This is a genomic window from Pseudomonas sp. FG47 (assembly GCF_057809115.1).
The window spans coordinates 1-50,007 of record NZ_JBMDJI010000031.1 but is presented as its reverse complement, the minus strand read 5'-3'; the positions used below and the strand labels follow the sequence as shown (position 1 = coordinate 50,007).

Below are 50,007 nucleotides of genomic sequence, written 5' to 3'. Positions count from 1 at the left end.
ACGCCGATTACGGCCTGCAACACCCGTAGGAGCCAGCTTGCTGGCGAACCAGGCGACGCAGTAGATGCCACCGGCCCGTAGGCGCCAGCCACTTACCACGCCGCTCTAGAACGCCGCCTTGAAGATCGCCTCGATCTCCACCTGGCTGGCCACCCGTGGGTTGGTCAACCCGCAGGCATCCTTCAACGCATTGGCCGCCAGCACCGGCACATCCTCGACCTTGGCCCCCAGCTCTGCCAGCCCGGCCGGGATGCCGATGGCCGCCGCCAGGTGCTCGATGGCCGAAATCGCCGCCCCGGCGCCCTGCTCGGCATCCAGCCCACACACCTTGACCCCCATGGCCTTGGCCACGTCACGCAGGCGCGCCGCGCTGACCTTGGCATTGAAACGCTGCACATGGGGCAGCAACACCGCGTTGCACACCCCATGGGGCAAGTCGTAGTAGCCGCCAAGCTGATGCGCCATGGCGTGCACATAACCCAGCGAGGCATTGTTGAACGCCATCCCCGCGAGGAACTGGGCATAGGCCATGTTCTCCCGCGCCTGCAGGTCGGCGCCGTCGGCAACCGCCTGGCGCAGGTTGTCGTTGATCAGGCTGATGGCCTTGAGCGCGCAGGCATCGGTGATTGGCGTGGCGGCGGTCGAGACATAGGCCTCGATGGCATGGGTCAGCGCATCCATGCCAGTGGCCGCGGTCAGGCCCTTGGGCATGCCGGCCATCAGCGCCGGGTCGTTGACCGAGAGAATTGGCGTGACGTTGCGGTCGACGATGGCCATTTTCACATGGCGCGCCTCGTCGGTGATGATGCAGAAGCGGGTCATCTCGCTGGCAGTGCCGGCGGTGGTGTTGATCGCGATCAGCGGCAACTGCGGTTTGCTCGAACGGTCGACGCCCTCGTAGTCGCTGATATGCCCACCGTTGGTGGCGCACAGGGCAATGCCCTTGGCGCAGTCGTGGGGCGAGCCGCCGCCCAGCGACACCACGCAATCGCAGCCCTCGCGGCGCAGCATGGCCAGCCCTGCCTCGACGTTGGCGATGCTCGGGTTGGGCTTGGCGCCGTCGAACACCCGCGCGTCGATGTCGCGCATCGCCAGCATGCCGGCGATCCGCTCGGCCACGCCGGCCTTGACCAGGCCCACGTCGGTGACGATCAACGCCTTGCGCAAGCCATAACCGGCGATGGCGGTCATCGCCTCCTCCAGGCAGTCGATGCCCATGATATTGACGGCGGGGATGAAGAACGTGCTGCTCATGGCCAGGTCCTCTCAAGCGAATGGTAGGGCTTGAGCATCTGCCTGAACGCGCCGTGCGGCGTTGATCCAGCGCAAGTCTTGCCGCGCAAGCACAGGGGCCTGGGTGAAATAGCCCGGGAGCGGGCGTGATGCCCTGCCGGCCCTTGCAATCAGCGAATTTTCCCACGCAGTACAAGGAAAATACTGGCAAGACGTTCGCTTTCCAGCCCTTTACGGTGCCCATGTCTTGCAACCGAACGCCTCTGTACGCACCGCGCGCCAGGTGCAACGCGACCACACCTTCATGGCTACCGTGGTCGGCCCGAAGGAGGAAGAAATCTATTGCGATGAATGGGGCCGGGTGAAGGTCAGCTTCCCCTGGGATCGCGAGAGCCAGGACAACGCGTTCAGTTCCTGCTGGGTACGCGTCTCCCAAAGCTGGGCCGGGGGCAGTTGGGGCTCCATGGCCATTCCGCGGATCGGCCAGGACGTGATCATCCAGTACGTCAATGGTGACCCTGACCAACCGATGATTACCGGGCGTACCTACTGTGGCGATCAGCTACCGCCGTACGACCTGCCCGAGCACAAGACCCGCATGACCACCAAGAGCCAGACCCACAAGGGCGATGGCTACAACGAGCTGCGCTTCGAGGATGAGCTGGGGCGCCAGGAAGTGTTCACCCGTTCTCTATCCGGTCACGGCAGAACTAAAAAGTTGTGTGACCGGCCATGCCCGGAGCTGAACTGGCGGGCCTCCTTCAGCCCATGAACAACCGATAGGCCGGATTGTCCGTCTCGTCCCAGTACGGGTAGCCCATGGCCTCCAGCGCCTGCGGCAACCCTGCCAGTTCCTCGTCCGGCACCTCCAGCCCGGCGAACACCCGTGCCTGGGCGGCGCCGTGGTTGCGGTAGTGGAACAGGCTGATGTTCCAGCGCTTGCCCAAGCGTTCGAGAAAGCCCAGCAAGGCCCCTGGGCGCTCGGCAAACTCGAAGCGCAGCACCCGTTCCTTGGCCCCTGGCGCCGCGTGTCCGCCCACGGTATGGCGCACGTGCAGCTTGGCCAGCTCGTTGTCGGTCATATCTAGCACCTGGTAACCCTGCTCGGCCAGGCTGGCCAGCAAGGCTTCGCGCGGGTCGTGCTGGGGATGGGTCTGCACGCCAACGAACAGGCGCGCCTCCTTGCCTGGGTGATAGCGATAGTTGAACTCGGTGATCTGGCGCTTGCCCAGCGCCAGGCAGAAAGCGCGGAAGCTCCCCGGGCGCTCGGGGATGGTCACGGCGACGACGGCCTCGCGCTGCTCGCCCAGCTCGGCGCGCTCGGCCACATGGCGCAGGCGGTCGAAATTGACGTTGGCGCCGGAATCGATGGCCACCAATGTCTGCCCCTGGGCGCCTGTGCGGGCCACGTACTTCTTGATCCCGGCCACGGCCAACGCGCCGGAGGGTTCGGTGATGGAGCGGGTGTCGTCGTAGATGTCCTTGATCGCCGCGCACAATTCATCGCTGTTGACCGTCACCACGTCATCGACGAAGTGCCGGCACAGCTCAAAACAGTGCGCGCCGATCTGCGCCACCGCCACGCCATCGGCGAAGGTGCCGACCTGCGCCAGCACCACCCGCTCGCCGGCGGCCATGGCCGCCTGCAGGCAGTTGGAGTCCTCGGGCTCCACGCCAATCACCTTGACCTCGGGGCGCAGGTACTTGACGTAGGCGGCGATGCCGGCGATCAGCCCGCCGCCGCCCACCGGCACGAAGATCGCGTCCAGCCGGCCCGGGTGCTGGCGCAGGATCTCCATGGCCACCGTGCCCTGGCCGGCGATCACATCAGGGTCGTCGAACGGCGGCACGAAGGTCGCGCCCTGGCGGTCGGCCAAGGCCAGGGCATGGGCCAGGGCATGGGGGAAGCTCTCGCCATGCAACAGCACATTCCCGCCTCGCGAACGCACGCCCTCGACCTTGAGCGAGGGCGTGGTGGTGGGCATGACGATGGTCGCCTTCAGCCCCAGGTGCGCGGCGGCCAGGGCCACGCCCTGGGCGTGGTTGCCGGCCGAGGCGGTGATCACCCCGCGGGCGCGCTGGGCGGGGTTCAGCCGCGACAGGCGGGTGTAGGCGCCACGGATCTTGAAGGAGAAGGTCGGTTGCAGGTCCTCGCGCTTGAGCAGCACCTGGTTGCCCAGGCTGGCCGACAGCGCCGGGGCGGCTTGCAACGGGGTTTCGATGGCCAGGTCGTACACTGGCGCCGAGAGAATCCGCCGCACCTGCTCGGACAACAGTTGCTGGGGCGTTGCGGGGGTACGCGAAGGAAGGCTGAGGCTGGTCATCGATGACTCCTGGTTTTTAATGGGCCCGGGAGTCAGAGAGAAAAAACCCGCCTCCAGGGCGGGTTCGGTGCGTGTACGCGCTAGCCCGCCAATCCGATAATGGCGGTAATAATGCTCAGGGCGCGGCACTGCAGGCGTGTGTTCATGGGTTGGGAAAGTAGCCTGAGGCCACTTGGCAAGTCAACACATGCAGGCCATTGCGTAAGACCTGAGCGCAAAATTCCCCATTGATGCCTAGCAAGCCAATCACCCGGTCCCCCTTTTCCCCAATCACCTCGGTATCGTGCGCGGCATCGAATCCTCCTTGAAAAGGTGCACCCATGAAGCTGTTCGAACCGTTGCAACTTGGCCCGCTGACCCTGCCCAACCGGGTGTTCATGGCGCCGCTGACCCGCCTGCGCAGCCTGGAGCCAGGCGACATCCCCACGCCGCTGATGGCTGAGTACTACCGCCAGCGCGCCAGTGCCGGGCTGATCATCAGCGAAGCCACGCAGATATCGTTCCAGGCCAAGGGCTATTCCGGCTCGCCGGGCATCCATACCGCCGAGCAGATCGCCGGCTGGCGCCGGGTCAACGCTGGCATCCACGCCGACGGCGGCCACAGTGCCGTGCAGGTGTGGCATACCGGCCGGGTTTCGCACACCTCGCTGCAGCCCGACGGCCAGGCACCGGTGGCGCCATCGGCGCTGCCGGCCAATGCCCGCACCACCCTGCGTGACGAAAACCACAAGGTGATCCGGGTCGAGACCTCGACCCCGCGCGCCTTGAGCGAGGCAGAGATCGCCGGCATCGTCGCCGACTTCGGCCAGGCCGCGAGCAATGCTCGTGAAGCCGGTTTCGATTTCATCGAGCTGCACGCTGCCCACGGCTACCTGCTGCACCAATTCCTCACCCCCAGTGCCAACACCCGTGCAGACCGCTACGGCGGCAGTATCGAGAACCGCGCGCGCATCGTGCTGGAGGCGGTGGATGCCGCCATCGCCCAGTGGAACGCGGACCGCGTGGGTATCCGCATCTTCCCGCTGGGTGGTTTCAACGGCATCGACAATGGCGAGGACCAGGAGGCTGCCGGGCTGTACCTGATCGGCGAACTGGCCAAGCGCAACCTGGCCTACCTGCACTTGTCCGAGCCGGACTGGGCCGGTGGCAAGCCGCTGCGCGACGAGTTCCGCGAGGCCATTCGCGCTGCCTATCCGGGGGTGATCGTCGCGGCCGGGGCCTATACCGTCGACAAGGCCGAAGACCTGCTGGCCCGTGGCCTGATCGATGCGGTGGCGTTCGGCCGCGCGTTCATCGCCAACCCGGACCTGGTCGAGCGCTTGCAGCAACAGGCACCGCTGAACCCGCATCGGGCGCAGTTCGACTACGCCAATGGGGCCGAGGGATACACAGACTATCCTTTCCTGCGCCAGGCTTGAGTGGTTGGCGGATTTGCTCATGTGGACGCCCGCCTTGCTGACCAAGCGAGCGACGCGGTGACTGGCACGGGCCTTGCCGGTGTTCGCAGGCTTTGCCGGCTCCTACGGGGTTACTCGACAGGGCCTGGGCCGCAGTTCAGATCTCCCATGGCACACCGCCCTCCCAACGCGCCACCAGCAGGTCGATGAAGCCACGCACCCGTGGCGACAGATGGCGCTTGCTGGGGTAAACGATGCGGATCGGGTCTGCCGGTGGCCGGTAAGCGTGCAGCACCTCGACCAAATCCCCCGCGCGCAAGTCGTCGCTGGTGATGTAGGTCGGCAGGTGAATCAGCCCGAATCCCGCCCGCGCGCCGGCGAGCATGGCCTCGGAGCTGTCGATGTTGAGCCGCCCCGGCTCCTCGCACAGGTGTAGTCCGGTGTCGGTGCGAAAGCGCCACGGCGCGGACTTCTCGCCGACCAGGAAGGCAATCTTGTCATGCCCATACAAGTCCGCCGGCGCCTGCGGCGTGCCGTGGCGCTCGAGGTAGCCGGGCGAGGCGCAGGTGACGAACTGCTGCCAGGCCACGGTGCGGGTCAACAGCTGCGAGTCTTCCTTCGGCGCGCCGATGCGCAGCGCCACGTCGACGCCCTCCTCGACCAGGTCGACACAACGGTCGGTGAAACGGATATCCGCGCGCAGCTCAGGCCACTGCTTGAGATAGGCGTCGAGGATCGGCAGCACATGACGCTGGCCGAACGACAGCGGCGCGGTCAGGCGCAGGGTACCGGTGGGCTTGCCGCGACGCTGGGCCATGGTGGTCTCGACCTCGTCGAGGTCGTCGAGGATCTGCCGCCAGCGCTCGAAGGCCACCAGCCCCTCGTCGGTCAGGCTCAGCTTGCGCGTGGTGCGATTGAGCAGGCGCACGCCCATGCGCGCCTCCAGGCGGGCGATACCCTTGCCCACCGCCGAGCGGGTCAGGCCCAGACTCAGCGCCGCGGCCGTGAAACTACCGGCCTTCACGGCACTGACGAAGGCGGCGATATCGCCGAAGCGGTTGGGTTCCATGGTGTCGTTCCGATTGAGCCAAGACCTGCTAGATGGGTGCGTGTTGGCCGATTGCAAGCCTCAGAACTGCACGCCACGGGTCAGGCCACCATCGACCAGCAGATTGGTGCCGGTGATGAAGCTTGCCGCAGGGCTGGCCAGGAACACCGCCGCCCGCGCCACTTCATCGGGCCGTGCCATGCGCCCCAGTGGGTTGGCGGCCAGGCTGCGGGCGAAGGCCTCGGGCTGTTCGCGCTCGATCTTGCCCCATACACCGTCGGCGAAATAGACATTGCCCGGCGACACGCAGTTGACCCGGATACCGTCACGGGCATGTCGTGCCGACAAGGTCTTGCCATAGTGGTTGAGGGCGGCCTTGAGCACCCCGTAAGGCTCGTCGAAGCTACTCAGCTCACGCCCCGAGACACTGGAAATCAGCACCACCGCCGCCCGCGTCGAAGCCTGCAACCACGGCAAGGCCGCCGTGACCAGGCCCACCGTGCCAAGCAGGTCGGTCTCGAACGCCTGGCGCCAGATCGCCGCCTCACGGCCATGGGCCAAAGCGCTGACATTGGGCACGACGACATCGATACCGCCCAGCCACTCGCCGGCCTGTTCAACCCAGCTGATAACCTGCCCGGCCTTGGTGATATCCACCGCCCACCCTCGGGCGTGCTCGCCCAGCTCGGCCTCGACGGCCCGCACCCCGGCTTGCTCGCGGGCGCAAAACGCCACCTGTGCTCCTTCGGCGAGGAAGGTTTCGACAATCGCCCGGCCAATCCCGCGTGTGCCGCCACTGACCAATACCCGTGCGCCTTGCAGTTGCAGATCCATGAAACCTGTCCTCTGGCTGGTTGAAGTGGCGCGAGTCTAAGCGCCAAAGCCCGTCGAACCGCCTCGCGGGGCGAGAAAAGCCAAGCAGTTCGACATTGCCGAACAAACACGCCAGCAACCCTCGTCGATTGCGGGCACAATGGCCAGCCATAGCACAACCGGGACCGCGCCATGTCCACCAACAGCCGCCAGATCCAGTCCCTCGAGCGGGCCATGCACCTGCTCGAACTCATCCGCGCCGAGGGCGGGCGCGCGCGTCTGAACGATCTGGCCGAACGCAGCGGCCTGGGCAAGAGCACCGTGCATGGGCTGCTCGATACCCTGATGTCGCTGGGCTACGTCAGCCGCGATCAGCGCCATTACGCCCTGGGCCTGCGCCTGCGCCAGCTGGCACAACCGGTGAACGAGGCCGAACAGCGCCTGCGCCAGGCCTTCACCCCGGCCCTGCGCGCCTTCGCCGAGCTGAGCGGCGAAAGCTGTTTTCTCGCCGTGCCCGGCGGCACCCGCGCCTACCTCACCCTGGCGGCGCTCGACGGCCGTGGCCAGGCCCTGCAGCTGGCGGCGGACACCCGCCGCGATGGCCTGTGCACCTCGGCGATCGGCAAGGTGCTGCTGGCCCACGACCGCCAGCTGGCGCGGCAGCTGGCTCGCACCCAAGCGCTGCCCGACACCCTGGAACAGGAACTGCGCCAGGTCGCCAACCTGGGCTATGCCCTGGACCTGGCCGCCTCACGCCCTGGCCTGCATTGCTTCGCCTTGCCCTTGCGCCTGCGCGGCCAGGTGGTCGCCGCGCTGGGTGCCGGCGGCCCGGCCGAGCGCTTGCAAGCGCCGGTGATGCGGCGCATGGCGAGCCGAGCGATGCGCGCGATGTTCGACCTGATGAAATGCTAGTGTCCTGTCTCGGAAGTACGTTCTATTCTGGCCACTGGCAACGTGCTCGGGCGCCCAAGACATCGGCGACAGTGAACAACTTGTTTGCGAAACGGGATACTAGCAGCAGCGTCCTGCCTGGCACTGGTCAAACACCGGGAACCGTCTTTAATTGCAGGTACAGCCCCAGCCCTCCGGTGCACGCCCATGAAGATCGTGGTCACCAGCATCCTCGTCGACGATCAGGCCAAGGCCCTGGCGTTCTACCACCATGTCCTGGGCTTCGAGCCCAAGCATGACATCCCTCTGGGCAAGCATCGCTGGCTGACCCTGACCTCACCCAACGACCCCAACGGTGTCGAGCTGCTGCTCGAACCCGACGCCCATCCAGCGGCCAGGACCTACAAGGCCGCCCTGAAGCAGGACGGTATCCCCGCCACCTCGTTCGGGGTGCGCGATATCCACGCCGAATACCAGCGCCTGTGCAAGGCCGGCGTGCAGTTCACCCAAGCGCCCATCGACCTGGGGCCGGTCACCGTGGCGGTGTTCGACGATACTTGCGGCAACCTGATCCAGATTGCCCAACGGCATTAGGCTCTGTACAAAACGCCTTGATACTCGTTCATGCTGCGTTGAAAACAGCCTCGCCTGACCTTTGTCTCAAGACTTTTCATACAGAGCCTAGGAGTCATCAACCTCCAGGCGCAACCTCGCGCACAACCCGTGGGGTGCCAGATTGCGCAACTGCACCTGCCCCCCCAGACGGCTGACGACCGTACTGACGATCGACAAGCCAAGCCCTGCGCCGTTGGGCGCGTCCTTGCTGTAGAACCGCTCGAACACCCGCTCCAGCTCCGCCGAGGCAATCCCCGGCCCTTCATCCGCGACGTCCAGCACCAGCACCCGCGCTTCGCGGCGCAAGCTGACACGGATATGCCCGCCCGGTGGTGAATGGTCCACCGCGTTGGTCACCAGGTTCTGCAAGGCGATGCCTAGCGCGCCGGCGTCACTGACCATGTGGTAGTCGGCGCCCTCGGTGATGTCCAACGATGGCTCCTGGCCGCGCTCGAGAATCCACGGGGTCAGTTCTGCCAAGGTCTCGGTCACCAGTTGCGCCAGGTCCACCTCGGCCCAGTTGCGCTGCGCCAGCCTAGGCTCCAGGCGCGCCAGGGTCAGTAGCTGGTTGACCACCCGTGCCAGGCGATCCACGGCGCCCATCAGGTAGCCTAGCGCCTTGTCGCGCTCGGCCTCGCTGCTCGCGGCCTGGGCGTTCTGCGCATGCAGGCGCAGAATGGCCAGCGGCGTGCGCATCTCGTGGGCGGCGTCGGCAATGAAGCGGTGCTCGCGCCGCAGGAGTGCGTCGATCTGCGCCAGCAGGCGGTTGATCGCCGCCTGCATCGGCTCCAGTTCCTTGGGCAAGGGCACCAGTTGCAAAGGTTCCAGCGATTCGGCATGGCGCCCGCGAATGATTCGGGCCATGTTCTGCAATGGTCGCAGCCCCCAGCCGACACCCACCCAGACCAGCAGGGCCAGGGCCAGGCTGCCAAGCAGGAAAGGCGTCAAGGTATGCCGGACGATCCGCTCGATCAGGTCGAAACGCACTTCGTTGCGCTCACCCACCCAGATCAGCCAATGCTTTTCTGGCACCGGCAGCACGAAACTTCGCCAGCGTTGCCCCTGCAGCGTCAAGTCGGAAAAACCCGGGGCGCTCGGTGGCGTGGCGAACGTCGGCGCGCTAGGGGTATGCACCAACAGCTTGGCCTGGTCGTCCCACACCTGGAACGCCAACTTGCGCTCGTAGGGATGGCCGACCCGATGCCGACCAGCCTTGCCCAGTGCCTCGTCGAACGCCTGGTACAGCGCCTGGCGATGCGGCTCTTGCACCGGCAGGCTCATCACCCCTTGCAGGAGGCGGGCATTCTGCGCCAGGTGCGCATCGTAGACTTCGGTGATTTCATGGCGGCTGTCGTGGTAGTTGTAGAGCGCCAGCAGGCCACTGCCAGCCAGCAGCAAGAGCATGACCCGCCACAGGGTGCGTTGGCGCAACGAGCTCATACCTTGCCTTCCACCAGGTAGCCAATGCCACGCACCGTGCGGATCAGGCCGCTGCACAGTTTCTTGCGCAGTTGGTAGATGTTGACCTCGAGGGTGTTGCTCTCCGGCTCATCGTCCCAGCCGTACAGCAGTTGGGTCAGCCGCTCGCGGGTAAAGACCTTGCCCGGTTGTGCCAACAGTTCATGCAACAACAGGTACTCCTTGGGCGTGAGCACCACCGGCTGGCCATTGAAACGCACCTGACGGGTAGCCGGGTCGAGGCTGACGCCGGCATGTTCGATCAGTACCCGCGCGCGCCCGGCGCTGCGGCGCAACAAGGCGCGCAGGCGGGCCTTGAGTTCATTGAGGTCGAACGGCTTGACCAGGTAATCGTCGGCGCCGGCATCCAGCCCCGCGATGCGGTCATCGAGGGCGTCGCGGGCGGTGAGGATCAGCACCGGCACGGCGTCGCCACCCGCGCGCAGACGACGCAGCAGCTCCAGGCCATCCAGGCGCGGCAGGCCCAGGTCGAGTACCACCAGGTCGAACGTTTCGCCCTGCAGGGCATGCAAGGCTTGCTGCCCGTCCAGCAGCCAGTCGAGGGTGTAGCCCTCCAGGCGCAGGCCATCGCAGATACCCTCCCCCAGCGCGGCGTCATCTTCAACCAGCAGCAAGCGCATGCTCAGCCCTGTTTGTCCTTGATTGCCTTGAGTAAAGCATCGATTTCACCCCGTCGGCCCTGGTCGGCCAACGCCCGCCCCGGTCGCGGTGCGGCGTGGCGGGCCTTGTCCAGCGCGGCCAGGGCCTCGGTGTAACGACTCTGTCGGTACAGGTGGTCGGCCCAGAAATAGTTGCTGTCGAGACCGTCGGGGTTGATCGCCAGGGCCTGGCGTAACATCGCTTCGGCCTTGTCCGGGTCGCCGAAGCCCAGCGGCCAGCCCGGTACCCGGTCATACAAGGCGCCCAGGCTGGTATAGGCCGAGCCTTGCAAGGCGGTGGGGTCCAGCGCCAGGGCTTGCTCCAGGCTGTCGCGGGCGGCCTTGACCTTGCCCAACGCGCCCAGCCCGCCAGTGGCACCGGCCCAACTGCTGTTGACGATACCCTCCCAGATCAGCGGCTCGGCCGCGCCTGGGTACTGGCGCACGAACGCTGCCGTGTCCACTGCCAACGCCTCGAAGGCCTTGGCCCGCTGTGCTTCGGGCATCTGGTACTGGATTTGCGCCCAGCGCTGCTGCACATCGTTCAGGCGTTGGCTGCCGACTGGGTCCAAGGCCCACGCCAGGGAGGAGCACAGCAGCAAGCCGACCAGCATCGCACGCTTCATTTATTCGACTCCTTACCCGGATGGACGCTGTAGCGGCGGATCAGCGGCAGTTGCTTACGCAAGGCGCGGTCTATCACCCCCGGCAACATGCCGTTGACACGCACGAAAAGTTTTTCCGGCCAGCCCAGGTACAGCTCGCTGCGCTCGGCCTGCACGGCGGCGAGCACGGCGCGGGCGACGTCCTCGGGCTGATCCACGCCAACTTTCAGGGCCTGGTTGAGCGCCGTGGCGGCGCTGCTGTTCATGCCCGTGCGGGTCGCCCGGGGGGCGGCATAAAGCACATTCACCGGGGTATCGGCAAGCTCCCGGCGCAGGGCCTCGGAGAACCCGCGCAGGGCGAACTTGCTGGCGCAATAGGCGGCGTAGCCAGGGTAGCCGATCGAGCCATAGATGGAACCCACGTTGACCACCAGTGCCTGAGGCTGCTCGCGCAGCAGCGGCAAGCAGGCGCGGGTCAAGTGCATGGCAGCCTTGAGGTTTATATCCAGCAACTCGTCCAGGGCGACTTCATCGAGCTGCTCGAGCAAGGCGAAGCGATTGATCCCGGCGGCATTGACCAGCACGTTGACCCCACCCATCGCCCGCGCCGCCGCCAGCACGTCCGCACGGCCCTCCCGGGTACGCAGGTCGGCGGCCTGCCAGCGCAGCTGCCGTGGATAGCGGTTCATCAATTGCGCCAGCTTGCCCAGGTGCCGACTGACCGCCAATACCCGCGCCCCGGCACCGCACAACTGCTCGCTCAGCGCCAGGCCGATGCCACCGCTGGCACCGGTGAGCACCACCACACAGTCAGGCAAGCGCATGGCGCACCCCGTTCTGGCCGGCGCGCGGCAGGCCTCGGAACATCTCGGTGTACAGGTGATATACCACCTGCGCTGCATGGATCACCGCCCGTTGGTCGTCGGCATCGTCCAGGCGATCCATCAGGCCTCGGTAAGTGGCCATATGGTCCTGGTCCAGGGCGCCATGGGAGCTCAGGTAGCTGAACGCCGTGTGCGGCAGCCCCAGGCTGTCGCGGATAGTGCCCGCGGCCTGGGTCGCCAGGGCGATGCTGGTGCCTTCGAGCACGTTGACCATGCCGAACAACCCCACCGGGTTGCCCCGGGCGATCAGGTCGTAGAGATACGCCACCATCAACTCGGTGGGCAACGCCGGGCTACCATCGCGCACTGCCTGCCAGTCGCCACCGCAGGCCTTTATGTCGTCGAGGATCCAGCGCTCATGGCCGTACTCCTCCTCGATGTACTCGCACACTGCGCCGCGCAGCCATTCCAGACGCGCAGGCAGGCGCGCGCCACAGGCCATCATCAACGGCACGGTGTGCCGTACATGGTGGTAGGCCTGGCCGAGGAAAGCCTGATAGCCCTCCAGGCTGACCACGCCGGCCAGCGCCTCGCGGATCACCGGGACCGCGAACAGCGCTTCGCGCTCGGCGCTGGTCTGGGTTTGCAGGGTTTCGAAAAAGGACATGTCGAGCCTCACGAATGCTGGAGAGAGGAAAGAACCGCGTGGTACTGGCGCAGGATCGCCTCGCGGCGTAGCCGCCCATTGGCGGTCAGGGTGCCGGCGGCGGCACTGAACGGCTCGGGCAGGCGCTGCCAGGCATGTACCCGGGCATAGTCCGGCAGGCCACGGTTGCTGTATTGCACCGCCTGATCGATCTGCGCGTCGCTGAGCGACGGATCCACCGGCCAGAGCAGCGCCAGGTTGCCCGGCAGGCCTTCGCCGTGCACGAACGCCTGGCCGATCATTGCGCCTTGGGTCAGCTCGGCCTCGACCCACTCAGGGTTGACGTTGCGCCCGAAGCTGGTGATGAACTGGTGTTTCTTGCGCCCGGCCAAGTGCAGATATCCCTCGCCATCGAGGTAGCCAAGGTCGCCGGTGGGCCACCACCGCCCGCTAAATGGCGCTTCACCCAAGTAGCCCAGCAAGGCCGCGCCGGCCACCAGTACCTCGCCATCCTCGGCGATCCGTACCTGCACATGGGGCAAGGGTCGGCCGACACTGCCCAGGCGCGTGGCCCCTGGCCGGTTCAGGCAGACCACCGAGGCGCATTCCGACAGGCCATAACCCTGGTAAACCGGCAAACCCAATGCCTCTGCCCGTGCCAGCAGGCTGTCGGCCACCCGCGCGCCGCCCACCGCGACAAAACACAACGGGCCCCTGCGCATCAGCCCGCGCTCGATGGCCGTCACCAGCCCTAGCAGCAGTTGCGGCACCAGGATCAGGCTTTCGGCGCCGCTCAGGGCGATAGCGCCGAGCAGGCGCTTGAAGTCCACCTGGCTGGCCCCGCCGATACCCAGTTGCGCCTGCGGATAAAGGATGACGCTGGCCCCCGCCAGCAAGGCGGCGTAGACCCCGAGGTTTTCCAGCAACACCGCCAGTGGTAGCACCGCCAGGTATTTGCCCGGTGCCGCGCTGCGGCTGGCGATCTCCAGCTCGCGGGCCACCCGCATCAGGGCCGCGGCGCCCAGGCACACCCCCTTGGGTGCCCCGGTACTGCCGGAGGTGTAGGTGATTTTCACGGTGCCCACGGGTAACGCTGCGTGGCCAGAGGGCGGCATGCTCCAGAAACGCGGGCCCTGAACGAAGCCGCAATCACGCAGCTCGGCGGCCAGGCTGTCCTCGGCCAACACCAGGGTCACCCCACTGTGCAGCAGGCAATGGCGGCGTTGATCTGCGCTGAAGAATGCCGGCAGCAGCACGCACGGGCGTCCGGCCAGCAAGGCCGCCAAGTCCCAGAACAATGCCTCGGGGCCGTTATCGAGGAACAGGGCGAAGGTGCCAGGCGGCTGTTGGTTCAGCCAGTCGGCGCGCTGACTCACTTCATCCAGCAGCCGCGCGTAGCTGAAGCGACCCGCGACACCCTGCACCGCTGGCCACTCGCCACGCTGGTGGGCGTGCTCGTGCAAGGTCTGGAAGAAACTCAGATGCTCATGCGGCATGGCCAGTCTCCTGGGCGGATGCCGGCAAGCCAAGCCGCTGGTACAGGCCGCTGCCCGCCAAGGCAGCATGACCATGGTCAATATTGCCGATGAACACCTGTGGATGGTGCGCGTAATAGCTGCCCCAACTGCCCGGCTCGCCGACGAGTCGCGCAGGCTCGGCCAGGGCCACCGGGGTCGGCGCCAGGCCCAACCGATGGAAGCTGTTGACCAGCGTCGACGCGCCGGTGAATGCCACCCACTGCAAGCCACGCGCGGCCAGCAACCACGTCACGGCAATGATCATGATCCGCGCGCTGCCGGCGCTGAGGGACGCCAGATTACCCACCTCCACCAGCCGCTCCCGGGCCACCGGCCCACCCGCTTCGCGCGCCACGGCACATTCCAGCGGCACGTCCAGATAGCGTTCGAGGAACAATGGCCCGCTGTTGGCCAGGCGCACGCCAACGGCGGCGATCAAGCGCCCATGGCTGTCGTGCAAGGCCAGCAGCTGCGGCAAGTAGTGACGCACGTCGGCATGATGGACACTGGCGAAGCGGTCATGGATGAACAACTGAGCCTCGTCACGGCCAGGATCGTCCTGGCGCAGCAGGCTAAGTTGCGCACGGTGTTCGGCATGGGTGCCGAGGGGCAACGGGAACAAGGCGTTCCAGGTCGGCTGGGTCATGGCAGTCCCCCGCAGGTGTCTGTGGGGGGCAGTATCACGGCTGAAGCTGAAGGCAGCCTGAAGTCTGTCGGGCGTGCTTGCCTTGCGCTACATTGCTGGCATCCCCCGGCGCAGCCACAACAAGGAAAACCCATGCGCTACGAGTTCAGCGAAGTCCTCAATGACCTGGTCGACTATTTCCTGCTCGGCGATATCCAGTTGCTCGAGCGGTTCAAGGAGGCCAACGACCTGCCCGACGACCTGGCCCGCGCCTTCACCACCGGCGACAGTGGCGACCAGGCGGTGCGCGAAGGGGTGATCCTGCCGCTGGCGGGCATCGACAACCTGCCCTATCGCATCCTGTTCACCCTCGACGCTGGCACCCCGGCGCTGCTCGAGCCCGGCAGCCGCCTGAAGCACCGCCGTGGCGGGCACCGGCTACGGGTCGAGCACCGCGGGCTGATGCTGTTTACCTGGCGCATTCTGCAGCACTTCACCAACAAGACACTCGGCGACCTGCTGGCGCGCTACCAGGAGCCGGGGCGGCCAATCATCGCCCTGGACAATGGCGAATATGACGTGGAGGTATTGGCGGGGGCGCTGGTGCGCGACGGCTTGTACGAGCCAGCCTTCGAGTTCGTGTTGCGCAAGGCCCAGCGCCGCGATCCGGTTGCCGAGGTGGATATCAGCTATCGCTATACCCTGCGCGGCTACTTCGACTGATGTCGCCATCGCGGAGCAAGCGCGCAGGCTCGAAGCAGGGCCCCGCAATGGCCTGGCTCAGGCATGGTTGATATCGCGGTCCTTGGTCTCGGGCAGGAAGAAAATCCCCAGTAGCGCGGTCATCACCGCGATCACGATCGGGTACCACAGCCCGTAGTAGATATCCCCCGTGGCCGCGACCATGGCGAAGGCCACCGTCGGCAGGAAGCCGCCGAACCAGCCATTGCCGATATGGTATGGCAACGACATCGAGGTGTAGCGAATCCGCGCCGGGAACAGTTCCACCAACCAGGCGGCGATCGGCCCGTAGACCATGGTCACGTATATCACCAAAATCGTCAGCAACAGCAGCACCATGGGGTAATGGATCTTCGCCGGGTCAGCCTTTTCCGGGTAGCCCGCCTCTTTCAGCGCAGTGCCCAGGGTGGCGGTGAAGGCGTCGTTCTGCGTCTTGAAGTCCGCCGCCGCCAGGCTGCGGCCGTCAAAGCTCGGCAATACCCGTTCGCCGATGCGCACCTGGGCCACGCTGCCGGGCTCACCGGCCTGGTTCTCGTAGGGGATGGCGCGCTTGGCCAACAGGCTCTTGGCGATGTCGCACGAGCTGGTGAAGCGCGCCTTGCCCACCGGATCGAACTGGAACGCGCACTGGGCCGGATCGGCGACCACCACCACCGGATTCTGCTCCTGGGCGACGAACACGTCCGGGTTGCCATACTCGGTGAGCCCCTTGAAGATCGGGAAGTAGGTCAGCGCGGCGATGATGCAGCCCGCCATGATGATCGGCTTGCGCCCGATACGGTCGGACAGGCTGCCGAACAGGATGAAGAACGGCGTGCCGATCAACAGGGAACCGGCGATCAGCAGGTTGGCGGTCTGCGGGTCGATCTTGAGCATCTGCAACAGGAAGAACAGCGCGTAGAACTGCCCGGTGTACCACACCACCGCCTGGCCGGCGGTGCCGCCGAGCAGCGCCATGATCACCACCTTGAGGTTGTCCCAGCGGGCGAACGACTCGGTCAGCGGCGCCTTGGACGCCTTGCCCTCGGCTTTCATCTTCATGAACACCGGCGACTCGTTCAGTTGCAGGCGGATGTACACCGAAATCGCCAGCAGCAGGATCGACAGCAGGAACGGCAACCGCCAGCCCCAGGCCTCGAACGCCTCGGTGCCCATGGCCGTGCGGCAGGCCAGGATCACCAGCAGCGACAGGAACAGGCCAAGGGTGGCGGTGGTCTGGATCCAGGCGGTGAAAAAGCCCCGCCGCCCCTTGGGCGCGTGTTCGGCCACGTAGGTCGCCGCGCCGCCGTACTCACCGCCCAGTGCCAGGCCTTGCAGCAGGCGCAGGGTGATGAGAATCACCGGCGCGGCCACGCCGATTGCCGCGTAGCCGGGCAGCAAGCCGACAATGGCGGTGGACAGGCCCATGATCACGATGGTGATGAGAAAGGTGTACTTGCGCCCGATCATGTCGCCCAGGCGGCCGAACACGATGGCGCCGAAGGGGCGCACGGCGAAGCCTGCGGCGAAGGCCAGCAAGGCGAAGATGAACGCGGTGGTTTCATTGACCCCGGCAAAGAAGTGCTTGGCGATGATCGCCGCCAGTGAACCGTAGAGGTAGAAGTCGTACCATTCGAACACCGTGCCCAGGGACGAGGCGAAGATGACCTTGCGCTCCTCCCGGGTGATGCCGCGTTGGGGCGCGCTACTGCCCGTGGATGCGCTGTCGAGGACCGCCATGGGTCGCCTCCGGGATGAACGGTGCGGGCCGGCGTATTGCCAACGCTCTCGAACGTGCATACCCAGGCCGCAGGGCTTTAAGGTTGCGCGAAGCACGACGAGGCGCGGCCTCGGATCGCGGCAAGGTAATCTGAAGCATAATCACCTTTGCGTGGATATCCACTCAGGTGCCATACAGGTAGACCAATGACGCGAATGAATCCCCCATGAAGGCAAGCCCCGACACCGCCTGGCACGGCGAGCTGTGGCTGGCCGACGACCATTGCCTGGTACTGGGCACTCCCGGGCGCACCTCGGCCCATGCTCACTACGCCCACCAGGTGCTGATCGCCGAACACGGTGAACTGTGCCTGGAGATCGCCGGCCAGCGTCAGTGCGGCGCCTTGCTGGCGGTGCCGTCGCTGCAAGCCCATGCCGTGGTCGCGCCTCAAGGGCGCTGCATCACTGTATTCGCCGAGCCGCTGGCGTTCGACTTCGATACCCTGGTTGCACTGTGCCGCCAGGCCCAAGGCGATGCCCAGGCCTTGGCCGAACGCCTGCGCGATTGTCCGCGTCGCCCGCTCGACCCACGCCTGGCCAGCGCCCTGGCGCGCCTGCGCGCGCTGGACGAACAGCCCTTGCCGGCGCACGCCCTGGCCCAGGCCGCGTGCCTGTCGTTGAGCCAGCTGGAACGGCTGTTCAGCGCCCGCCTGGGGCAGTCGGTGCGACGCCTGGTACTGTGGCAGCGCCTGCGCCTGGCTTTGCAGCGGGCGCTAGCCGGCGACAACCTGACGGTCGCGGCCATGGCCGCCGGCTTCGCCGACTCGGCGCACCTGTCGCGCAGCCTGCGCCAGCAGTTCGGCATCCGCGCCAGCGAGGCGCTGCGGCATTTGCGTTCAGGCGCCCTCGCCTAACGCCGCGCGCAAGGCCGCGGGCACGCTGGCCGCTGGCTGCGGGGCGCGCCCACGGCACCAGGGTTCGCGCAGTTGGGCCAGGTACCCGGCCGGGTAGTCTGGTCGGTCGCCAATGCCCATGTCGTCGTCGGCCAGGGCATAGCCCGGCAGGTGCAGCGCGGTGCCCAGCAGGCGGTCCCACAACGGCAGGAACAAGGCGAAATTGACATCGCCCACACGGCCGTACTTCAGGTGATGCAAACGATGCACCGGCGCCCAGGCGAACACATGGCGCAGCCAGCCGATGCGCATGTCGACATTGCTGTGCTGCAGCAGTAACTGGATGGCGATACTGAACGCCAGCAAGGCCGCGACATCCTGCGGCAGGCCAAGCAATACCAGCGGCAAAACACCGCCCAGGGCCTCGGCAAGCTGGTGCAGCGGGTGTTTCATCAGGCCATTGAAGCCGTACAGCCGGGTCACGCTGTGGTGCACCGCGTGCAGGCGCCAGAGCAGCGCGTTGCGGTGGCTGGCGTAATGCACCAGGGTGATGCCCAGGTCCGCCAGCGGGATCGCCAGCAGCAGTTGCCAGTGCAAGGCCCAGTGGCTGGGCCAGCAATCGCCGGTCGGCAGCCAGCCGGGCAGCAACGCGATGGCGGCTATGCTGAGACTGTTGAGGCTCTCGTTGACCAGGGCATGCAGAAAGTCGCGCGGTCCTTCGCCGGCACCCGAGGCCCAGGCGTGTTTGTAGGGGTACAGGGCCTCGCAGCAGAACGACAACAGGATGGCCACGACCAGCAGCGGCAGCAGCCAGGCGATGCTGGCGCCAAGGTGAATCAGATAGAGCGCGGTGCCGATGAAGCCGAAGAACAGGCAGGGGGCATAGAGAATGCGCATGGCGGGGGTCGTCTCTGGTTAGGGAGGCGCCAGTATTGATTGGGGTGCAGGTGTCGGGCTTGAACCAATGGCGCATGTTGGGGGCATGGGCCCTCCCAGGCCCTGGCCCCCTCCCCCAGCTCCAATCCCCGATCCTACTGCCCCGTGGCCACCGCCGGCGGCGCCTCGTTGATCACCCGCAAAATCCCCCACAACCCCGACGTATTCCCATACGCCGCGTAATCCCGGTACAGGTAATCCCCCGGCACCGCATTCGCGCCCCCGGCACTGGGCAGCATGAAGCTGAAGTGTGCCGCCGGCAGCACGCTTTCCTGGGCGCCGACATACATCGCCATCGGGTTGTAGCCAAAGCGCACCGAGCCAATCCCTGGCAGCCCCATCGGATAGCCCTCGACATCATTCTTCTCGGCCTGGAAGTTGTGCAACGGCCAGACATGCCCATCCAGCTGGTAGGTCATGCCGCGGCTCCCGCCGCTGGGCATGACGATATGGTTGCGCACTGGCTGCCCGGGCTTGGCATACAGCACCGGGGTCTGCGGGTCACCGCCAACCAGGGCGTTGCTATAGGCCATGTGCGCGTTGGGGATATCGGCAAAGCCCAGCCCGCCGGCATGGCCGAACGGCGAGTCCGGAGCCATGCCAAAGCGCAGCCACAACGGCTCGGTCTTGTAGTTCACCGCCATGTTGCCGTTGTCCTGCGGGTCACCTGCCGCGCCGTTACCCTCGGTGTTGATCCCCGCCACCGGGGCGCCGTCGGCCCAGCGCATGTTCAGCGCCCGCTGCCACACGGTGACGAAGTCGCGGTAGTCGGCCTGGCCGGTGATTTTCACCGTGGCCTGGGCGCGGCTGGCGCTGTCCTCGGTCCAGGTGGCGCCCTGCGGCAGAATGCTCATGGCGCCCACCAGGCCTTTCTGCGGTTGCTTGATCACATCCGCCGGGGTCAGGTTGAGGCCGCCGAACTCGATGGCGGTGGTGTTGATGTTGTCCACCGTGCGGCCCAGTTGCAGGCTCGGCTTGCCTTCGCGCTCCAGATGCCCGGCGTAGTACTGGTACACCTTGCTCGGGTAGGCGCCGCTGCTGCCGGTGCGGGGCGGCACGGTCTGCACCGGGTTGAGCCCCACGTTGACGCCATCGGACTTGGTGATGTCGTAGGCCAGCAGTTGCGCGTGCAGGCCAACCTGGCTGGACGGACGCATCAGGTTGTTGGCGAAGGCCGTGGCGCCCTCGCTGTCGAAGCGGTCACGCTTGACCACGTTGTGCATCACCGCGGTGCTGGGCAGGTCCGGCATCATCAGTGGCAGGCGGTTCTCCAGGGTGACGCTGATGCAGTCGCCGGCATTGGCGCGCAGGATCAGCGGCTCCACCGGCACGCCGGGCTTGAGCTTGCCGGTGCCTGGGTCGAGGTCGGCCTTGCGCACATAAAGGATTGCCGTCGGGTCGTGCAGCGGCGCGCTGTGGCCACCGATGGTAAAGGTCTCGCCATCCTCGGGGTCGACCCCGCTAACCAGCGGGATGCTGGTGCGCCGGCTGTTGAACACCAGGGTGCCGCCGTTGGCCTTGAGCGGGCCGCCGACATGTTGGCCAACGCCGTTGGGGTCGTTGATCGCCACGTTGGCGCTGTTGGCCAGTATGTCGTTGGCCAGCGCGGCGACCACTTCATAGCTGCGCTTGACCGTTGGCCGGGTGCCGATGCCATTGGCATTGGCCGTGGTTTTCGGGCAGATGCCGTCGAAGTTCACGGTGTTGCGCATGGCCACCGGCTGCGGGTTGTTGGGCAGCGGGAATAGATCGGCGCGCTGCACGGTGTAGTTGCGCATGATGCCCCAGATACCGTTCCAGTAGCCCTCCAGCGCCGCATCCAGCGAGTACAGGTAGTCGCCGTTGCTGGCGGCTGCGCTTGAGATCATCGACACCGGCGCCATGAAGCCCAGTTGCTCGGAGATGCCGATCATCTGCGATGACTTCCACCCCGAGTTGGAGCTGTTGCCGAAACCCGAACCGTTCTGCAGCCACTTCACCCCGTGCAGGGTGACGTTGTGTTCCTCCTCGTGGCCACCGGCGTGCATGCGCAAGCGCACGTTGTCGCCTGAATAGGTGCGCAGCATCGGCGTGAACGGGTCGCCCGGCTCGCTACCAGCCTTGTTGATATGCGGCGGGAACAACGTGGTGCCGCCAGTGGGGCCGACCGCCTGGGTGATTGCCGAGGGCGCCAGGTTCATCGCCGGGATGGCGCGGTCGGTGCGGGTCTGCAGGGCGTAGCCAAGGTCGCCCCCAGGCCCGTCGGCCTGCATGCCACGCTTGCCGTCGGGCCCGACCTTGTTCGGGTCGAACACCCGCAAGGCCAGGGGCTCGTTGCGGTAGTTGACGACGAACATGCCGGGGTCGTCCACCGAGATGGCTTGCGGGCAAGGCCGGGTCGGGCAACCGGGGTTGATGCCGCCGCGCTCCTCGACGATGGCTTCGAGCAGGTTGGAGGCCTTGCCGCGCACGGGCGGGTTGATCGCATAGCGGAAACTGTCGGCGGTGGCCGGGTAGGCCTGGCCGTCCGGCACGCCGTTAGGGCCGGCGCCAACGTACACGCCGGCTTCATAGGCGTGCTGGAAGTCGCTGTATTCGAGGAAGAACTCGCGGTAGCTGTCGTTTTTGCCATCACCGTCGTGATCGCCAGTCTGGATCACCGCCTGCCACGAGGTCGGGCCGCCGTCCTGGCGGGTGGCCGGGTTGTACAGCTGCTCGCCGGTCTCGGCGTGGTACCAGGTGGAGCCGGCGGGTTCGGCCAGCACGGTGGCATACAAGCCCAACTGCTGATGGGTCGATGGGCCGAGGTGGTCATGGGTGAAGATCGTGCCCAGGCCACGGTCGACGTTGTGCACGTTCACCAGTGGGTCGGCGAACCAGCGTTGCATGGCGGTGCGCGCACCGAGCCAGTCGGCCCGGCCAAAACGCCCGAAGTACGGGTGCTGCTTGGCTTTCGGGCAGGCCGCGGTGCCGTCGCGGGCGTCGCCGTCGCTGCACTGGTTGAAGCTGCGGATGGCATGCACGCGCTCGACCACGCTACCAGGCGAGAGAATGCCGTCCTCGTAGTTCCAGCCGTTGGCCGAACCGTCGGCGGCGGTCAGGTCCCACTTAGGCAGGTGGATATGCTGGCCAATCACGTCGGTCGGAGTGCGCACCTGGTAGTCATCCATCTCGTAGAACGACGGAATCAGGTTGGTGTGCACATACTGGGTGCAGTCGAAGGTGTTCATGCGCATCACCAGCGGCTCTGGTGGACGCTGCTTGGTGATCACCGGCCAAGCGTCCTCCCACAGGGCCAGGATGCGCGCCTGCGGGAAGTGGTAGCCGACCTTGTTGTACACCGCGTCGAACTGGATATTGGCCGCCTTGTAGATGCGGGGCCGGTCGGCGGTGAAGCTGGAGGCACCACGAAAGCTCATGCCGATGAGGCTCTCGCCGCTGAAGAACTCGCCCGCCCCGGATGCCTGGGTCAGGCGTTTACCACGGTCATCCATGCACGGCTCATAGAACGGCGCGCCGGCTGTGGGCAAGGCGCCGTTGGTGCGAAAAGCCTTGGCCACCGGCTGGCTGCCGGGGATCAGGGCGAAGCTTGGGTGCTCGGCCTGGGCGTGAAACTGCATGGCCGCCTGCTCGACCTCGGTGCCCTCCTCGGGCAGGTAGATCGGCTTGGCCTTGTGCACCACCTTGGAAAAATCCAGCTTGGTGGTGGTGGTCAGCGCCTCGCCGCCGGCCGACACGCCGTCCAGCACATGGCGACCGAGGCCGCCGTCCCAGCCATCGACCTGGTTGGGGTCAAGGTTGGCCCACAGCGCCTTGCCGCTGTCCTTGAGCTGGCGGGCCAGGGCCGGGTCGAGCATGTCCAGCGGCGGCGTCGGCGGGCGTTGGCCGACACTGCTTTCCATGCCGCCGATCCAGAACGGATAGCCGGGGTTCTTCAGGCTGCCATCGGCGTTGCGGTTGCTCTCGCCGCGATCGACCAGCGCGAGGGAGCCGACCGCGCGCGGTGCTGCGGGTTCGTCCAGATGATCGTCACCCTCCTCCTCGTCATGCCCGGCGAGCAGGGTCTCGGAGAGCTTGGGCACCACCGTGACCTTGCCCGGCATCGGCGCCATGGCCTTGCCTGGCAGTGGCACGATGGCCGGGATCGGCGTGCCGGCGACGATCTCGCCATCGGGCAAGGCCCGTGCGCCCAGTGCCGGCTTGCCACTGCGCAGGGCGAACGGCGTGGTATGGAAACCGTTCTCGCCCTCGCCGCTGACCGCCAACCGAGTGCCCGGCTCGAACACATCGTGCACCCGCCACATGGCCCACATGCCCTGGGCGAAGTGCGGATAGAAATGGCAGTGGTAGATGGCGTCGCCCGCCACCCGGTTGCGGTTGCCCGAGCCACCGTTGGCGATTTCGTAGGTGTAGCCCACGCCCGGGCCGATGCCCTGGGCGTCGATGTAGTCGGAGTTGTCGTCGTTGGGGTTGAACAGCCACTGGTGCCCGTGCAGGTGGAAAATGTGCTGCTCGTGGCCATTGTGGGTGTTGCGAAACTTGGTGAAGTCACCGATGTAGCTGTGGTGCACGTTGGCCGGCTCGGCCGGGTACAAGGCCATGCTCGCCTTCACCCCGGTGGCGCTGGCCGGCGGTACTTCGCCTGGGCGGATATGCTCGAGGCCGACGTTGGCTGGGATGTCCACCAGGGTGCCGATGTCACCGACGGTATGGGCGCTGAGGAAGAACTCCTCGTAGGCGCACGACAGGCAGTCATGCATCGGCCCCACCCCCAGGCGGTTGGCCACCACCTCGGCGCCCATGCCGCCGGAGCCGTAGTTGATCATGAACGAGTCGCGGGTCGGCTCCAGCACGTGGCCCATCACCGGGTCCGCCCAGTAGCCGGGGAAGGCCTGGGTGCCGGCCACCTCGTCGGCGAACTGCGAGGCGAAGTCGCGGAACGCCTCCAGCCGGTTGGGCAACGCCGGGTTGCGCTTGCCGACGCTTTCCAGCGGGTAGGTGCTCTTGGGGAAGCTGCCGTCGGGGTTGGGGCCCATGACGATGGCATCAGTCTCGCTGTTGATGATCTCGTTGCCGTCGACCATGGCGATGATCGGCTTGCCGGCCTTGCCTTCGGCGATCCACGGTTGGCTTTGCGGATAGCGCGCCGCGTAGTCGATCACCGGCTGGCCGGTGGCGGTGCGGCCAGTGGTGGCCAGGCGCATTTCCTCCTCGGTCAGGGTATTGCGATAGGTACGCCCGGCCTTGGGCACCACCACCACCTGGCCGAACAGGCCGTTGGCGACGTTGCCGGCATTGCCTTCGCCACCGAACGGCGCGCCGCGACTGGAAGCGGCGAAGGCGCCTTCACGCTCGGCATACAGGGTGTAGCTGCGGCTGCTGCCCGGGGCCACCAGGAAGTTGCCGTTGCGCCCGGTGTTGGCGGCAATATCGGCGATGCTGTTGACCGCCTGCATGCCATTGACCTGGAAGCCCACATGGCGGTCGCTGACCTGTTCGTCGGCGATGAAGTGCTCGCCCCCCTCGCCGTCCGGCAACTCGCCCTCCTCGCCCTCCTCGCCTTCTGGCTCCTCAGGCTCGATGCCGTGCTTGTTGGGGTTGGCCTGGTAGGCCAGCAGGTTGGTCAGGTTGACCGTCAGGCAATCACCGGCGGCCACCCGCAGCACGATCGGCCGCGGGCGCTTGTCTGGACGCAGGGTGACCTTGCCCGGCACCGCGGCGCCGCCGTTGCTCAACGGCACCTGGCGCTCGTCCACCACATCCTGGCGCAAGGCGAACAGCATGCCGTTGGCATTTTGCGCGCCCAGGCGGTTGAACATCAGTGGCTGGTCCAGGGCCACCACGTTGGCCACCAGCGTGCGCTGGCACTGCACGGCCGCCTCGCTGCTCGCCTGCCAGGCGAGTAGCGCCAGCAGCAATGAGGACAAGGCCGGGCCTTTGCGGGGAGTCGACATGGGGCACCTCCGGGACGCAGGGATTCTGCGGGTAGCAGGAGCAAGGCCCGTGCCAGGAAATTTATGAATATTTTTCAGGTAGTTAAGATTAAGCGGTCACGACCCAGGGGAACTTGCCCCACTACCAGCAACCGAAAGTGGGGATCCGCTGGCACCGGCTGCGCCGGTGTTCGCCGGCAAGGCCGGCTCCTGCAACGCTATCTGCGCACCCCTGCCCCCGTAGGAGCCAGCCCTGCTGGCGAACCAGGCAACGCGGTTCCCCACAAGGCCCAATCACCCCGATAGCATTTAATGATTGAACGCCCACACGCAGGTGCAGTAAGCTCGGCCTCAATCACTGGAGAGCAACATGTCTAAACAATCCTGCAACCACGCCAACACCACCGGTCGCGCCGCGCACCGCGTGCTGGCCGTTGCCGGTCGTAACGCCGTTGCCTCGTTTTATTTTGGGTATTGGTTTAGCCACTAGGCGCCGATTCCCACCCGGCGCCCACCTTCGAGGGGCCGCCGAACATGAGAATACTCAAACCCCCGGTCGGCTCCCCGACCGGGGGTTTTGTTTTTCCGGGCCTTCACACACCGATTCAGCTTGAGGACAGATTCATGAACTACACCACCTATTACCGCACTTTCGCCTGGCGATTTAGCCAGTTCCGTTCGGGCCAGCCTGCCGCCTCCGTTCGGTCGATTTCCGGTGGCATTGCCGCACAAACACCCCTTTTGACGATCTGTCGAACACCTCGATAGGGCCGACCGCGCGGGCCTGAACCCGCTGTCCGCCCAAGGAAGAACACGCCATGCAAGCCACCAACCTCGCCCTGCCCCTGACCCAGCCGCAAGCGGCCAACACCACCGTCAGCCAGCGCCTGCCCAGCCCGCACCTGCTCAAACAGCAGATGCCGCTGTCCAGCGAACTCAGCCAGCAAGTCCAGGCCCAGCGCCAGGCGATCCGCGCCATTCTCGAAGGCCGCGACGAGCGCCTGCTGGTAGTGGTCGGTCCCTGCTCGCTGCACGACCCGCGCTCGGCCCTGGAGTACGCCGACCGCCTTGCCGCCCTCAGCCACGAAGTCGACGACCGACTACTGCTGGTGATGCGCGCCTACGTGGAAAAACCGCGCACCACCGTGGGCTGGAAAGGCCTGGCCTACGACCCGCACCTCGATGGCAGCGACGACATGCATGCTGGCATCGCCCTGTCCCGCGGGCTGATGCTTGGCATGCTCGAACGCGGCCTGCCGGTCGCCACCGAACTGCTGCAACCGATGGCCGCTGGCTACTTCGACGACCTGCTGGGTTGGGCCGCCATCGGCGCGCGCACCACCGAGTCGCAGATCCACCGCGAGATGGTCAGCGGCCTGGAGCTGCCGGTAGGCTTCAAGAACGGCACCGATGGCGGCGTCGGCATTGCCTGCGACGCCATGCGCAGCGCCGCGCACCCGCACCGCCACTTCGGCATGGACGCGCAGGGCTACCCGGCGATCATCGAGACTTTGGGCAACCCGGACACTCACCTGGTGTTGCGCGGCGGGCACCAAGGCCCGAACTACGATGCGCAGAGCATCGCCCAGGCGCGCCAAGGGCTGGCCAAGGCCGGGCTGCCGGCACGGATCATGGTCGACTGCAGCCATGCCAACAGCGGCAAGGACCCGGCGCGTCAGCCTGCGGTATTCGAGGAGGTGCTGCGCCAACGCCTGGCCGGTGACCGTTCGATCGTCGGCATGATGATCGAGGGCCACCTATTCGAGGGCTGTCAGGCGCTAGGCAAGGGCGCGCTGAAGTACGGGGTGTCGGTTACCGACAGGTGTCTGGGTTGGGACAATACCGCCCGGTTGTTGCACCAGGCGGCCATAGCCCTGCGCTGAATCCCGTATGCCAGCGTCACACCTCAGATAGTCGGGGTCAGCCCTTGCAGGTATTGAAGGGCTGCCCGGGGCCGGGTAGCGAGTCGCCCACTGTCGCGCCACAACCCGAGTGGACCTTATTCAGTCGCCTGATCCAAGGGCAGATAGGTCACCAGCTTCCCGTCAGGCGCCTTGGGGTCCAGGCGCAGTGCTGGCAAGTACCGATGCGTTTCCGTCACGTACTCACGTTGAAAGCGACGAGCATTGGCAGGCCCCGGCTCCGCAGGAGGGTAACGAACCTTCGGACTGTAGAAAAACGCCTCAAGTGGCAGTTCCCCTGGCTTGTCCTGGGGCCACGCCTGCACAATCACCTCGTTCCAGTCATAGTCTTCGCTGACACGCCTGTACTCCTCGAGACTCCATCGATGCGCTTTCACGCCAACATCAAACTCTGCCGGATCAGGGCGAAACGCGCAGGAGTTGCGAGGTGGAGTGGGATATCTTTTCAGCCATGCCGTTTTGTCGGTAATCCCAGAACAGATTCCCCGATCCAGACAAGGTTGTCCGAGGCTGCTGGTACCGCCATCGAATGGATAGATACAGCTCATGATCAGGCGTCGAGTGACCGGGGCCCCCAATGGCGATACGATGTATCCCTGCGGCCAGATCGTGATATCCAACCCCGCGTCCACCGAAAAATAGCTGAACGAGACACCATTGTTACGTTGCGAAGCTGGGCTGGGATTCCACGCTTTGAAGCTACCCACTCCCGTACCACGCACCAGCACTCCATTGCAGAAGAAGCGCGAGCGACCATCCGGGCAGACACTGTCCTTACTGGCATACCGCGCATTGATCGCCTTCGCCACCTCATAACCGTTATACAGCTGCTCACGCTGATCGAAGCCGAACGGTGCATCTCCCGCCACATAGCGCAATACCGGGAGCCACTGTCCAGTGGCCTGGAACCAGGCCATCTGACTGCGCTGAGCGCGCAGCAACGCATCGGTAAGCCCCGGCTGGTAGTAGATCGCCTGCACTGGCAACTGCTTCGGCTGGCTGGCGTCCCAATACCCCAGGCGAACCTCGTTGCCTACGCGACCGACGACCTGGTAAGGCTTGCCCTGGGCCGCTGCATCGAACCCTGCGTGCATGACATAACCGCTGCGCTCGGGGTTGCCCACGGTCTTGCCATCGCGGCGCAAGAGTTGGAAAGGCTCGTATTGCTGCCGGTCGGCCAAGGAGTCGTGGCGCCAGAACTCACGCTGATGCGCTCCTATCATCGGCCGCATCAGCACGCCGCTGCAGGCGTCCTCAGGCTCATTGCCCAGGCAGCGGGCAGGCGTTGCCGCCACCCGCTGGTTGAGGGCGATGGCGGTTTGCGCACCACTCATGGCATTGGCATCCAATATCGACAACGAGCAGATCAGCCAAACCTTCACCGCCAGGCACAGCGATCCGTGACTCAATTCCATCCAACGCATGTTCAACACTCCCAGTCAAACCCTGGTCCGCACACACCACTCAGTCAGGTAGCAACGCCGTGCACTTCTATTGCACCTCCTGCTCCTCTGGCAGATAAACCACCAGTGCCCCCCCCGGCGCCGCCGGGCGTAAACGCAACACCGGCAGATAGCGCCCGGTCTCGGCGACAAACTGGCGCTGGAACTTCCTGGCCCCCACGAGCCCGTTAGCACCGGAGAGAACCGCATCACTGTGGATGAACGCCTCAAGCGGCAGTTGCGCGGGGATGTTCTGCGCCCAGGCCCTGAGCATCAGTTCGTTCCAGCCATAAACGTCGCCAATGCCAGCGGCGCGCGCCTTGAATCGGGTCTCGGCGCCCAGCTGAAACTCGTCCCGGTCGACCCCATAAGCACAGCTCTGATACGGCTTGCCGCGGTAGCTGGCAATCCAGCTTTCAGCTTTGAGTGCCCCACAACGTCCACGAAAACTGCAGACATTGCGGCTGAGTCGCGTACCTGCATCGAAGGGGTACACGCACATTGGCAAAATCGGGGTCGTAACCGGGTAGCCAGAGGCAAACAACACGAAGCCCTGCGCCTTGTAGGTCTTGGTCACAGCGGTGTCATGGGCAAAGTAGGCAAAAGACACTCCCTGTTCCTGGGTGAAGTCGGTTGGCACCGGATTCCAGGCTTTGTACTGGTCGTTGTCAACCGTGCGGACCCAGACGCCATTGCAGTAGTATCGGGCTCGTCCATCCGGGCAGACAGTGTCCTTGCTGGCGTAGCGCGCATTGATCGCCTTCGCCACCTCATAACCGTTATACAGCTGCTCACGCTGATCGAAGCCGAACGGTGCATCTCCCGCCACATAGCGCAATACCGGGAGCCACTGTCCAGTGGCCTGGAACCAGGCCATCTGACTGCGCTGAGCGCGCAGCAACGCATTGGTAAGCCCCGGCTGGTAGTAGATTGCCTGCACTGGCAACTGCTTCGGCTGGCTGGCGTCCCAGTACCCCAGGCGAACCTCGTTGCCTTCGCGGCCGACGACCTGGTAAGGCTTGCCCTGGGCCGCTGCATCGAACCCTGCGTGCATGACATAACCGCTGCGCTCGGGGTTGCCCACGGTCTTGCCATCGCGGCGCAAGAGTTGGAAAGGCTCGTATTGCTGCCGGTCGGCCAAGGAGTCGTGACGCCAGAACTCACGCTGATGCGCTTCTATCATCGGCCGCATCAGCACGCCGCTGCAGGCGTCCTCGGGCTCATTGCCCAGGCAGCGCGCAGGCGTTGCCGCCACCCGCTGGTTCAGGGCATTGGCGGTTTCCACAGCACTCATGGCATGTGCGCCAGGCATGGCGATCACGCAAAGCATCAGCCACGACAACACACGCCCCAGGATTGTCGAATCCATCTTTCTTCTCCTGTCCCGTATCTGGGCTCGGCATCATCCATTGCGTGGCGTCACGCACATACCACCATAGATGTTCGTGTTAGGCGTGTTGGCAGAGCAGAAATAACCGGAGAACGCATAGGCATGGTGGTAGAACATGCCAGCATCACTGCTCACTTTGACGCAGTTCCATATGTACCTGGGCAATGGCAGCGGTGCTCCGTAGACCCGCTGCATATCGGCGATGAACGCGGCAGTGACTGGGCTTCCACCCAGGCTGTTCATCCACTGGATAGCCTGGGGCCAGCTCCATTTCGGGTTACGCATATCGGTGCGCAAGTTGAGGTTCCACACGTTACTGACGTTCACCAGATAACTGACCTGAGTACCCGCGTCGTCAGTCGCGGTGATGGTTGCCTTGCCATTGGCATTACCCGTGACCTTGCCACTTCTAGGATCCACCGAAGCTACAGTGGGCTTGCTGGAAACGTAACGGCAAGCCCCCGAACCGCCGCTGGCGGTACGCACGGCGGTATTGCCGATCGAGTCGAGGCCCTTGGCGGGCCAACCATATTTCACCGACAACCCGTTGAGGTTCAGCGTGTCAGTGGCCATCCGCAGTTGGTAGCGCACAGCATGTTGCACCGCTTTTGAACGCCCTCTCTCCCGGCCCGCACGCGTCACGCTGTAAGTGAAGATCAACTGCCTATTCAGGCTTGCCGTGACCAAGCGTGCGGGGAACAGGAAGCTCTGTGGCTGATCCGGGTCGTGAATCAACGGCTGGCTGTCGAACGCCACCGCTCCCGTCACATGCAGGCGCACGCTATCGCCAGGGCGCAGGCCGGCTGCCTGGCCCTGGAACAGCACGGTAGCGCCCTGCGGCGGTATTTGCGAGGGGTCAAGGCAGCCTTTGGCATTGGCCTCCATCACCTGCGGCGCGCCTAGCTGCAACGGCACCCCAGCCGTGGCGGTGAAGGCCACGGTTGCCGACTGGCGAACCTGCTGGTCGGACTGGCGCGTGACGCGGTAATGCAATTCGCTGAGACGCTCCAGGCCGGCCGCCAGAACCTCGGCCGGTAGCGACCACTCCTGCCCATGACCACGGAGGCGTATACTGGCAGCCGCGTTCACGCCCAGCAGGATGAGCGTTACCTGGTCATCCTCATGGCGGTCCGGGTAGTCCAGTCGCACCTTCACGGGTTGCCCGGCGACCACACGCACATCGTTGTCCTCGTCCATGTCGACGACCTGTGGCGCCGGCAGTGACACCGGCATCTGACCGACCTGCAACCACAACCGTGGGGACTGGCGAGGCGCCGCCGGACCTGGGCACTCGACGCTGTAGCGCAGTTGCAGGCTACCTCCGTCCAATGCCTCAAGGTGCTGCGGCGGAATCAGGAATACCAACTGGCCGCGACCAGCATCCGCGCGGCTTACCCGCCGAGTCACCTCCCAGACATAGGGCTGACCGTTGGCAGTGAAACCCTGCCAGCACAACTTCACCCGATCGCCATAAGCCAGACCAAAGTAGCGCACGACCACCGCCTGGCTCGGTTGCGCGGGGTCGAGCCGGCCCTCGAAATCGGCGCTGGGGTCGGCAAAGGGCAGCCCAGGCAAGGCACCGCTGACTTCCAGGTAGCGCGTACCGGAGCGTGCCACCACCTGCCCTTCGCGCCAATAACGGCAGGCCAGCGTCAACCATCCACCGGCCAGTTGCGCCAACCAGCCTGCCGGTACTTCAAACAGGTAACCTTTGCCTGTCTCATCGATGCGTCGACGCAGGTCGAGCCCAAGCGAGTTGGCATCGAGACTCAGTGGCCGGGCGACGAAATCGAAACCTTCGAGTACGAGTTCGATTTCGTCGCCGACGGCTACCTGCAGGCACGAAGCCCACACCATGATCCGTACCGTCGCGGCGGCAGAGTCGACCTGTTGCTTCTCGATCGCGCCATCTACGCGTGGCGCATCGCCCAACCCTGGCTGCAGTTGCACCGATACCCAGGTGACCGCCGACCACTTTTCCGAGACATCGCCCACTACATCGATGATCCGATAACGCACCGGTATCTGCCCGCGGTCACCGGCATTGGCGATATGGGCAGCGGGAACCTCGACCCGCAAGGGTTGCCCGACCTGGTCATCGGCAAAGTAGTACTCCACCAGCTGGTTGCCCCAGGCCAGTAGCAACAAACCGCCCGCCTGCATGTACAGCCAAGGTTTTATCAGCACCCATGCCGACTCTCCAGATACTATCTGCGAATCCACTACTGGAGCCTCCAGGCCACCATGCCAGGCGGTGTCAGGTGTCGGGTCCGGACCGCCAGGAAGTGTCGGCTTGCACAGTACTTCAAGTACCGTCGTGCAACCGACCTGCTCCTGCCCTGCGTTGCGTGTGATGCGACAGTACAGGTCGCTGATCCCCTCTACCACCTGGTTGCTCGGCAGATAGAAGGGGATGTCGCAGCCCACCTGCCCGGTTTCCAGATAAGCCGTGAGCAACGGTCTCGCATCGCTGCCTCGCCCATGCAAGAACACTTCGAGAAAATCATCGGCGCGCATGTCCGGGTAGCGCTGGAGCATGACCACGAGCCCCTGGGGCTCGGGTTGCAGCAGGCCGCTGTAGACACCCACTTCGGCCAGCCTGTCCAGAAGTGGCGCACCGGGAATGAACATCCGCGGCAAAGCGACACTGGCCAGGCCAGGACTTGCAGCATCGGTGAAGTGTTCATTGAAACGCTGGCACGCCTGCTCCAGGGTTTCCTCGTCTGGCATTTCGAACTCACTGTTCATTTTTCCCGCCTTGTTTTCTGGACTGCCCCGAGCACTCACCACGACTATCAGCTCACCTGGACCGAGCTCAGCTCCTGAAACAGAGCACCTGACGCAGCGTGTTGGCGTCAGTCGTCTCGGAGGTCACTGTGTCGTTGCGCGGATCGAAGGTTGTGGCCGTCCTTGAACCTAAGCCGGCCTTCCCCCCCCAGATCGGATAGTCAGGCAGTCCAAGCTCACGCATCTTCAGCGCAAAGCGGCCTTTGAGGTCGTTGAAGTCCAGCGCCTCCGGCAATCGCCCACCAAGCCCTACGCATTGCTGGTTGGCCTGATCCCAGGTCGCCCCCGTGCTGGATACCACCTCGAATTGATGAATGCCCCGTACCGTCAATTGATAAGCCTGCGGCTGCCCCGGCAATTGCGCGCTGATCGTGGCGTTGCCATTGCGCAGGACAGTGACTCTGCCCTGTGAGTCCACGGTCGCGACACTTGTGTCACTGCTGGTGTAGCCCGTCGCACCGGGTGCCTGACGCACGAAACTGAAGACCTCGCGATCCACCCCGGGCTTGGGTAACAACATCTCACCGTTGCGATAGACCGCTACCAACAACTTGCTGCTCAGGTCATGGATGTAGCTGCCGGAAAAACCTTGGGCGAGCTTGAACGAGAGCGGCGGGCTGGCAGCCTGCTCACAGAGTCGCTGCAACGGGAGTGCTGGATCGCCGACGCCGACACAGTAGCTGATCTGCACATCCGCACCCGCGTGGGGCTCGAACAAGGCCTTGGCAAGCAGTAGCCGAATAGGCCTCGTTGAAAGACCGACCACCGTGCGCGGTCCCTCGATCACCTGCCCATTGACCAACAGCCTCACAACCAGGCTCTGTTGGTTGTAGGCCGGGCCACCGGTCATGGTCGTGACCTCCAACCCACTGCCGGGAATATCGCTCGGATCAAGCGTTGCGCCTTCCGTAACCAACGTCGTCGTGGGCACCGCCAAGTCGGCCCACGCAGGGCTCAAGACGGTAGTCAACAGCACACCAAACATCCAGGCCCGGCCAGCCTTGGCCGGCCCTTTATTGAACCAATGGCACATAGCGGTTCTCCTTGGCTGCCAGGGTCTGACGACCCTGACAGCTCACACAGGCAGGGAAGTCAGACGCGACGCAGTTCGTTATCTGCTGCAACCTTGGCGCCAGGCGTTGTGTCCGGATGGCCGGTCACCAGACGATTGCGCAGAAGGGACTGCACCGCCGAACTGTCACCGCCCCCAGCCGGATGCCCCCAGGTCACCACCCGGCCATCGGAGGTCAAGGCAGTGAAACCGTTGCTGTTGGCATAAATCGCCCGCACGTTGGTCAATCCAGGCACAGTGGTGACATTGCCGCCCGAAGTGGCGTGCCCCCAGGCCACCACGGTGCCGTTGCTGCGCAGTGCGGCGAAACTCCAGGCACTGCCCACCACCTGGACGATGTCGTCCAGGTGCAGGATGTTGGCCGGGATGGTGCCGCCATTGTTCACATTGCCCCAGGCCACCACATGCCCGCTGCGTCGGCGGGCACAGAAGGCATGCCAGGTGCTGGTCACCTCGACGATATCGGTGAGCGCCGAGATATTCGGCGGAACGATACCGCCATGGGTGGAGGCCCCCCAGGCCAGGACCTGGCCCGCCGTGGTAATGACCGAGAAGGCCTGGGCAGTGGCGCCTTCAAGGGTGGCGATATCCTTGCGCGCCTTGATGTTCGCCGGTGCGTTCCCGCCATAGGTGGCGTTGCCCCAGGTCTCCACGCTCATGTCGTTGCGACGTACCACGAAGGCCGCGTAGTTGCCTTTGACATAGACGTTGTCGGGACGCTCGGCGATAGCAATAGGTATCGAGCCGCCGTTGGCCTTCTGCCCCCACGCCAGCAGCTGGCCATCGCTGCGCTTGGCGGCAAACGCCAGGCCTGCGCCATAGACATCGTCGATATCCTTGCGCAGGAGAATATCCCCCGGGATGTCCGCGCCATTGGCCATTACCCCCCAGGCACTGAGTGTGTTGGTGTCCTGGCGTTTGCCGACGAACACGGTGGAGTTGCTGCGGATGAAGCGAAATGGCTTGCCCGCGTCCTCGGCACGCAATGCCCCGCCCTCGGCCGCATTGCCCCAGGTCACCACGTTGCCATTGTCCAGCCAGGCCGCACAGGCACTGCGGGTGGTACAGAGCCCACGCGCATTGTCCAACGCCATTCCCGGTCCACGTCCTCCCCAACCCACCATTCCCCAGTAGGCCAAGGCAAAGCGTCCTGGAGTATGCGGCTGGTTCTCGATCAGTGCGGCGAACGCCGCCGTGCCGTTAACCTGGGCATCGTTACCGGTGCCGAACACATTGCCGGGATTGAGCAGCACCGCATCGGACAGGTTACGCACCCGCAGTACCTTCCAAGGCTCCTTGTCCAGCCAGGTGTAACCTGCGGTCCAGGTGGTATCGCCCTGGTACTGCCACTCCACCAGGATCGGCCGTGGGGGCGTGGTAGTGCTGTAGGCGCTGATCACCCGAGACGATCCTGAAGCCCGGTATGTGGAGACGTTGTAACGAGCACCGAACAGACGCATGGTACCGCTGCTGAGCACTCGGCTGACGGTGTAAGCGCTGCTGTCCGAAGGTTCCGTAGGGCCGTTCGGGTTACGGAAAACGGTATAGGACAAATCAACCTTCTGATTGAGTAGCGCTGAAATGTCGGCATAGGGCACGGTGATACTCAGCGCCAGGCCCGCCTCATTCGCCAGCACAGTCCTCGGGTAATACTTGGCCCCATTCGGATGGTTCAGCTTCAGCGTCACCAGGTCACCACCGCGCAACTGAGCAGCTGCCGCGATGTGTACCGTGGCACCGCTGCGCACATCGTCCGGATTGAGATTGCCATTGACGGCCTCGACGAAGATCGGCAACGGCAACGCGGCACCTTGAACCCGTATCGTGATCGGTTTGGAGCTTTGTTCAGCACCCGTGAGCCGATACACGTTGTAGTGCACCAGCACATCGCCGTTGTTGCTGGCCCTGACGACATCGGCCGGGATCCGGTGCTCCTGCGGCTGACCTTGCTGGCCTTCGATGACGCGTTCCGAATGGACATGGACACTGCCTGGATTTTGGCCAGCCCAACTGACCTCCCACTCATCACCGACTTGCAAGTCGGCAGCCGCGACGATGCGCAGCGTGACCGGGTCGTTGGGCGCGAATGGCTTGGCAGGGTCGAGCACCACCCCGCCCGTGCCAAGAAACTTCAGTGGGGGCAGGTCCTTGCTCGGCACCACGCCGATGTTCAGGATCAGCGGTTCAGACGTGCGATCAGGCTCGCCCGATTCAAGGATGGTGTAGGTGACCGTTACCTGGCCGCCCGTGTTATCGAGCAGCAAATCGTGAACGATCGAGAACTTAGCGGGCACGTGCAGGTCCGCAGGCAAATCATCGAAGAACGACTTCCCTACCGCTGCGGCCCAGTTCAGGCGGATCTTTGTCTTCGGTGAGGCGAAGAATTGCACGATCACATCGATGCCATTGGGATTGTCGGCAGGAATGACGTTACCGTCGGCGAATACCGGGAATGTCTCGGGCGCGGGTAAATCATACAAGCTTCGGCCCACCCCAACGGACGTCGTCTCCGATTCCAGAGGCATCGGCAGACCAGCGCGTTCAATCTGGAAACTCAGCGCCAGGCTACCGCCATCGAGCGACACCAGATTCACGGCGGGGTCGATCCTGAAGATGAAGTCCTTGCCTGCCTGCGCGCTGCTGATTCGACGTCGTTCGCTATAACGCAATGGGGTCTGATCCGCCCGGGTCCCTGTCCAGAACAGCGTCACCCAATCAAGCGCCTGCAGGCCAACGGCGGCCTCGATGTGCACGGTAGCGGTCTTGCTGTTGGCCTCTACCCTATCGTCCTTGGCCTCGAGCAAGGTGGGGGCCGTCAGTTGTCGCGCCTGGCCAATGAACGATACGAAACTGCGTTTTGAAGGGAACGTTCCAGCCCCTCGCTGGATCCGGTAAAAGGCAATCCCGGCGCCCATGCCTAGTGCCAGCAAACGAAGATTTTCGATACTGAACGTCACCCCACGTCTAGCATCCAGGCTATTCACGGTTCGCGGAGGGAGTTCATGCTCGAAGATTTGACCCGCCGCGGTAATGCCGCGCCAGATAAGGGTGACAACGTCACCTACCGTTAGATTGAAGCCAGGTGCAAGCCCACGAGCATCGACCATGACGGAAAGATCATTGGCACCCAACTTGCCAAGGTCAATCACATCCACTTGCGCTGGTTCTGAAGTCTGGTCGAAGATCAGCGGCTCGAGCAGGGTGCCATCGTCAAACTCGACTTTGACTGCCCCACGCAATGACCAGTCGCTGGACTGACGCTGAACCTCATCCGTAACCCGATAAACGAGAATAAGCTTGTCGCCCTGCCCGGCGCTCCTGATCACCTCTTCGGGCACGGTAATGACCACTGGTTCTCCGACTTGCGCAGGTTCAACGACTTGCTCTACGAACACACCACCCCAGCTCAATACGATGAGATCGTAAGCCCGCATATAGAGGTAGGCCGGGATGGTTACACTGATATCCTGCTGCCCGGTCACACCCTCAGGAGGTACCGTCGCCTGAGGTGGCAAGAGCCGGAAATGACCAGGCCTGTCGGGCTCAGGATCAACGCCCCCTGGCTGCACCATCCGACTCAGTACGTTCAAGCGCAGGGACTCTTCGGTGTTCCCCGAAGGGGCACGAGTGACGCGATGCCACAACTCGGACACGACACCCTCGATCTGTTCTGGCGAGGGATCTGCGCCAGGCCGGACGAACCCTGGCACCTTTTCGGCCGCTACATAGAGGAAGAAATGGGCACCGGGCTGACCGGACACCGGTGTTTGCCCGGCGGCTGGCGGCGGGCCGACGATGCCAGTGGCCACAGGCATACTCGGGTCACGCCAGAACACCTCGATCCGATCCCCCTCGTTCATTTCCGGATAGGCTTGCACGATAATTTCCAGGCCATTGATGCCTGCCTGGACCATATGGAAGTTGACCCCGACATGCGCGCCGGGTGTGCCGCGCAACGGGTAGACCTGGCGTGGAATGAAAATACGCTGCAAGGTACCCGCAGCGTTGATCGATGGTGTGAAGCTGAGTTTGTTAAAGGCATCCAGCAAGTCCTGGAGAGAGTAATCACCCTCCGGCTGTACGGCTACTAAGTTGTTCTGTGTGTCATTGGCCATGCTGGAGCCCTTTCGAAGTGTGGGAGTAAGTCAACGGTCGCCTGATTGAACGACTGCCAACAGTCACAGCACAACTAACAGAAATGCTAGGTAAAGCGCCTTGGAGCTGTCGCTTGCAACAGACAGCACGCGCGCTTTGCGCTAGGCTTGCGCCTTCATCCACAAGGAGCATCACCATGGCCCACGCCACTGCCCGCCACATCCTCGTCAGCAGCGAAGACAAGTGCAACGAACTCAAGGCCCAGATCGAAGGCGGTGCCGACTTCGCCGAAATCGCCAAGGCCAACTCCACGTGCCCGTCCAGCCGCCAGGGCGGCGACCTGGGTTTGTTCGGTCCAGGCCAGATGGTCAAGGAGTTCGACACCGTGGTGTTCAGCGCGCCGCTGAACGTGGTGCAGGGCCCGGTGAAGACCCAGTTCGGTTACCACCTGCTGGAAGTGACCAGCCGTCAGGACTAAGTCATCGCAGACGATGACCGGCCTTGTAGGAGCGGATTCATCCACGAATGCGTCAGGGCAGGCAAAGTCGCCTGGGAGGACGCTATCGCGGCTGACTGCGCTCCTGCAGGGCCTCTGCGGCCTGCTGTTGTCATGCATGGCCAACGCCGCCCCGACCCACGCCCTCACCGTCTACGGTGAAGCCCCCCGCTACCCCGCGAACTTCCACCACTTCGACTACGTCAACCCGGCGGCCCCCAAGGGCGGCAGCCTGCGCCGCTCGGCCATGGAGATTGGCCAGTTCGACCATGTCCTGCCGTACATCGACAACGGCACCGGCGTCAGCCAGGTCGATGGCTGGCTGTACGCGCCGTTGGCGCTGCGCTCGCTCGACGAGCCCTACACGGTCTACGGCCTGATCGCCCAGCGCCTGGAACGCGGCCCCGAGGATGCCTGGCTGCGGGTCTACCTCGACCCACGGGCCACGTTCGCCGACGGCAAGCCGGTGCGTGCCGAGGACGTGCGCTTCAGCTTCGATGTGCTGATGGGCCAGGGCAGCCTGAAGTACCGCACGCAGTTCACCGACGTCAGCGGTGTGACGGTCGAAGGCCCGCGCCAGGTGCGTTTTGACTTCAAGCCGGGCCATGGCCGCACCCTGCCCCTGGAACTGGCAGGCCTGCCGGTGCTGCCCGAACACGATTGGCAGCAACGTGATTTTGCCAACGGCGCCGGTTTCGACCAGCCGCTGGGCAGCGGTCCCTACCGCATCGGCCGGATCGACAATGGCCGCAGCATCACCTTCGAGCGCGACCCCAACTGGTGGGCCCGGGACCTGCCGGTGGCCCGCGGCCTGTACAACTTCGCGCGGATCCGCATCGAGTACTTCGGAGACACCGAAGTCGCCCGCCAGGTGCTCAAGGGCGGCGGCTACGACTACAACCGCGAATACTCCGCCACCGCCTACACCCTGGGCTACAACGGCGCGGCGCTGGACGACGGTCGCCTGCGCCGCGCCCACCTGGGCCCGGCCAAGCCGCAGATCGCCCAGGGTTTCGTGTTCAACCTGGACAAGCCACAGTTCAAGGACCGTCGGGTGCGCCAGGCGCTGGCCTTGCTCTGGGACTTCGAGTGGAGCAACCGGCAGATGATGCGCAACCTGTACATCCGCCAGCAGAGCCTGTTCTCCAACACCCCGCTGGCCGCCCGGGCGCTGCCCGACGCCGACGAGCTCAAGGTGCTCGAGCCGCTGCGCGGCAAGGTGCCGGACGAGGTGTTCAGCCAGGTGTTCAACGCCCCGGTCACCGACGGTTCAGGCATCATCCGCAAGCAACAACTGCAGGCCCTTGCCCTGCTCGAGGCGGCAGGCTGGCAGCCCCAGGGCGACCGCCTGGTGAATGCGGCGGGGGAGCCGCTGAGCTTCACTTTCCTCAATGGCCAGTCGGGCATGGAGCGCCTGCTGCTGCCGTGGAAACGCAACCTGGCGCAGATCGGCGTCGAGCTGAACATCCGCAACATAGACGCGGCGCAGTACGTCAACCGGGTGATGGCCCGCGACTACGACATGGTCGTCACCGGTTACCCGGTCACCCTGTCGCCGGGCAGCGAGCTGTACACCTATTTTGGCTCGGCCGCGGCCAACGACCCCGGCTCGAACAACCTGATGGTGCTCAAGGACCCGGCCGTGGACCATCTACTCGACGGCCTGGCACGGGCCAGCACACAAGCCGACATGCTGCGCCATGCCCATGCCCTGGACCGGGTGCTGCAATGGAACTACTACTGGATCCCCAATTATTACCCGCCTGGCAGCTCGACGGTGTGGTGGAACCGCTTCGGCCTGCCCAAGATCCAGGCCGCCTATGACGAAGGCCTGGACACCTGGTGGGAGATCAGCCCAACGCCGTTGACCCGTGAGCAGTTGGCCGCGCGTCAGGGAAAAACGCCATGACCGCCTATATCCTGCGCCGCCTGCTGCTGATCGTCCCGACCTTGCTGGCGATCCTGCTGGTCAACTTCGCCATCGTCCAGGCCGCGCCTGGCGGGCCGGTTGAGCAGGCCGTGGCGCGCCTGCAGGGCATCGGCGGCGGCGCGCCGGGCGCACGGGTCGAGGCGCTCCAGGGCGGCTCGCGGGCCAGCCGTGGCCTGGACCCGAAACTGATCGAGCAGATCAAGCACCAGTACGGTTTCGACAAGTCCGCCCCCGAGCGCCTGTGGCTGATGCTCGGCCAGTACGCGCGGCTGGATTTTGGCCAGAGCTTCTTTCGCGGCGCCAAGGTCACCGAGTTGATCCTCGACAAGCTGCCGGTCACCTTGTCGCTGGGCTTCTGGACGACGCTGATCACCTACCTGGTATCGATCCCGCTGGGCATACGCAAGGCCGTCCGCCATGGCAGCCGCTTCGATGCCTGGAGCAGCGCGTTGATCGTCATCGGTTACGCCCTGCCCTCGTTCCTGTTCGCCTTGCTGCTGATCGTGCTATTCGCCGGCGGCACCTCGCTCAACTGGTTCCCGGTGCGCGGCCTGGTGTCGGACGACTTCGACCAGCTCAGCCTGTTGGGCAAAGTGGCCGACTACTTCTGGCACCTGGTGCTGCCGGTGGGCGCGCTGGTGATCGGTGGCTTCGCCACCCTGACCCTGCTGACCAAGAACGCCTTTCTCGAGGAGATCTCGCGCCAGTACGTGGTCACCGCCCGGGCCAAGGGCCTGAGCGAGCGCCGGGTGCTGTACGGGCACGTGTTGCGCAACGCCATGCTGCTGGTGGTGGCCGGGGTGCCGCAGGCCTTGATCACGGTGTTCTTCGCCGGTTCCTTGCTGATCGAGGTGATCTTCTCCCTCGACGGCCTGGGGCGCCTGAGCTACGAGGCGGCGGTGTCGCGGGATTACCCGGTGGTGTTCGGCACGCTGTTCATCTTCACCCTGGCCGGCTTGCTCATCCGCCTGATCGGTGACCTGTGCTACACCTTGCTCGACCCGCGCATCGACTTCGACACGAGGGGCCGCTGATGCTCTCGCCCATCGCTCGGCGCCGCCTGCAACGCTTTCGTGGCAATCGCCTTGGCTGGGGCTCGCTGTGGCTGTTCGCCGCGTTGCTGCTACTGAGCCTCGGCGCCGAGCTGGTGGCCAACGACAAGCCGCTGCTGCTTGGCTACCAGGGCGAGCTGTATAGCCCTGCGCTCAAGCGCTATACCGAGCAGCAGTTCGGCGGCCAGTTGCCTTTCCAGCCAGATTACCGCAGCCAGTACGTGCGCCAGCTGATCGAGGGCCAGGGCGGCTGGATGCTGTTCGCGCCGATCCCGTTCAGCGCCGACACGCCCAACTACGACTTGCAGGTGCCCACCCCCAGCCCACCGAGCACGGTCAATTGGCTGGGCACCGACGACCAGGGCCGCGATGTGCTGGCGCGGGTGCTGTACGGCACCCGGGTGTCGCTGCTGTTCGCCTTCGCCTTGACCATGCTCAGCGTGCTGATCGGCGTGACCGCCGGTGCCCTGCAGGGTTACCACGGCGGCTGGGTCGACCTGCTCGGTCAACGTTTGCTGGAAGTGTGGTCGGGGTTGCCGGTGCTGTACCTGCTGATCATCCTGTCCGGTTTCGTCGAGCCGGATTTCTGGTGGCTACTGGGGATCATGGCGCTGTTCTCCTGGCTCGCCCTGGTCGATGTGGTGCGCGCCGAGTTTCTCCGCGGGCGCAACCTGGAGTATGTGAAGGCCGCGCGGGCATTGGGCTTGCCGGACACCCAGGTGATGCTGCGGCATATCCTGCCCAATGCCATGAACGCAACCCTGAGCTATGTGCCGTTCATGCTCACCGGGGCGATCACCACCCTGACCGCGCTGGACTTTCTTGGCTTCGGCATGCCGGCGGGCAGCGCCTCGTTGGGTGAGCTGGTGACCCAGGGCAAGCAGCACCTGGAAGCGCCTTGGCTGGGCTTCACCGCGTTCTTTGCCCTGGCGCTGATCCTGTCGTTGCTGGTATTGATCGGCGATGCGCTGCGCGAGGCCTTCGATCCACGACGATAGCCACGACACGATCCCTGTAGGAGTGGCAATCATGAATCAACGGACAGCTTCGATACACGACAACCTCAAGGACTACCTCCAGGCCCGGCAACTGGCGATCCGCTCGCTGTTCGAGATCATCGAACAGTCCAGCGAGGGCACGGTGATCGTCGACCGCCAGGCGCGCATCGTCTGGATGAACGAGCGCTATGCCCGGCGCTTCGGCCTGGCCGACGCCGCCAGCGCCATCGGCCAGCCCTGCGAGGCGGTGATCCCAGGCAGCTTGATGCGCGAGGTGGTGAGCAACAGCAAGCCGATCCTGCTGGACATGCTCGACACCGCCAACGAGCCGCTGGTGGTGATGCGCCTGCCGATCCATGACGACCATGGCGCGCTGATCGGCGCCATCGGTTTTGCCCTCTTCGACGAGCTGCGCAGCCTGTCACCGCTGCTCAAGCGCTATGCGACCCTGCAGCAGGAGCTGGCCAGCACCCGCTCGCAACTGCGCGCGCCAGGCGCGCTACAGCTTCGCCCAGTTCGTCGGCAGCAGCGCCGCCTGCCTGGAGGCCAAGCGCCGGGCCAGACGTGGCGCCGCCAGCGACTCGCCGGTACTGCTGCTGGGCGAGACCGGCACCGGCAAGGAACTGCTGGCCCATGACATCCACGCCGCCTCGCCACGGGCGCCCAAGGCCTTCGTCAGCATCAATAGCGCGGCAATCCCGGAAACCTTGCTCGAGGCCGAATTCTTCGGCACCGCCCCCGGCGCCTTCACCGGCGCCGAGCGCAAGGGCCGCAATGGCAAGCTGCAACTGGCCGAGGGCGGCACGCTGTTTCTGGACGAGATCGGCGACATGCCCCTGGCCCTGCAAAGCAAGCTGCTGCGGGTGCTGCAGGAGAAGGAGTACGAGCCGGTGGGCTCCAACCAGATGCTGCGCAGCGATGTGCGGATCATCGCCGCTACCTCCATCGACCTGCAGGCGGCCATGGCCCAGGGGACGTTCCGCGCCGACCTGTACTACCGGCTGAATGTGCTGCCGATCGAGGTACCGCCGCTGCGCGAGCGCCTGGAGGACCTGCCGGCCTTGTGCGAGGCAATCCTCGCCGAGCTGGGCAGCCAGTATGAGCTGGAACCTGAGGCCCAGGCGCTGCTGGGGCGCCATGCCTGGCCGGGAAATATTCGCGAGCTGCGCAATGTCCTGGAGCGCACGACCTTGCTGGCGGACCAGCCGCGGCTGAGCGCGCAGGACCTGGCCAATGCGCTGGGCCCGGTAAGCCCGGTGCAGGTCGCCGCGCCGTCGTTGAGTTATCGCGAGGCCTGTGTTCAGTTCGAGCGGGGGGGATTGTCGATGCCCTCGCCCGCAATGCCGGGAGTGTGCCGCAAGCGGCGCAGGCATTGGGCTTGGGGCGCTCGACGCTGTACAAGAAAATGGTCGCGCTGGGCATTTCGTCTCAATAATGAGAGTTTAGTTTCCGAATAGAGACGCCCCCCTGTAGGAGCCGGCTTGCCGGCGAACCAGACGACGCGATGGATGACACCGGCCATGCCGGTGTTCGCCGGCAAGCCGGCTCCTACAGGGGATGGACGAACGTCTCAAGATCGAGACAAATTTGCTAAAAATTAAATATTTACCCAATAAAATCAACTAGTTACACAATTGGCACGAATATCGCCAACAGCGAATCCAACCATAAAAACAACAGTTGGAGACCCCTCGATGACCGTGCTCATCGCCCTCGCCGCCCTGGCCCTGCTGATGGTCGCCGCCATGGCCAGCGGCGGCATGGGCACACTGCCGCACAACGGCGCGGTGATCACCCTGCTGGCGGTGACCGGGCTGACCCACCGCGAGGCGTACAAGGACATTTTCGGCATTACCCTGATCAAGACCCTGGCGGTGTTCGTGGTCATCGCCACGTTCTACGCCACCGGCATCGTATGAAGGAGAACAGCATGACGCTCAAAGGCAAGACCGCACTGGTCACCGGTTCCACCAGCGGCATCGGCCTAGGGATCGCCCAGGTATTGGCCGAGGCCGGCGCCAACATCCTGCTCAACGGTTTCGGCGACCCGGCACCGGCCATCGCCGAAATCGCCCGGCACGGCGTGAACGTTGCCCATCATCCGGCCGACCTGGCCGACGTGGCGCAGATCGAACAGCTGTTCGCCATGGCCGCGCGTAAATTCGGCGCCGTGGACATTTTGGTCAACAATGCCGGTATCCAGCACGTGGCGCCGGTCGAACAGTTCCCGGTCGAGGCCTGGGACAAGATCATCGCGCTGAACCTCTCGGCGGTGTTCCATGGCAGCCGCCTGGCGCTGCCGGGCATGCGGGCGCGGGGCTGGGGGCGGATCATCAACATCGCCTCGGTGCACGGGCTGGTCGGCTCCACCGGCAAGGCCGCCTACGTGGCGGCCAAGCATGGCGTGGTCGGCCTGACCAAGGTGATCGGCCTGGAAACCGCCACCAGCAACGTCACCTGCAATGCCCTCTGTCCCGGCTGGGTGTTGACGCCGTTGGTGCAGCAACAGATCGACGATCGCGCCGGCAATGGCGGCGACCCGCTGCAAGCACAACACGACCTGCTGGCGGAAAAGCAGCCATCGCAGGCCTTCGTCACCCCTCGCCATCTCGGCGAACTGGCGCTGTTCCTGTGCAGCGAGGCCGGCAGCCAGGTGCGCGGCGCGGCCTGGAATGTCGATGGCGGTTGGCTGGCGCAGTGAAACGGCTAGAGTGAAAGGAGGATGGCACCGGCCTTGGCCGGCGCCTACCTGCGGCCACCCTACCTTTGAGGGCTCCTGACATGCACGACGTACTCTGGCGCCCCACCACCCGCCAGATCGAAGCCAGCCGGATGGACGCCTTCCGCCGCTGGGTCAACTTGCGTTTCAACCTGCAACTGGACGACTACCCCGCCCTGCATCGCTGGAGCATCGAGCAACGCGCACAGTTCTGGCAGGCCCTGGCTGAATACTTCCAGGTGCGCTGGCACATCCCGCCCAGCAGCGCCCTGGTGGAAGGCCCGCAGATGAGCGATGCCCGCTGGTTCACTGGCGCCACCCTGAATTTCGCCGAACACCTGCTGCAACGTCGCGACGACCGCCCGGCCGTGGTCGCCGTGGGCGAGGATGGCAGCCGCCACAGCCTCACCCACAACCAGCTGGCCGCCCAGGTGGCCGGGCTGCAACAGGCCCTGCGCCAGCTCGGCATCCAGCCCGGCGATCGCATTGCGGCAATAATGCCCAACACCTGGCAGACCCTGGTCGCCATGCTCGCCGCCAGCAGCCTTGGGGCGGTGTGGTCCAGCTGCTCGCCAGAGTTCGGCGCCCACGCCATCATCGACCGTTTCAGCCAGATCGTGCCGCGGGTGTTGATCGCCTGCGCCGGCTACCAGTATGCCGGCAAGACCTTCGACCAGGTCGACACGCTCAACCAGGTAATCGCCCAGTTGCCGCAACTGCAGCACCTGCTGGTGCTGCCGCACAGTCGCGCCGTCACCCGTGCCGATGAATTCGGCCCGGTGCCGACCACGCTGTGGGACGACTTCTTCCAGCCCGGCGGCAGTCCGACCTTCACCGCCCTGCCCTTCGACCATCCGCTGTATATCCTCTATTCCAGCGGCACCACCGGCGTGCCCAAGTGCATCGTCCACCGCGCCGGCGGCGTGCTATTGCAGCACCTCAAGGAGCACGGCCTGCACAACGACCTGAAGGCCGACGAGGTGTTGTTCTACTACACCACCTGCGGCTGGATGATGTGGAACTGGCTGGTGAGCGGCCTGGCAGTAGGTGCCACCCTGGTGCTGTACGATGGCTCGCCGTTGCACCCTGGGCCCGAGCGCCTGCTGGACCTGATCGACGCCGAAGGCATCCACGCCTTCGGCACCAGCCCCAAGTACCTGGCGGCGCTGGAACAGGCCGGGGTCAAGCCGGCCAGCTCCCATCGGCTGGACAGCCTGCGGCTGATGCTGTGCACCGGCTCGCCGCTGTCGCCCCACAGCTACGACTATGTATACCGCCAATTCAAGGCCGAGCTGTGCCTGGCGTCGATGTCCGGGGGGACCGATATCGTCGCCTGCTTCGTGCTCGGCAACCCGTTGCTGGCGGTGCGCCGTGGTGAAATCGCCGGCAAGGGCCTGGGCATGGCGGTGCAGGTGTGGAACGAGAAGGGCCAGCCGGTCACCGGCGAAAAAGGCGAACTGGTGTGCATCCATCCCTTCCCCTCGATGCCCTTGGGCTTCTGGGGCGACCGCGATGGCAGCCGCTATCACCAGGCGTACTTCAGCCAGTTCGAGGGGGTCTGGTGCCAGGGCGACTATGCCGAGCAACTGCCGACAGGCGGGCTGGTCATCCATGGGCGCTCCGATGCCGTGCTCAACCCCGGTGGTGTGCGCATCGGCACCGCGGAGATCTACCGGCAGGTGGAGAAGGTCGAGCAAGTGCTGGAAAGCGTGGCCATCGCTCAGGATTGGCAAGGCGACGTGCGCGTGGTGCTGTTCGTGCGCCTGGGTCACGGCCTGCAACTGGACGACTCGCTGCGCCAGCGCATCCGCCAGGTGATCCGCCAGTTCGCCACGCCGCGCCATGTGCCGGCGGTGATCGTCCAGGTCAGCGATATTCCCCGCACCCTCAGCGGCAAGCTGGTGGAGCTGGCGATTCGCAATGTGGTGCACGGGTTACCGGTAAAGAACACCGACGCGTTGGCCAATCCCGAGGCGCTGGAGCAGTTTCGCGACCGTGCGGAACTGCGCTGAGCCGATCGCCAGCGCGCTTGCGCTTGCACCCCGACGCGGCATAATGGCGCCCTTTTTGCGCCGCAACACAGGGACCCCACCATGAAAGCCCAAGCTCGCCACATCCTGGTCAAGACCGCTGAAGAGGCCGAGAAACTCAAGCAGCGCATCGCCAACGGCGAGGCCTTCGACGTGCTGGCGAAGAAATTCTCCACCTGCCCGTCGGGCAAGCGCGGCGGCGACCTGGGCGAAGTGCGCCCGGGGCAGATGGTCGGCGCCATCGACCAGGTTATTTTCAAGAAGCCCCTGCGCGTGGTGCACGGCCCGATCAAGAGCAAGTTCGGTTACCACCTGGTGCAGACCTTCTACCGCGACTAAGCCCGCCGCTGCAGCAGGGCCGGCGCTTGCTCGCCGCTGGCCACCACCCGTTCCAACCCCTCCTGCACCCCCAGGCTGGCGCGTTCCATGTCGGCCACGGCCTTGAGCATGGCCGCGGTATCCCCCGCCACATGGGCATTGAGCGCATCGAACGCCCCACGGTGCACGGCTGCGTGGGGCGCGTCGATCTCCGGATAGCCGGCCAGGTGGGCATAGTGCCGGGCGCCATCGCCCTCGCGGTACCACTTGCCCAGACGGCAACCGGTGTGGTCGGTGAAGTCCGCCAGCCCCTCCTGCGACACACCGAACAACACCTTGTACACGCGAAACTTGTAGAGCAGGTGATCGAGCTTGGCCAACTCGCAGAAACTGCGCAGCGCCGACACCGATGCCGAGCTTTCCGCCACCGTCGACATATCCAGCAACTGGCGCATGGTGCTGGCCGCGGACTGGCCCACGGCACTGTAGGACGAAGACTGTTCGGCCAGGCTGGCAATGTGGCCCCGGCTTTGCGCACTGTCGGCACGAATCGCCGAGACCAGCGTGCCGATTTCGGCGGTGGCGTCGGCCGTACGCCGGGCCAGGGTCCGGACTTCGTCGGCCACCACGGCAAAACCGCGCCCGGCATCACCGGCTCGCGCCGCCTCGATGGCCGCGTTCAGGGCGAGCAGGTTGGTCTGGTCCGCCACCTCGCGGATGATTTCCAGCACACCGCCAACCTGCTGGGCCTGGTGGTCGAGTTTGCCGACCTTTTCCGATGCCTCGCCAGAAGCATCGGCCAGTTGCTCGAGGTTGTCGGCGATCGCATCGATGCTGCTCTGGTTATTGCTGGCGATGCCCTGGATGCGAATGGCGTACTCGCGCTCCTGCTCCATGCTGTGGGCCAGGCTGGCGAACGAGGTCTGAGTCATTTCCAGGGACTGCGAAAACGCCGACAAGTTGCCCGCCAGACGGGTGAGCACCTGGTTCTCCTGCGACAACAGGGTGGCCTGCGCCTCGGCGGCGGCGGCACGCCGTTGCGCTTCGACCAGTTGCTCGCGCACCTGTTGCAACGCATTGTTCAGGTCGTTGATTTGCTTATCCTGCTGGCCTGCTTTGTTCCACCACTTCACACTTGGCTCCTGGGACGTGCCCACCGCTTGATACCCGGCACCTCTGCGGGCATTGACCGGTAAAAATCCCAGCATCCGGGCAGCGGCGCAAGCATCACCTGGCAGTCAAAACAGCGGATCAGCCCGTCAGCGGCGCGCGGCCAACAGGCCCAGGCCCGCGCAGCCCAGCAGCGCAGCGCTGACCCGGTTGAACAACCGACGCGGCCCAGGCCGTTCGAACCAGCGTTGCAGGTAGGCACCGAGCCCGGCATAGATGGCAATGGCCGCCCACTCCAGCAACAGGAACAGCGCGCCCAATTGTAGGAACTGCTCGCCGACCGGGACGGTGCTGCCCACCGAAACGAACTGCGGCAGGAACGCGGTGAAGATCAGGATGGCCTTGGGGTTGCCCGCCGCCACCCAAAACTCCTGGCGCGCCAGCTTCCAGGTGCCGCGAGGCTGCTCGCCGGTGGCTGCGGCCTGCACCACCGGTGCCCGCCATAACTGCCAGGCGATGTAGAACAAGTAGCCGGCGCCCAGCACCTTGATCGCCAGGAACAGGTATTCACTGGTATGCAGCACCACTGCCAGGCCCATGGCCGCCAGGGCGATCATGCCGCTGAAGGCCAACAGGCGCCCGGCGCCAGCCACACAGGCGGTGCGCAGGCCATAGCGGCTGGCATTGTGCAGCGACAGCAGGTTGTTCGGCCCGGGGGCCATGTTCAGGGCAAAACAGGCAGGGATGAACAGCAGCAGGCTCGACAGGTCCATTCTTATTCTCCTTCACGGGCCCGCAGCGTCGCGCCCGTCGGGTCATGGCGTCAAGCACAGCGACGAGCTGAATGACCGGCACAGTGGCCAGCAGGTAGACTGCGATTTTCCGCCAGCCTCCAGGTCGCCGGCCATGTCCCCTCACCGCAGCGAAATCTGGCACGATCCGGCCCTGCCCTATGTCGAAAGCCGCCGCGCCTGCCATAGCCGCGCCTGTTACCGGGCCCATAGCCACCCGAGTTTATCCATCGGCGCGGTGGACGCCGGGTTCAGCCGTTTTACCGGCGCTGGCGAGGGTGAGGTGCGCCTGACCCCGGGCACCTTGGTACTGGTGCCTGCCGAGCGGGTGCATGCTTGCAATCCCGAGCCAGGACAGGCCTGGAGCTACCAGATGCTGCACCTGGATGCCCAATGGCTGCGCAACCTGCGCCTGGAGTCGGGGGTGGCCGCCGCAGAGCCGGGGGCCGCGGCACGGATCGTGCGATCGAGGGCTGTCTATCGACAGTTCTGTGCACTCAACGCGCTGCTGTTTTCAGCGGCGTCAACGCTTGAGAAAGAGGCCGCGCTGGTGGCGTTCGTCGGCGACCAGGATTTTTCCGCCCACCCGGCCCTGCTGCCGGCGCCAGCGCTGCAACCGTCGCTGCTGCGCGAACTGCTGGGGCGGCTCGAGGCGCAAGCGCTGGACGGGCCGAGCCTGGGGCAGTTGGCCGAGCGGGCCGGCATGGGGCGTTACCAGCTGATTCGCGCCTTTGCCGCCGCCACAGGGCTGACGCCCCATGCTTACCTGCTTAACGCCCGGGTGAACCAGGCGCGCGCACTGCTGCGCCAGGGTCAGGCGTTGGCGGAGGTTGCCTACCGCCTGGGGTTTGCCGACCAGGCGCACTTCCAGCGGGTGTTCAAGGCCCATGCTGGGGTGACGCCTGGGGTGTATCGGGCATCCGCCATCACCCCAGGCGCCGCGATGGCGGGCAGCGGCGGTGCCAGTGTTCGCCGGCAAGCCGGCTCCTACAGTTGAGTGACCGACACCGGCCCGTAGGA

35 protein-coding genes and 4 pseudogenes are annotated in these 50,007 nt (G+C 65.1%); 17 read left to right on the top strand and 22 right to left on the bottom strand.

What is annotated here, in order from left to right:
- Positions 1-105: 105 nt before the first annotated feature.
- Entirely contained in the window at positions 106-1,254 is a 1,149-nt protein-coding gene (gene yiaY, locus ACODS5_RS19560) for an L-threonine dehydrogenase (RefSeq protein ID WP_489109445.1), read from the bottom strand.
- A 133-nt stretch (positions 1,255-1,387) separates the two neighbouring features.
- Here yiaY and tssI point away from each other — a divergent pair.
- A pseudogene (tssI, locus tag ACODS5_RS19555) lies at positions 1,388-1,915 on the top strand (type VI secretion system tip protein TssI/VgrG); the annotation flags it as partial.
- Positions 1,916-1,994: 79 nt separating this feature from the next.
- Here the strand turns inward: tssI and ilvA are convergent.
- Positions 1,995-3,557 carry a threonine ammonia-lyase, biosynthetic gene (ilvA, locus tag ACODS5_RS19550; RefSeq protein ID WP_489109444.1) on the bottom strand — a complete coding sequence of 521 codons (1,563 nt, stop codon included), beginning with the start codon at positions 3,555-3,557 and terminating at the stop codon, positions 1,995-1,997.
- A 320-nt stretch (positions 3,558-3,877) separates the two neighbouring features.
- Here ilvA and ACODS5_RS19545 point away from each other — a divergent pair, with 320 nt between their 5' ends.
- Positions 3,878-4,975, top strand: a complete 1,098-nt coding sequence (locus ACODS5_RS19545) for an alkene reductase (protein ID WP_489109443.1) — start codon at positions 3,878-3,880, stop codon at positions 4,973-4,975.
- Between the two features lie 136 nt (positions 4,976-5,111).
- Here the strand turns inward: ACODS5_RS19545 and ACODS5_RS19540 are convergent, their stop codons facing one another.
- On the bottom strand, positions 5,112-6,023 hold the full coding sequence (locus ACODS5_RS19540; RefSeq protein ID WP_134693327.1) for a LysR family transcriptional regulator: 912 nt from the start codon (positions 6,021-6,023) through the stop codon (positions 5,112-5,114).
- 60 nt (positions 6,024-6,083) lie between these two features.
- On the bottom strand, positions 6,084-6,836 hold the full coding sequence (locus tag ACODS5_RS19535; RefSeq protein ID WP_489109442.1) for an SDR family NAD(P)-dependent oxidoreductase: 753 nt from the start codon (positions 6,834-6,836) through the stop codon (positions 6,084-6,086).
- Positions 6,837-7,007: 171 nt separating this feature from the next.
- Between ACODS5_RS19535 and ACODS5_RS19530 the strand changes: the two genes are divergently transcribed.
- On the top strand, positions 7,008-7,727 hold the full coding sequence (locus ACODS5_RS19530) for an IclR family transcriptional regulator (protein ID WP_489109441.1): 720 nt from the start codon (positions 7,008-7,010) through the stop codon (positions 7,725-7,727).
- A gap of 186 nt (positions 7,728-7,913) precedes the next feature.
- On the top strand, positions 7,914-8,300 hold the full coding sequence (locus tag ACODS5_RS19525) for a VOC family protein (RefSeq protein WP_489109440.1): 387 nt from the start codon (positions 7,914-7,916) through the stop codon (positions 8,298-8,300).
- Between the two features lie 87 nt (positions 8,301-8,387).
- On the opposite strand, the gene ACODS5_RS19520 is transcribed toward ACODS5_RS19525, so the two are convergent.
- From ACODS5_RS19520 to ACODS5_RS19490, 7 genes are read right to left on the bottom strand one after another with little or no spacing between them, the layout of a single operon-like run.
- Complete coding sequence (locus ACODS5_RS19520; RefSeq protein ID WP_489109439.1) at positions 8,388-9,761, bottom strand: sensor histidine kinase; 1,374 nt, start codon at positions 9,759-9,761, stop codon at positions 8,388-8,390.
- Complete coding sequence (locus tag ACODS5_RS19515; RefSeq protein WP_134693322.1) at positions 9,758-10,420, bottom strand: response regulator; 663 nt, start codon at positions 10,418-10,420, stop codon at positions 9,758-9,760. Before ACODS5_RS19515 ends, ACODS5_RS19520 begins: the two co-directional genes overlap by 4 nt.
- A gap of 2 nt (positions 10,421-10,422) precedes the next feature.
- Positions 10,423-11,064, bottom strand: a complete 642-nt coding sequence (locus ACODS5_RS19510) for a tetratricopeptide repeat protein (protein ID WP_489109438.1) — start codon at positions 11,062-11,064, stop codon at positions 10,423-10,425.
- Positions 11,061-11,867 carry an SDR family oxidoreductase gene (locus ACODS5_RS19505; RefSeq protein WP_489109437.1) on the bottom strand — a complete coding sequence of 269 codons (807 nt, stop codon included), beginning with the start codon at positions 11,865-11,867 and terminating at the stop codon, positions 11,061-11,063. Before ACODS5_RS19505 ends, ACODS5_RS19510 begins: the two co-directional genes overlap by 4 nt.
- On the bottom strand, positions 11,854-12,534 hold the full coding sequence (locus ACODS5_RS19500; protein ID WP_489109436.1) for an iron-containing redox enzyme family protein: 681 nt from the start codon (positions 12,532-12,534) through the stop codon (positions 11,854-11,856). The genes ACODS5_RS19505 and ACODS5_RS19500 overlap by 14 nt, the downstream gene beginning before the upstream one ends.
- 8 nt (positions 12,535-12,542) lie before the next feature.
- Positions 12,543-14,009: an AMP-binding protein gene (locus ACODS5_RS19495; protein WP_489109435.1), complete on the bottom strand. Its 1,467-nt coding sequence runs from the start codon at positions 14,007-14,009 to the stop codon at positions 12,543-12,545.
- Entirely contained in the window at positions 13,999-14,676 is a 678-nt protein-coding gene (locus ACODS5_RS19490) for a thermostable hemolysin (RefSeq protein ID WP_134693317.1), read from the bottom strand. Before ACODS5_RS19490 ends, ACODS5_RS19495 begins: the two co-directional genes overlap by 11 nt.
- 132 nt (positions 14,677-14,808) lie before the next feature.
- Here ACODS5_RS19490 and ACODS5_RS19485 point away from each other — a divergent pair, with 132 nt between their 5' ends.
- The gene (locus ACODS5_RS19485; RefSeq protein WP_489109434.1) at positions 14,809-15,378 is read left to right on the top strand and encodes a hypothetical protein; all 570 of its coding nucleotides are present in this window, start codon (positions 14,809-14,811) and stop codon (positions 15,376-15,378) included.
- Between the two features lie 57 nt (positions 15,379-15,435).
- Here the strand turns inward: ACODS5_RS19485 and ACODS5_RS19480 are convergent, their stop codons facing one another.
- Positions 15,436-17,115 carry an MFS transporter gene (locus ACODS5_RS19480; RefSeq protein WP_134693315.1) on the bottom strand — a complete coding sequence of 560 codons (1,680 nt, stop codon included), beginning with the start codon at positions 17,113-17,115 and terminating at the stop codon, positions 15,436-15,438.
- Between the two features lie 206 nt (positions 17,116-17,321).
- Here ACODS5_RS19480 and ACODS5_RS19475 point away from each other — a divergent pair, with 206 nt between their 5' ends.
- Positions 17,322-18,008 carry a helix-turn-helix domain-containing protein gene (locus tag ACODS5_RS19475; protein WP_489109433.1) on the top strand — a complete coding sequence of 229 codons (687 nt, stop codon included), beginning with the start codon at positions 17,322-17,324 and terminating at the stop codon, positions 18,006-18,008.
- On the opposite strand, the gene ACODS5_RS19470 is transcribed toward ACODS5_RS19475, so the two are convergent.
- Together ACODS5_RS19470 and mnxG are read right to left on the bottom strand one after the other, a co-directional pair.
- Positions 17,991-18,884 carry a sterol desaturase family protein gene (locus ACODS5_RS19470; protein ID WP_134693313.1) on the bottom strand — a complete coding sequence of 298 codons (894 nt, stop codon included), beginning with the start codon at positions 18,882-18,884 and terminating at the stop codon, positions 17,991-17,993. The two genes, ACODS5_RS19475 and ACODS5_RS19470, sit on opposite strands and share 18 nt — an antisense overlap.
- A gap of 134 nt (positions 18,885-19,018) precedes the next feature.
- Positions 19,019-24,856, bottom strand: a complete 5,838-nt coding sequence (mnxG, locus tag ACODS5_RS19465; protein ID WP_489109432.1) for a manganese-oxidizing multicopper oxidase MnxG — start codon at positions 24,854-24,856, stop codon at positions 19,019-19,021.
- 797 nt (positions 24,857-25,653) lie between these two features.
- On the opposite strand from mnxG, the gene ACODS5_RS19460 reads away from it, so the two are divergent.
- Entirely contained in the window at positions 25,654-26,718 is a 1,065-nt protein-coding gene (locus ACODS5_RS19460; RefSeq protein ID WP_489109431.1) for a 3-deoxy-7-phosphoheptulonate synthase, read from the top strand.
- A 116-nt stretch (positions 26,719-26,834) separates the two neighbouring features.
- Here the strand turns inward: ACODS5_RS19460 and ACODS5_RS19455 are convergent, their stop codons facing one another.
- The 5 genes from ACODS5_RS19455 to ACODS5_RS19435 form a co-directional block, all read right to left on the bottom strand.
- Positions 26,835-28,181, bottom strand: a complete 1,347-nt coding sequence (locus ACODS5_RS19455; RefSeq protein ID WP_489109430.1) for a hypothetical protein — start codon at positions 28,179-28,181, stop codon at positions 26,835-26,837.
- Between the two features lie 67 nt (positions 28,182-28,248).
- Complete coding sequence (locus tag ACODS5_RS19450; RefSeq protein WP_489109429.1) at positions 28,249-29,568, bottom strand: hypothetical protein; 1,320 nt, start codon at positions 29,566-29,568, stop codon at positions 28,249-28,251.
- Between the two features lie 33 nt (positions 29,569-29,601).
- On the bottom strand, positions 29,602-32,337 hold the full coding sequence (locus tag ACODS5_RS19445; RefSeq protein WP_489109428.1) for an Ig-like domain-containing protein: 2,736 nt from the start codon (positions 32,335-32,337) through the stop codon (positions 29,602-29,604).
- A gap of 67 nt (positions 32,338-32,404) precedes the next feature.
- Positions 32,405-33,409: an Ig-like domain-containing protein gene (locus tag ACODS5_RS19440; RefSeq protein ID WP_489109427.1), complete on the bottom strand. Its 1,005-nt coding sequence runs from the start codon at positions 33,407-33,409 to the stop codon at positions 32,405-32,407.
- A 59-nt stretch (positions 33,410-33,468) separates the two neighbouring features.
- Positions 33,469-37,563 carry an RCC1 domain-containing protein gene (locus tag ACODS5_RS19435; RefSeq protein ID WP_489109426.1) on the bottom strand — a complete coding sequence of 1,365 codons (4,095 nt, stop codon included), beginning with the start codon at positions 37,561-37,563 and terminating at the stop codon, positions 33,469-33,471.
- Positions 37,564-37,739: 176 nt separating this feature from the next.
- On the opposite strand from ACODS5_RS19435, the gene ACODS5_RS19430 reads away from it, so the two are divergent.
- The 9 genes and pseudogenes from ACODS5_RS19430 to ACODS5_RS19390 all read left to right on the top strand — a co-directional run bounded on the left by ACODS5_RS19430 (position 37,740) and on the right by ACODS5_RS19390 (position 47,107).
- A complete protein-coding gene (locus ACODS5_RS19430) occupies positions 37,740-38,021 on the top strand; it encodes a peptidylprolyl isomerase (protein WP_489109425.1) in 282 nt (93 codons plus the stop codon).
- 13 nt (positions 38,022-38,034) lie between these two features.
- Positions 38,035-39,948 (top strand): extracellular solute-binding protein, encoded by a 1,914-nt coding sequence (locus ACODS5_RS19425; protein WP_489109424.1) that lies wholly within the window; start codon positions 38,035-38,037, stop codon positions 39,946-39,948.
- A complete protein-coding gene (locus ACODS5_RS19420) occupies positions 39,945-41,003 on the top strand; it encodes a microcin C ABC transporter permease YejB (protein ID WP_489109423.1) in 1,059 nt (352 codons plus the stop codon). Before ACODS5_RS19425 ends, ACODS5_RS19420 begins: the two co-directional genes overlap by 4 nt.
- Positions 41,003-42,019, top strand: coding sequence for an ABC transporter permease (locus tag ACODS5_RS19415; RefSeq protein WP_489109422.1), 1,017 nt, complete (start codon positions 41,003-41,005; stop codon positions 42,017-42,019). Before ACODS5_RS19420 ends, ACODS5_RS19415 begins: the two co-directional genes overlap by 1 nt.
- A gap of 31 nt (positions 42,020-42,050) precedes the next feature.
- Positions 42,051-43,454: pseudogene (locus ACODS5_RS19410) on the top strand (sigma-54 interaction domain-containing protein).
- Between the two features lie 292 nt (positions 43,455-43,746).
- Positions 43,747-43,938, top strand: a pseudogene (locus ACODS5_RS19405) (GntP family permease); the annotation flags it as partial.
- Positions 43,939-43,949: 11 nt separating this feature from the next.
- Entirely contained in the window at positions 43,950-44,720 is a 771-nt protein-coding gene (hbdH, locus tag ACODS5_RS19400) for a 3-hydroxybutyrate dehydrogenase (RefSeq protein WP_489109421.1), read from the top strand.
- 80 nt (positions 44,721-44,800) lie between these two features.
- Positions 44,801-46,750: an acetoacetate--CoA ligase gene (locus ACODS5_RS19395; RefSeq protein ID WP_489109420.1), complete on the top strand. Its 1,950-nt coding sequence runs from the start codon at positions 44,801-44,803 to the stop codon at positions 46,748-46,750.
- Between the two features lie 81 nt (positions 46,751-46,831).
- On the top strand, positions 46,832-47,107 hold the full coding sequence (locus ACODS5_RS19390) for a peptidylprolyl isomerase (protein WP_133323846.1): 276 nt from the start codon (positions 46,832-46,834) through the stop codon (positions 47,105-47,107).
- Here the strand turns inward: ACODS5_RS19390 and ACODS5_RS19385 are convergent.
- From ACODS5_RS19385 to ACODS5_RS19375, 3 genes and pseudogenes are all read right to left on the bottom strand, one after another.
- Positions 47,104-47,523: a CZB domain-containing protein gene (locus tag ACODS5_RS19385; protein ID WP_256660321.1), complete on the bottom strand. Its 420-nt coding sequence runs from the start codon at positions 47,521-47,523 to the stop codon at positions 47,104-47,106. The genes ACODS5_RS19390 and ACODS5_RS19385 overlap by 4 nt on opposite strands.
- 51 nt (positions 47,524-47,574) lie before the next feature.
- A pseudogene (locus ACODS5_RS19380) lies at positions 47,575-47,817 on the bottom strand (methyl-accepting chemotaxis protein); the annotation flags it as partial.
- A gap of 528 nt (positions 47,818-48,345) precedes the next feature.
- Entirely contained in the window at positions 48,346-48,969 is a 624-nt protein-coding gene (locus ACODS5_RS19375) for a LysE family translocator (RefSeq protein ID WP_134693511.1), read from the bottom strand.
- A gap of 133 nt (positions 48,970-49,102) precedes the next feature.
- On the opposite strand from ACODS5_RS19375, the gene ACODS5_RS19370 reads away from it, so the two are divergent.
- The gene (locus ACODS5_RS19370) at positions 49,103-49,984 is read left to right on the top strand and encodes a helix-turn-helix transcriptional regulator (RefSeq protein WP_489109419.1); all 882 of its coding nucleotides are present in this window, start codon (positions 49,103-49,105) and stop codon (positions 49,982-49,984) included.
- The last annotated feature ends 23 nt before the right edge of the window (positions 49,985-50,007 follow it).

What these genes read in the sequence shown, in the direction of transcription:
- yiaY (WP_489109445.1), bottom strand. Translation starts at nt 1,254, where the DNA reads ATGAGCAGCACGTTCTTCATCCCCGCCGTCAATATCATGGGCATCGAC.
- ilvA (WP_489109444.1), bottom strand. Translation starts at nt 3,557, where the DNA reads ATGACCAGCCTCAGCCTTCCTTCGCGTACCCCCGCAACGCCCCAGCAA.
- ACODS5_RS19545 (WP_489109443.1), top strand. Translation starts at nt 3,878, where the DNA reads ATGAAGCTGTTCGAACCGTTGCAACTTGGCCCGCTGACCCTGCCCAAC.
- ACODS5_RS19540 (WP_134693327.1), bottom strand. Translation starts at nt 6,023, where the DNA reads ATGGAACCCAACCGCTTCGGCGATATCGCCGCCTTCGTCAGTGCCGTG.
- ACODS5_RS19535 (WP_489109442.1), bottom strand. Translation starts at nt 6,836, where the DNA reads ATGGATCTGCAACTGCAAGGCGCACGGGTATTGGTCAGTGGCGGCACA.
- ACODS5_RS19530 (WP_489109441.1), top strand. Translation starts at nt 7,008, where the DNA reads ATGTCCACCAACAGCCGCCAGATCCAGTCCCTCGAGCGGGCCATGCAC.
- ACODS5_RS19525 (WP_489109440.1), top strand. Translation starts at nt 7,914, where the DNA reads ATGAAGATCGTGGTCACCAGCATCCTCGTCGACGATCAGGCCAAGGCC.
- ACODS5_RS19520 (WP_489109439.1), bottom strand. Translation starts at nt 9,761, where the DNA reads ATGAGCTCGTTGCGCCAACGCACCCTGTGGCGGGTCATGCTCTTGCTG.
- ACODS5_RS19515 (WP_134693322.1), bottom strand. Translation starts at nt 10,420, where the DNA reads ATGCGCTTGCTGCTGGTTGAAGATGACGCCGCGCTGGGGGAGGGTATC.
- ACODS5_RS19510 (WP_489109438.1), bottom strand. Translation starts at nt 11,064, where the DNA reads ATGAAGCGTGCGATGCTGGTCGGCTTGCTGCTGTGCTCCTCCCTGGCG.
- ACODS5_RS19505 (WP_489109437.1), bottom strand. Translation starts at nt 11,867, where the DNA reads ATGCGCTTGCCTGACTGTGTGGTGGTGCTCACCGGTGCCAGCGGTGGC.
- ACODS5_RS19500 (WP_489109436.1), bottom strand. Translation starts at nt 12,534, where the DNA reads ATGTCCTTTTTCGAAACCCTGCAAACCCAGACCAGCGCCGAGCGCGAA.
- ACODS5_RS19495 (WP_489109435.1), bottom strand. Translation starts at nt 14,009, where the DNA reads ATGCCGCATGAGCATCTGAGTTTCTTCCAGACCTTGCACGAGCACGCC.
- ACODS5_RS19490 (WP_134693317.1), bottom strand. Translation starts at nt 14,676, where the DNA reads ATGACCCAGCCGACCTGGAACGCCTTGTTCCCGTTGCCCCTCGGCACC.
- ACODS5_RS19485 (WP_489109434.1), top strand. Translation starts at nt 14,809, where the DNA reads ATGCGCTACGAGTTCAGCGAAGTCCTCAATGACCTGGTCGACTATTTC.
- ACODS5_RS19480 (WP_134693315.1), bottom strand. Translation starts at nt 17,115, where the DNA reads ATGGCGGTCCTCGACAGCGCATCCACGGGCAGTAGCGCGCCCCAACGC.
- ACODS5_RS19475 (WP_489109433.1), top strand. Translation starts at nt 17,322, where the DNA reads ATGAAGGCAAGCCCCGACACCGCCTGGCACGGCGAGCTGTGGCTGGCC.
- ACODS5_RS19470 (WP_134693313.1), bottom strand. Translation starts at nt 18,884, where the DNA reads ATGCGCATTCTCTATGCCCCCTGCCTGTTCTTCGGCTTCATCGGCACC.
- mnxG (WP_489109432.1), bottom strand. Translation starts at nt 24,856, where the DNA reads ATGTCGACTCCCCGCAAAGGCCCGGCCTTGTCCTCATTGCTGCTGGCG.
- ACODS5_RS19460 (WP_489109431.1), top strand. Translation starts at nt 25,654, where the DNA reads ATGCAAGCCACCAACCTCGCCCTGCCCCTGACCCAGCCGCAAGCGGCC.
- ACODS5_RS19455 (WP_489109430.1), bottom strand. Translation starts at nt 28,181, where the DNA reads ATGCGTTGGATGGAATTGAGTCACGGATCGCTGTGCCTGGCGGTGAAG.
- ACODS5_RS19450 (WP_489109429.1), bottom strand. Translation starts at nt 29,568, where the DNA reads ATGGATTCGACAATCCTGGGGCGTGTGTTGTCGTGGCTGATGCTTTGC.
- ACODS5_RS19445 (WP_489109428.1), bottom strand. Translation starts at nt 32,337, where the DNA reads ATGAACAGTGAGTTCGAAATGCCAGACGAGGAAACCCTGGAGCAGGCG.
- ACODS5_RS19440 (WP_489109427.1), bottom strand. Translation starts at nt 33,409, where the DNA reads ATGTGCCATTGGTTCAATAAAGGGCCGGCCAAGGCTGGCCGGGCCTGG.
- ACODS5_RS19435 (WP_489109426.1), bottom strand. Translation starts at nt 37,563, where the DNA reads ATGGCCAATGACACACAGAACAACTTAGTAGCCGTACAGCCGGAGGGT.
- ACODS5_RS19430 (WP_489109425.1), top strand. Translation starts at nt 37,740, where the DNA reads ATGGCCCACGCCACTGCCCGCCACATCCTCGTCAGCAGCGAAGACAAG.
- ACODS5_RS19425 (WP_489109424.1), top strand. Translation starts at nt 38,035, where the DNA reads ATGACCGGCCTTGTAGGAGCGGATTCATCCACGAATGCGTCAGGGCAG.
- ACODS5_RS19420 (WP_489109423.1), top strand. Translation starts at nt 39,945, where the DNA reads ATGACCGCCTATATCCTGCGCCGCCTGCTGCTGATCGTCCCGACCTTG.
- ACODS5_RS19415 (WP_489109422.1), top strand. Translation starts at nt 41,003, where the DNA reads ATGCTCTCGCCCATCGCTCGGCGCCGCCTGCAACGCTTTCGTGGCAAT.
- hbdH (WP_489109421.1), top strand. Translation starts at nt 43,950, where the DNA reads ATGACGCTCAAAGGCAAGACCGCACTGGTCACCGGTTCCACCAGCGGC.
- ACODS5_RS19395 (WP_489109420.1), top strand. Translation starts at nt 44,801, where the DNA reads ATGCACGACGTACTCTGGCGCCCCACCACCCGCCAGATCGAAGCCAGC.
- ACODS5_RS19390 (WP_133323846.1), top strand. Translation starts at nt 46,832, where the DNA reads ATGAAAGCCCAAGCTCGCCACATCCTGGTCAAGACCGCTGAAGAGGCC.
- ACODS5_RS19385 (WP_256660321.1), bottom strand. Translation starts at nt 47,523, where the DNA reads ATGTCGACGGTGGCGGAAAGCTCGGCATCGGTGTCGGCGCTGCGCAGT.
- ACODS5_RS19375 (WP_134693511.1), bottom strand. Translation starts at nt 48,969, where the DNA reads ATGGACCTGTCGAGCCTGCTGCTGTTCATCCCTGCCTGTTTTGCCCTG.
- ACODS5_RS19370 (WP_489109419.1), top strand. Translation starts at nt 49,103, where the DNA reads ATGTCCCCTCACCGCAGCGAAATCTGGCACGATCCGGCCCTGCCCTAT.